Raw genomic sequence first — 40,648 nt, forward strand, 5'->3', positions numbered from 1 at the left:
TCCGCCTGCTGCAGGGTGTGGATCAGGTTGCTGCTGCCCTGGGTGATGATCTCGCCGTCGGTGCGCTTCTTGAGCTCGGCGACCGTGTCGGCGGCCTCGCCGACCAGCACCTCGGTGTTGCGCCAGGTGGCCGTCATGGGCGTGCGGGTGGCCACGTACTTGGGCATGTTGTTGATCCAGGCGCCCTCCTCGTCCGGCACGTGGGGCCAGTGCGAGGACAGGATGTCGTAGGACCGGTGGCCCAGCAGCATGCCGGTCGTCTCGGCGAACACGCCGCCCATGATCTCGCCGAAGCCCTCGTCCACGTGCGGGGCCAGCCAGCCGCTGTAGGGGAAGTTGTGGTCGTCGTCCTCGCCCGGCCCGCCGGGGGCCTGCATGATGCCGTCCAGGGACAGGAACGCCGCGACCACGAGCTTGCTCGCCATGATGTACTCCTCCGCATATTTGCTGGGGCTTTGGTGTGCCCCTTGACCTGTGCCCACAGCTTCGCGGGGCCGGTTTACGGATCGCTTAAGGCTTTCCTACGACCGGCCCCTGCGCACCGGGCCGGCACGCGGTCCATCCGTCGTCAGCGGGTGACCGCTGCCGGGAAAGGCGACTCGTGCCGGCGTCCGGACCAGGGCACGAGGGAGTCGTGGAGCCGGTGCTGGTACGGCCGGCGCGAGCCGTACCCGAGGGAGGCCGCGACGTTGCCGCCCGCCAGCCTGCCCTGGCGCAGGGCGTGCTGCGCGCTCATCGGGATGATCCCGCCCGGCCTGGTGAGGTCGGGGACGGCGGCCACGTCGCCGCAGGCGTGGATCTCGGGGTGGCCCGGCACGGCGAGGTGCTCGTCCACCCTGATCCTGCCCTGCTCGGCCGCCAGCCCGAGGTTCGCCACGAGCGGATCGGGGCGGACCCCGAAGCTCCACACGATCGTACGGGTGGCGATGAACGCGCCGTCGGTGAGCCGCAGCCCCCGGGAGGTGACCTGGCCGAGCGAGGTCCGCGTCCGGACCTCCACGCCCCGCGACCGCAGCATCCGCGCCGCGGCCCTGGACAGGCGGTGCGGCATGTCAGGCAGCAGCCACTCCGCGGGATCGGCCAGGATCCAGCGGATCGGCTGCTCGCGCAACCGCGGGTCGCGGCAGGCGATCGCCCGGGACAGCGCCTGCCCGGCCGCGACCGCCGCGGTGCCGGCGTATCCCGCGCCGAGCACGACGAACGTGCAGTGCGCCGCGCGTTCGGCTGGATCGCTTGTCGCGGCGGCCTGGAACAGCTGCCGGTGGATGTGATCACGCAGCCGGAGGGCCTGGCCGGCGTCGTGGAAGCCGACGCTGTGCGCCGAGATCGCGGAGACCCGGGCGACCTCGCTCACGCCTCCCGCCGCGACGATCAGCCGGTCGTAGTCCAGCACGCCGCCGTCGTAGAGGACGCGCCGGGCGTGGGTGTCGATGTGGGCGACCGTGCCGAGCACCACCCGCACACCCGGCAGCGTCCCGGCCAGCGGCACGCCGACCCGGTCGGGGCTGAGGACGCCCGTCATCACCTGCGGGAGCAGCTCCGGGCGCAGCGCGACGCCGGTCGGGTTGACCAGTACGATCTCCGCGCCGTCCCCCACCCTGCGCGAGAGGGCACGAGCTGCCTGGTATCCGGCGATCCCGGCTCCGACGATCACCACCTGGGGCCTGTTCACGGTCATCTCCCGGAGGTGATCGCGGGCTCCCGGCGGTCCTCCCGGGCCGGCGCGAGCCGTTCGTGGAATCCGCCGTCCGGGGAGCGCGTGATGATCCCGGTCTCCACCCCGTGCTCGGCCACGTGGTGCTCCGCCTGCTGGAGGGCGAGGCAGATCCACCGGGTGACGGCGAACGCGATGACGGGGCCGATGACCACGGCGAACCTGAAGAAGACCGTCACGCTCTCGACGGTCAGGTGGAACTGGTGGGCGAGGTGGTCGTTGGCCGCGGCCGCCCACAGCAGGCCGTAGAACGTGACCCCGGCGACCGCGATGCCCGTCTTCACCGGTGTCTCGCGGGGCCGGTCGAGCACGTCGTGCGCGTGCCTCTCGCGGGCCAGGCGGCTCGTGGTCTTGGGCCGGCCCTGGGCGTCGCGACGGCCGCGCCGCGAGCGGAGGAATCGCTCGGCCGTCGGGTAGGCGGCCAGGGCGGTGAAGAACACCCCCGGGATCACCAGCGTGGGAACGAGCACCGCGAGGCTGAGCGTGTAGTCCCCGAGGGTGAGCTCCCACCCGGGCATGATCCGCAGGGCGCCGTCCAGGAACCCCATGTACCAGTCGGGCACCGAGCCCGCCGAGCTCAGCGTCGGCTTGGCCGGCCCGTACAGCCAGATGGGAGCGATCTGGAAGCCGAACCCGAGGATGATCAGCATGCCGACCGTCGCGGACGCCATCAGCGTGCGTGCGCTCCGCCGCGCCGGCAGCGAGGCGACGAACCGGGAGTGACCATGCCGCCGCACCAGCAGCTCACGGGCGATCAGCAGCCCGGCCATGACGACCGCGATCAGCAGGTGCCCCCCGTAGAACACCGGAATGATCCTGTCACCGGGGAAGTCCGGGCCGAACAGCAGCGACAGCGCCCACGTTCCGACCAGGGGGATGGACTGCACGACCGACGAGATCAACCACAGGCTCCCGCCCGACAGCATGTCGTCCGGCAGCGCGTTGCCGGTCTCGCCCGCGGCCATGCCCAGGGCCAGCAGCGTCACCCAGATCAGCCACTGCCGGGTGCGCGGGCGGCGGAACGCGCCGGTGAGGAACATGCGCAGCAGCTGCAGGACGACGGCCGCCACGAAGACGAGCGCCGCCCAGTGGTGGACCTGGCGGATCAGCAGCCCGCCGCGCACCTCCAGGCTCAGATGCATGGTCGAGTCGAAGGCCCTGCTGACGAGGAGTCCGCGCAGCGGGCCGTACGAGCCGTCGTAGGCCACCTGGGACATGCCGGGGTCGTAGAACACCATGAGCACCGCCCCGGTCACCGCCAGAACGACGAACGACCAGACGGCGATCTCGGCGAACATGAACGACCAGTGGGAAAGCTGAAATGAGCGGCGTCTGACCGGCAATGAATGCATGTTGAGCCCCCTAACCTAGCCTCACTTACATGACTGGACAGGGCCCGGAAATGTGATGGCGATGAGGGCTTGACGACGGTGATTCGCGTCACTTCGGTGGGGGTCTTCCGCCGGGCGCGTTCACCCGGCCCCGTCACGGGTTACGTTCTGCGGGCGAGGACGAGCCGGCACCGGGGACTGCCGTCCTCGCGGCGGCCCAGCGCCGTCAGGGGGACCGTCGTCACGGAGAATCCGGTCGCCACCAGGTCCGTACGGACCGCGTGCAGCGGGCAGGTGCCGTAGTACATGACGAAGGGCGGACGCCACACGGCGTTGCGCACCTGCATGGCCAGGTCGAATCCGAGCAGCGTCCAGTACTGCGCCGACGTGACCGGGGGCGGCCCGCCGATCGGGAAGGCGAAGAGCCCGCCGGGCCGTAACGCCCGGTACACGCCGGCGAAGAGCGCGGGCCGTTCCGCGGGCAGGAAGTGCCCGAGCGCGCCGAAGCTGACCGCGAGGTCGAAGCCCTCGGTGAAGGGCAGGACCCGGACGTCGGCCCGTACCCACTCGGCGTCCGGGTGCGTCCGGCGCGCCTGCGCGAGCATGCCGGTGCTGAAGTCGACACCCGTGATCCGTCCCTGGCACAGGGGCCGGAGGATCCGCATGCCCGCGCCGGTGCCGCAGCACACGTCCAGCCCCCGCCCGAACGGCCCGAGCGGGCGCAGCGCGTCGGCGGTCGCGTCGAGCACCCTGTCGGGGGTGCGGAACGGCGTGTGCTCGAACTTCGGGGCGAGCAGGTCGTAGCCGCGCTCGACCGAGGAGAGCGCCTGGACGACCAGTTCGCGTAGCGTCGGGCCTTGAGGCGAGAACATCAGTAAAGGGTACTTTCCCGGACCTGCTGCTCTCAGGTGATCGCCTTGAGGTTGAGCACCTGTATGACGTCGTCGCCCGCGCTGCTCACCAGGAGTGTGCGCCCGCCGTCGCCGTAGCTCTGGGCCGGGATGTCCCGCGGGAGGGTGAGGCTCACTCCGGTGGCGAGGTCGAACAGGCACCGCCCGTCGTCCAGGACGGCGAACCGGTTCAACGCCGGCGGCTCCGCGCCCTCCGCCGGCAGTGGCAACGTCTGTGAGCCGTTCGTACGCATGGCGGCCGGATTCCCCCTCGCGTCGCTCCCGAGACACCAGTCGGCGGAACAATGCCGCAACGGGGAGAGCAGGCAACGCCCTGACGCGCACAAGCTCGCGGCCAGCTGACGCTTCTCGCCGGTCTCGACGTTGAGCGCCTCGACCGGTTCCCCTCCGGTGAGTGCGCGCTCGGTCGCGAGGATCGCCCACGGCCAGTCCAGCGCCACCGCGTTCTTCCCGCCGGCGACGGCTCGCGGTGGGCCGCCGGTGAGGGGGACCCGGCTCACGTCACCGGACCCGTCGACCAGCACCATGTCGTCACCGGCGACCTCGAAGGCGAGGCCCGGCGACGTCGGGGGAAGCCTGGTCGGCGCGCCGCCGGACAGCGGTACCGTCCAGTACTCGTAGGTGTGCAGCAGCTCGGGCGGCACATCGGGGATCATCTCGTGGCCGGGAGTCCTCAGCTCGGCGGGTGACGGCTCTACGGCGGTCAGCCACACGACATGCCGGTTGTCGGCCCGGACCTGCCTCACCTCGCCCCGGCCGCCCAGTTCCGCCACGGGCGTGATCTCGCGGGTGACCGCGTCGAACATGTCGAAACCACGTCGGGTGAGCAGCAGCAGCCGGCGTGCGTCGATGGCCGCGACCGGCTGGTACTCCAGGCCGTCCGGGGAGCGGGCCGGGAGCCGTACGGTCGCCGAGGTCACCATGCCCGCCAGATCCGTGGACGTGGGAGTGGGGGTCGTGGCGGGCATCGGGGCCGAGGTGACGGGCCGTACCAGCACGGTGACGACCGCCACGACGACGGCGACGGCCGCGGCGGCGAGCACCGCCCCCGTACGGCGGCGCCTGCGGCGGCGCAACCTGGCCACCCCTGTGAGCAGGTCGCTGGGCTGGGCCGTTCGGGCGACCGCCTTGAGCGTCCTGGACAGGTCATCGTCGAACATCACTGTCTCCCACGTGGTCGTCGTGGTTCCATGCGGTTTGGAGCTTGTCGAGCGCGCGTGCCGCCTGGCTGCGCACCGTGCCCTTGGACACGCCCAGGGCCTGCGCGATCTCCTCGTCCGACAGGTCGCAGTAGTAGCGCAGGACGATGACGGCGCGCTGGCGCGGCGGTAACCCGGTGACCAGGTGCCACAACCCCGGCTCGCCGTCGAAGCGGGCGATGTCGGCGTCGGCGACCCCCTTGTCCGGCGCCTGGGCGACCAGGTGCTCCCGACGGCGCCGGCGCCAGACGCTGATGTGCAGCCGCGCCATGGTGATGCGGACGAACCCCTCCGGGTCATGCTTCTTACGCACCCGCGACCAGGAGTTACTGAGCCTGAGCAGCGCCTCCTGGGCGAGATCCGCGGCATCGTAGGGGTTGCCGGTCAGCACCAGCCCGTAGCGCAGCAACGCGGGTCCGCGGATCTGTACGAACTCGGTGAAACTCGTGGACTGCTCCAACTCCGCCGCCTTCCCCTCTTGTTTCCCCCAGGACGCACAGCGGGACCCGGCTGTTGCATGCCTACCGGACATATCGTGATTCAGAGATAAGAAGGCGGAGATTGATATAACGAGCGTATGAATCTCCAGCAGCTTCGCTATGCCGTGGCGCTCGCCGAGGAGCTGAACTTCGGCCGGGCCGCCCTGCGGGAAGGGGTGCGGCAGCCGCCGTTCAGCCAGCAGATCGGCAAGCTGGAGGAAGAGCTGGGCGTGCGGTTGTTCGAGCGCACGACCAGGCACGTACGACTCACCCCGGCGGGCCAGGCGTTCGTCGCCGAGGCCCGTACGAGTCTCGCCCACGCCGAGCGCGCCGCGGAGGCGGCCAGGCGGGCGGGCAGGGGGGAGGCCGGACGGCTGGTGATCGGGTTCGTGGGGTCGGCGACCAACGTCACGCTGCCCAGGGTGCTGCGCCGTTTCCGCGCCCGCTACCCCGGGGTGCAGGTCGAGCTGCGCGAGTCGCCCACCGCGCAGCAGGCCGAGGACCTGCGGCAGGGGCTGCTCGACGTCGGCCTGCTGCACGCGCCGCTGGCCGGGCTCGCCGCCGAGGTGCTCAGCACGCAGACCGTGGCACGCGAGTTGCTGCTCGCCGCCCTGCCCGCCGACCATCCCCTCGCGGCCCGTACGTCGCTGCCGCCCGCGGCGCTCGCCGGCGAGCCGTTCGTGATGTTCCCGCGACGTTACGGGCCCGCGCTGCACGACCAGATCACCGCCGTGGCCAGGGCGGCCGGGTACGAACCCAGGGTCGTCCAGGAGGCCGTGCAGATGCAGACCATCGTGGGTCTGGTGGCCGCGGGGATCGGCGTGTCGATCGTGCCCGAGTCGGTGGCCCGGCTGCGGCGGGGCGACGTGGCCTTCCGCCCGCTGTCCCCGCCGACCAGGATCGTCACGCTCGACCTGACCTGGCGCACCGGCGACCAGAACCCGGCGGTGCACAACTTCCGCTCCCTGTTCCCCACGGCTCCTTCCGCCTCGGCGGGTCAGCCTCAACGTGCTCCAAGAATGTCCTGAAAACGCCGTCCCTGGGTGGTCAAAAGGGGGCAGAAAGCTGGAAAGTCGCAATTTGCCCGGCCGTTATTGATGCTTGACGACTATTACCTCAGGTCGGATTCTGATTACCGATGGTCAGTTATCCGGCCATCCAGCGGAGGGGGCATCATGGCGATCACTATCACATTAACCGGCAAAACGCCGATCCCCGGTGGGGACCCTGGGTATCGGATCTGGTCCTACAAGATCGACGCCTCTCCGCCCGGGGAGATCCCGTCGAACCAGCGGATCGCCCTCGGCCTGCCGCGCGATATGGACATCAAAAACCCCGACGCCTTCCCCAACATTCCGGCGCTCGCCAACATGTTCCTGCTCCGCGAGGATAACGCCTCCCGCCAGTACGTTGGCCGGGTCACCAGCCAGGCCGGCTCGCTGACCATCTCGTTCGTCGCTCCGGCCGCCGAGTCCACCGCCGAGACGCTCCTTGTCAGGCTGGTGAGCGGTCAGTCTCCCGTCTCGCTGCCGTTCGCGGCCGTCCCGGGCGGACCGCAGGCCCCGGTACAGATGGTGAAGGCGCCGGTGCACGGGCCGCGGGTGTTCCAGGGGCGTCCACCGGCGGAGTTCGCCGGCATGTTGCCGTACGCGAGCGAGCTGTTCGGCATCTACCAGCCGCTCGCCGGATGGTACGGCTTGCAGACCTCGATGCGTGCCGCCCGGGCCGCCGGCGACGGGGCCCTGGCGGACCTGGCCCGTGACTCGTTCTCCGGCGCCGCCGCGCGCACGCTGGACGACGCGGCCCTGGCCGCGCTGGCCGCGCGATTCGAGGCGGTGACCTCGGGGATTCTGTCGCCGGTCGGGCTGGTGCATCTCTTCCGCCAGTACTTCTTCGAGTTCGACACCTTCCTCGGGTCCCCGGCCGGGCATCTGTGGCTGAGCCCCGGCGGGACGGTCGAACTGGTGGAGACGACTACGCGGCGGACGCTGGTCGAGAAGACGGTCGAGCAGTTCGAGGAGACCTCGCGCAAGGTCGAGGAGTCCCTGACGGAGCAGGACGATCTCGCCAACGCGGTCAAGGAGGAGAACGCCAACGACACCAAGCTCGGCGTGAGCGCGTCGGGGGGCGCCAATGTCGGGATCTATCACGCGGAGGCGAGCGCGAGTTTCGGCCTGCAATCCACGGTCAAGCAGTCGTCGGAGGAGACGCACAAGCACTCGCGTACGCAGAGTGCGAAAGTGGCCAGTGAGATCAAGCGCAACTTCAAGACCACGTTCAAGACGGTGACGGAGACCACCGACCTGTCGAGCCGCCGTTATGTCGTGCAGAACACCACCGACAAGCTGGTCAATTACGAGCTGCGGCGCAAGATGCGCAAGGTCGGTGTGCAATTGCAGAACATCGGCGCGCGGTTGTGCTGGCAGGTCTACATTCCCGTGCCGGGCCGGACACTGGGTCTGGGAGACCTGGTGCACATCGTCCAGGCGCCGGATCTGTCATCGCTGCGCAAGCCGGAGGCGCCACCGCCGCTCGAAGCGAAGACGACGGAGTTCACCGGCGGGTTCCCGGTCCGGAAGAAGCCGGACACGGAGAATCCGCCGGAGGTGAACATGGAGTTCGTGCACCATTTCCCCGCGGATGCCGAGGGGATCACCAACCACGACAATGGCATTCACGCGGTGGCGCGGATGGATTTCACTCCACCGCCGCCCGAGCAGGGATACAAGCTGAAGGGCGCGCGGTTGGTCGCGGTGGCGCCGGGGCGGTCGTTCGTCGCGGATCTGATCCGGCCGGCCGCGGACGGGGCGAGTTTCGCGGTGTTCGCCAAGTTCTTCAATTCGGGGGATCTCAGCCCGATCGGCCTGACGTTCGAGGTGCAGTGGGAGCCACCACAGACGAACGACGCCCACGAGCGTTACAAGGCGGAGCTGCGAGTCTACCAGGACGAGGTGGCCGAGTTGCAGCGCACCGCCTACGCCGCGGCCTTCCGTGATCGGCTCGCCCTGGTCGCGTCGATGCGGCCGCGGCCGTCGCAGGATCTGCGTGACGAGGAACGTCAGACGATCTACGGGAGCCTGATCCAGAAACTCAAGCCGTTCGAGCTTTTCACGGACCCGTACCTGGGGTCGGAGCTGCTGCGGCAGATCTTCGACGTGGACGAGATGCTGTATTTCGTCGCGCCGGACTATTGGCGGCCCCGGAATGTGACGCCGCCCCCGCCGGGTTCTCCGCCGCCCGTTCCGCTGCCCACGAAGGACAGCCTCGGCAAGTTCCCGGCGCCGGACCCGGGGATTCTGAAAGACCGGACGGTGGTCAGCTGGTATTCGCATACCGACAAGACCAACGCGATCGATCCGCAAGGTCAGGCCAGTGACGAGTGGCGGGTGGACTACCTCATCACGGAGGAGACGCAGCCCGCCCCCCTCGGCAGTTCGCTGGGCTGGCTGATCCAGATCGACGGCGACGTACGCCGTAACGAGTTCCTGAACGCCGCCTGGGCCAAGGCGGTGCTGCCGGTGCGGCCCGGCCGGGAGACCGCCGCGCTCGAATGGCTCAGGAACGCGGATGTCGAAGGGGAGGCGGCGCTCGGCCTTGACTACCAGTTCCACGAGGGCGATCCGGAGGAATACCGGGGCAAGAAGGTCGGGGAGGTGCTGGATCTCCTGGCCGCGCAGTTGCAGCGGTCGAACACGCTGATCGCCAACACCCTCTCCACGGAGGAGGTCTTCGAGAACGGGTTCGACCCGCTGGACGGTGGTTTCCGCCCGGCGGACCCGTACGCGGTCTTCGACCAGTGGATCGAGGTGCTGCCGACCGACCAGGTCGTGGCGGTCGAGGTTCAGTACGACCCGAAGACGGGGCAGCAGCTGTGACGGCCCCGGTCCCCATGGCGTCGCGAGTCGCCGCGGCGGGCGGGGACGGTACGGCGGCCGGGCGGCTGTACTGATCCCATGGCGACCACCCGGTATGTGCACGCCACGAGGGGCGTCAGGAGCGGGCAGTTCGACACGCCGGCCAAGGCCGCCCGCTCCGTGGGCGCCGCCCTGAGGGCCGCGTCCGACGGGGACACGATCGTGATCCTGGACGCGGCCACCTATGCCGAGGGTGAGCTGGTCATCGATCGGCCGCTGACCCTCACCAGCGCGTACCTCCAGGGTCATCCGAACGCCGACCCTAGCGACCCTCGGTTCGACCCCCGGTTGCTGCCCGCCCTCGCCCCCGCGCCGCGGGCCCGGCAGCGGGTCTTACGGGTGTCCGGGAAGCCTGATCACAAGCTCGGCCCGGTCGTGATCAGCGGCCTGCGGGTCGTGCAAGGACACGCGGTGCACCGGCCGGGTGGCCCGGACCCGGCGTTGGGGGCCGGTGGCGGGATCGCGGTGGTCGACGCCGATGACGTGCGGATCGAGCGTTGTGTGGTCACCGGCTGCCAGACCGAGTGCGCGCCCTTCCGCGCGTGGCCGGAGCCTGACCGGCGGGCACTGCGGCAGGATCTGGTGGATCTGGTGGACGTGCTCGTCCCGGCCTCCGCCGAGGCGGCGCTGAACAATCTGATCAAGCTCGCGAACATACTGATCGCGAACCTGCCGGGGCGGGTTCCGGCGATCCCGCTGTTCGACCGGGCGGCGCTCAAGACGATGATCAGTGCGGAGTTCGACGGGTTGATCCCGCCAGGGCATCCGATCATGTGGCTGGCCGGCCAGGCGTTCGGCGGCGGGGTCGCGGCCGTCTGGTCCAGCCTCACTCTGCGCAACTGCCGTATCCAGGGCAACCGTGCCGAGGGGCGGGGATCGGGGGTGGCCGTCGTCGGCTATGGCTGGCCGACGGTGGACAACTGCTGGATCGACGGCAATCGCAGCGGGGCGCGCGGGCGGTTGGACGGCGGCGGGATCGGCGCCGAGATCTGCCTGCCGGGCAAGCTGACCCGCGACCTGAGCGAGCTGGAACTGATCATGTTCCTGCGCGGGAAGGCGGCCGAGGTGCGGGCGCGGCTGGCTTCGGCCGGGCTGCCCGGCCCGATCGACCTGATGCGGTTCGCCGTCTGGCTCGCCGATCCCACCCAGCCGCCCGTCATCACCGACAACGTACGGCGGCTGGCCCTGTTCCTCATCAACGGCTACCGGGACCCGGAACAACTGGTCAAGCAGCTCTTCTACGTATTCTCCACGACCGCGCTCGCCCTGGCGCGGTGGGACGCCTGGAACGAGCCGGAGATCAAGGCCGCGCGGACCCGGTCGATCACCGTCAAGGGCGGCCGCATCACCGGTAACGAGTGCGGGGACGACGGCGGCGGCCTCTACTGCTCGGTGATGTCACGCATCTCGGTCAGCGGGTGCCGGTTCGAGCGCAACAGCGCGCCGGGTGCGGGCGGAGGGGCCCGGCTGACGATGGGCTCGGCCGGGACCATCACCGACTGCGTCGTGGACCGCAATGTGTGTGGCACGCGTCCGGGGGTGGCCATGTCGAAGGGCAGGCCCGCCTCCAGCATCGTCGTCGGCGGTGTCACCATCACCAGACCCGCCAAGCCGCCCGAGCCGATCTCGACCCCTGGCGGCGGTGGCATCTCCGTCCGCAACGGCGATCTCACCCTGACCGGCACCACGGTGGGGTCGCGCCCGCTGGGCAATCTCACCAGTGATCACCCGGGTGGGGGCGTGCTGGTGTACGCCGACACCGAGGGCGACATGGGCGGGGTGCCGGACATGTGGACCGCGATCCTGCGGGAGGTCTTCGAGGTGCGGGCGATCCGGGTCTCGATCGGCCCGGCATCGCGGATCACCGGTAACGGGGCGGGGTTCCTGCGGGGCGGCGCGCCGGTCGGCCGGCCGATGTTCGCCAAGGGCGGCGGGGTCTTCATCCTGCGAGGCACCTTTCCGGACGCGCCGGACATCGAGGTGTCGATCACGGACGTGCGCTCGACCGTCCGGAGCAACACGGCCCGGGTCTCCTCGTACGTGTCACGGGTGGCGCCCCGGGTGCTGATCAAGGCGGCGAACGAGATCTGCATCCAGGATCTGAAGGACCACAAGGAGTGGACCGAGACCAACAACGCACCGCTGATCAAGGGAGGCACCCTGCGGTGGCCCTAGGCGGGCCCCGCCTGCGTGAACAGCCCGTGACAAGGCTTGATTTGTTACCTTTCGCCCCAATACTGGGTCCGCGCACGAGGCGCGGAGACCAGGGAGGAACCGGGTGGAGGCCAGGGGCCAGACGGCTGAGATCATGATCGCTGAGGCTCGCAAGGCGTTCTGGGTGATGGTGGGCTTCCTGGCCGTCATCTGGGTCCTGCAGATCCCCAACTGGGCGTCGGGCTACTCGCTGAGCTACGAGTACGGCCTGCGTTCCTGGGATCTCGCCAGCCTGCCCGACATCGTGTCGGCACCCTTCCTGCACTGGAGCTGGGAGCACATCGAGGGCAACTCCGGGCCGCTGTTCATCTTCGGATTCCTGTCCGCCTATCGGGGCGTCGCGAAGTTCTTCAGCGTGACGGCACTGATCGTCGTGGTCAGCGGGCTCGGCGCGTGGTTCACCGCCGGCGCGGGGAGCGTGGGCGCGGGCGCCAGCGGGGTCGTCTTCGGCTACTTCGGCTACGTACTGGTGCGCGGCGCGTTCGACCGGCACCTGATCGACATCGTGGTCGGCGTCGTGATGGCCCTGTGCTTCGCCTACCAGTTCACCGGGCTGTTGCCGCAGGAGGGCATCGGCTGGCAGGCGCATTTGTTCGGGTTTCTCGCCGGCGTGCTGGGTGGCTGGGTGTTCCGCGACCGCCGCCGCCGTCGGCCGGCTCCCGCCTCGCCGCAGGACGGCTCCAGGTCCGCGCTGCTGAAGGAACTGGACGACCTCGGGCTCTGACGGCTCCGACGGCTCCTGGGCGATCAACGGCGGGCGTGACGCGGCATGATCACCCGCGTAACCGCCGACGCCGGCGGCGGCGGTGACGCTCGCCGCCGGCGACAACGTCTCAGCGGCGTGGGACGTGGCTCGGGTGACCGTTACCAGGGCACCGGGCCGCCCTCGCCGAAGAACCCGCCGGTCGGCCCGTCCGCGCCGAGGGTCGCCAGGCGCACCACGATCGCGGCGCCCTGCGCGGTGGTGAGGTAGCCGGTGTGGTGGTTGATGTCGGTGTCCACGAAGCCGGGGTCGGCGGCGTTGACCAGGATGCCGTCCTTGCGCAGCTCGTTGGCGTACTGCACGGTCAGCGCGTTGAGCGCGCTCTTGGAGGGTGAGTACGCGGCCGACGCCGGCAGCGACGCCAGCGGGCCGTCCGGGATGCTGTTGACGGTGAGTGACCCGGCGGCGCTGCTGAGATTGACGATGCGCGGTGCCGGCGACCGCCGCAGCAGCGGGAGCATGGCGTTGGTCACCGCGATCACCCCGAAGACGTTGGTCTCGAACACCGCCCGGACCATGTCCAGGTCGACGGAGCTCGGGATCTGGTCGCGGGCGTCCTGGGGCCTGACCTGGCCGGAGCCGCTGATGCCGGCATTGTTGACCAGCACGTCAAGGTGGCCGAAGCGCTCCTCGGCCCACCCTGCGGCCCGCTGGACGGTGGCCGGGTCGGTGACGTCCAGGGTGACCGCGTACGCGTCGCCGCCCGCCGCCCGCACCGCCGCGGCGGCCTCCTCGCCGCGCCCGGGGTTCCTGGCGCCCATCAACACCGTCATGCCCAGCGCGGCGAGCTGCTCGGCGGTCGCGCGGCCGATGCCCTTGTTCGCCCCGGTGATCAAGGCCACCTTCTGGTGGGTGGTGTGCTCGTTCATGACCAAGCTCCTGTCAGAAGTGAGTCTGTCTCCCCCGGGACGAGACGGCCCCGCCGTTCTGTGACATGGGCCCGCATGTCACAGGCGGCCCCGCTGTCTCGTCTCGGGTAGTGGAGGCGGACACTGAGGTCGGAGGGATGTTGATGGTCATGCGCATGTCCGTAGCCCGCGGGGCCGGGGTGGCGGGGTGAGCCGGGCCGCGGAGTTCGAAGAGCTGCGGCCGCTGCTGTTCTCGATCGCCTACCGGATTCTCGGCAGCGTGAGCGAGGCCGAGGACGCGGTCCAGGAGACCTGGCTGCGTTACGAGGCTTCCCCGACCCGGCCGGAGTCGGTCAAGGCGTTCCTGTCGGCCACGGTGTCCCGGATCGCGATCGACGTGCTGCGCTCGGCCCGCGTCCGGCGCGAGGAGTACGCCGGGCAGTGGTTCCCCGAGCCGCTGCTGGCCGACCCGTACGAGGACCCGGAGCGGTCGGCGGAGCTGGCCGACTCGGTGTCGATGGCGGCCCTGCTGCTGCTGGAGCGGCTCAGCCCGCTGGAGCGGGCGGTGTTCGTGCTGCGGGAGGTGTTCGGGTTCGGCTTCGGCGAGGTCGCCTCGGCGGTGGGCAGGTCGGAGGCCGCCTGCCGCCAGCTCGCGGTGCGGGCCCGCCGCCACATGGACGCGGGGAGCGCTCGGTTCGAGGCGGATCGCCGGGAGCGGGAGGAGCTCGCCGGGCGATTCTTCGGCGCCTTCCGGGACGGGGACGTGGACGGGCTGCGGGACCTGCTCGCCGCCGATGTGCGGATGGTCGGCGACAGCGGCGGCAAGGCTCCGCTGTGGGGCAAGGGCGTCTTCGGGGCCGAGAAGGTGGCCCGGACCCTGGCCACGTTCGTCGCGCCGTTCGTCCGGATCGGCGGCGTGGTGGAGCCCCACCAGGTGAACGGCCAGCCGGGCGCGATCTTCCGCGACCGGGACGGCAAGGTCGTCAACACCTTGACGCTCGACATCCTCGACGGGCAGATCCAGACGATCCGCGCGGTGATCAACCCCGACAAGCTCCGGCACCTGGGCCCGGTCGCGGACGCCTGGGCGGTCGTCCGCGAGACGAACCAGGCCCGCCGGAAGTGACGCGGGCGCGGCCAGGTGGAGACCCCGGACGCGGCCTGTCGGCGGTGAAGCGGGCGCGGCCCGGTGGGAGACCCCCGGACGCGGCCTGTCGGAGGTGACGTGGGCGCGGCCCGGTGGAGGCGCAGGACGCGGCCTGTCGGCGGTGACGTGGGCACGGCCGCTGGAGGTCCGGGCGCGGGCAGCGGGGGCGGGGCCTGTGCCCGGTGGTCGCGTGGTCGAAAGGTGATGGTGGTGACGGTGCTGCCCTCGTCGCGTGGGAAGGCGGTGTCCTCGGCACGCTGCTGTGGAAGATGTCCTCGGAAGCATGAAATGTGATGTGAAAACCGCTAAATGCGGGGCAGTGCACGATCGCCCGATTCGGCTCCTCTTTGCGTGATCGTGAAAGGACCCCCACGTGACCGTCGCCACCGAGTGCACCTGCGAAGTTCGCGGAGATCTGCGGCTCGACCCGTGCCCTAGGCACGAGGAACTCACGTACCGGACCTGGCTCGCCGAACGCGCCCCCCGGCTCGCCGCAGCGGAGGAGGCCGGGGACCCCTATGTGGAGCGGCTCCGCGACGACTGTCCCGCCGCCGAAGACATCCCCGAGTTCGCGCCCTTCCGCGAGGAGCTGTCGCCGCGCGCCCGGCAGCTGTTCGACAACGCCTGGCAGCTCGGCCTCTTCGAACCGGGGCCGGGCCAGTGGGAGCTCGCGCTCATGGTCCGCGACGACTGGAAGCCACTGGTCCAGGCCTACGAACGGCAGGTTCTCCGCATGGAGCTGGCCGATGCCTTCGGCGCCGAGGTGTACCCGTTCTCCTACGACGAGCGCCGTCCCTACGACCGCAGGGTGGAGGACGCCCGCACGCCGCAGCAGCTGCTCGCGGAGGCGGACCGGCTCGGCGAGTTCATCAGGCAGGCCCGGCAGCTCGAAGGAATGCTGCGCGACCACGCCACCGGCGGTTCGATCAAGGCCGACGAGATCTGACCGTGACGGTTACGGTCGCGCGCCAGGGGCGTTAACGTCATGACCATGGATCACGATGTGAAGCCCCCCAGTGGTGTCGACCCGAACGTTCCGAGCATCGCTCGCGTCTATGACTACTGGTTGGGCGGAAAGGACAACTTCGCGGCCGATCGGGAGATGGGTGACCGGGTCAAGGCCGTCGTGCCCGAGATGCCGTTGATGGCCTATCACAACCGGTTGTTCCTGGGCCGCGTGGTGCGGTTCCTGGCCGGTGAAGCCGGCATCGGGCGCTTCCTGGACCTGGGAGCGGGTCTGCCGACGATGGAGAACGTCCACGAGGTGGCCCAGAAGGCGCGTCCGGAGGCCGAGGTCGTCTATGTCGACAATGACCCGGTGGCACTCGCGCACGCGCGGGCGCTGCTGGCCACGACCGGCAACACGCACGTGGTGGGAGGCGACCTCTACCATCCGGAGCCGATTCTGGCGGAGGTGGACGCGCTGGTGGGCCTCGATCGGCCCGTCGCGGTGATGATGCTGGCGATGCTGCACTTCATGCCGGACGAGGACGCCCATCGCACCGTCCGTACGGTGATGGACGCGATGCCGTCGGGGTCGTACCTGGTTATCAGCCACATCGGCGACACCCCGCAGCTCCGGGAGGCGGCGCGCTTCTACAGCGCCTCGGGGACCGGCGCGGTGCTGCGCTCGCCGGAGCGGATCGCCGAGTTCCTGGACGGGCTCGAACTCGTGCCTCCCGGCGTGGTGCCGCTGACGGACTGGCGTCCGGACGAGTCGGTTCCGGCGCTGGATCGCATGGCGGGGCTGGCGGCGATCTGCGGGGTGGGGCGAAAGCTCTGACGCGCCGGAGCCCTGGCCCCCGCCGACGTCCTGCCCCGCCCGACCGGCCGACCGACCGCCCGACCGCCCGACCGCCCGACCGCCCGACCGACCGCCCGACCGCCCGACCTCCGGCCCGCCTCTGCCGTCGGGCCGCCTCCGACGGGCGGGCCGAGGCGGTGGCAGCGGGATGGCCGCCTCAAAGGGAGTCAGGGCCTGACAGCCGCGACTTGCGATGGGAAACAGCGGCAGTTGGTCACGAATCGACATAGATCACCGCTTGTCGCTACCCTGCCGAGGCAGGGCACGTCGCTCGTATCCGGTTCGTCCGCGCCTACGGCCGTACGGGGAGGACGCCGCCCCAACGGCTGCCGCGCCATGACGGCCGGCGGGACAGACGACGGACGAAGGACGGCGGGCACGAGGTGAGTCGTGGCTGAGGCATCGCAGCGGGAGTTCAAACCCGACGTCGCGCACAACGCGCGCGTGTGGAACTACTGGCTGGGCGGAAAGGACAACTTCCCGGCCGACCGCGAGGTGGGTGATCAGGTCCGCGACATGTTCCCCTCCATCGTGGACGTGGCCCGGGCCGACCGGGAGTTCCTGGGACGTGCCGTGCACCATCTGGCCGGCGAGGCCGGCATGTGGCAGTTCCTCGACATCGGGACCGGCCTGCCCACCGCGGAGAACACCCACCAGGTCGCCCAGCGGGTCAATCCCCGGGCGCGGATCGTCTACGTGGACAACGACCCCCTGGTGCTCGTACACGCGCGTGCCCTGCTCACCGGCACCAAGGAAGGCGTGACCGAGTACATCGACGCCGACCTGCACGATCCGGACACCATCCTGCGGGAAGCCGAGCGGACGCTGGACTTCTCCCAGCCGGTGGTGCTCATGCTGCTCGGCGTCGTGAACTTCATCCAGGACACCGGCGAGGCGCGGCGGATCGTGAAACGCCTGCTGGAGGCGCTGCCGTCGGGCAGCCACCTGGCGCTCACCCATCCCACGATGGACATCGGCGGCGGGTCCAACGCCAAGGCGCTGGAGTTCTACAACGCCCACGCCACCCCGCAGATCGTCATGCGCGGCAAGGACGTGCTGATGAGCTTCTTCGACGGGCTGGAGCTGCTCGAACCCGGTCTCACGTCGTGCTCGCTGTGGCGGGCCGAGGAGTCGCCGTTCGGCCCTCCCGAGCCGGTGGCACAGTACGGCGTGGTCGCCCGCAAGCCCTGACCGACCCGTGGCCCCGATACCCCCCTACCTCGACCTATCTTGACAGGCAAGTCGCTGCTTGCGTATCGTTCTCGCTCGTGGGAGATGTCTTCAAGGCCCTGGCCGACCGCACGCGGCGGATCATTCTCGACGAGCTGACCGATCGGAACGGCCAGACGCTCTTCGAGATCTGTGCCCGCCTGACGAGCAAGCACCAGCTCGGTTCGTCGCGGCAGGCGGTCTCTCAGCACCTTGACGTTCTGGAGGCCGCCGGCCTGGTCGAGACCAGGCGCGAAGGCCGGTACAAGTTCCACTACATCAACACCAGCCCGCTCGAACCGATCATCGAGCGGTGGCTCAAGAAGCCCGAGCAGGACGCCGGCCGCCCGGAGAGCGGCGCCGACGCGGACGGAAGGGGACCGATATGAGAATCAACATGACGAGTGTGCTCGTCGACGACCAGGAGAAGGCGCTGCGCTTCTACACAGACGTGCTGGGCTTCGTGAAGAAGCACGACGTCCCGGTGGGCGAGCACCGGTGGCTGACCGTGGTGTCCCCGCAGGACCCGGACGGCACCGAGCTGCTGCTCGAACCCGGCGTCCACCCGGCGGTGCCGCCGTTCAAGGAGGCGCTGGTCGCCGACGGCATCCCGTTCACCTCATTCGCCGTCGACGACATCAAGTCCGAGTACGAGCGGCTGTGCGGCCTCGGCGTGCGCTTCACCCAGGAGCCCGCCGACATGGGTCAGGTGACCACGGCCGTGCTCGACGACACCTGCGGCAACCTCATCCAGATCGCCCAGCACGCCGGCTGACCCGACCGGTCACAGGGCCCGGTAGCTGATGACGAGACCGACGTTGAGCAGGGCGGCGGGGTCGCCGTCGGCCACCAGGGTCAGCGGGCCGGCCCGCAGTCCCGGGGTGCGCAGCGGTCTGCCGTCCTCCAGCGGCAGCTGCTGGTCGCCGTCGAGCAGGAGGCGGACCTCCTCGTCGCCGTCCAGCGCGTACTTCGCGTAAAGGCCGGCGATCTGGCTGCCGGTGATCCTCGGGAGCGTCTCCGACGTGATCGGCAGGACGAGCCCGCCCTCCTCTCCCGCGAGGAACGCCGCCCATTCGCCCGGGAACTCGGCGGCGACGTCGATGAACCGGGACGTCTGGTACGGCACCCGCATCCCCCTGACCGCGTTGGCGAACACCGCGCCGCCCTGCTCGGCGACGTACTTGACGACGATGCTCACGTCGGCCAGGTCGTCGGTGGGCAGGTCGGCGGTCTCCAGCCGCCAGGTGGACACCGCGCCCGTGCCCTCGAACGGAAGATACCTGTCGTCGTCGTAACGCAGCTCGAACAGGCCGTTGTTGTCGCGGCCCTCCTCCAGGCCGGACAGCGCGATCTGCTGGCCGGCGCGCCAGTCGAACCGTACGGACCCGGGCGGCTCGCCCTTGCCGTCCATCAGGTAACGCACGGCCTTGAGGTCGGGGGACAGGACCGTCTTGTGGCCGAGCTGGGTGAGCGTGGCGTTGATCTCCAGCGGCCCGTCCGCGCCCTCGAAGAGCACCGACACGGTCTTGATCCTGCGCCGGTAGTGGCCGGGGAAGTCACGGTCGAACAGCGCCTCGGTGAGGGAGAGCTCGCAGCGTCCCTCGGTCCTGAGCTTGAGCAGCGCCACCGGGTCGAGCTCCAGCAGCGACACCCGCTTGACGATCTCCAGCCCGCGGCCGTCGCCCTCCAGGTACGCCTTCGCGAGCCGGTCCAGGTCGAGGCCCAGGCTCTCGCCCGCCATCAGCCCCGCCCGCCTGCTGTCCCAGTACGCCGGCTGGACGAAGGTGTCGGTGACCCCGCGCTCGTACTGGTAGGCGCGCTCGGCGGCCCGGGCGGTCTCGTGGGCCAGGTTGTAGGTCTGGAAGTACAGTGCGCCGAGCCGCCCGGCCATCCACCGATACAGCTCGGCGTTGGTGAACTTGCCGGTGAGGAAGGTCGTGACGGCCTCGGCGTTGGCGATCTCCCTGTCGGTGATCTCCAGCTCGCGTCGGGCGATCGCGAGCCCCTGCTCGGCCTCGGCCACCTGATGGCCGAGCTGGACGATGTCGGCCTGGGCGAGCACGAGCTGGTGGCGCCAGTCGCCTTCCTGGCGTTGCTGCTCCGCGCGTATGCCGAACAGCTCGCCCATCATGCCGAACCCCTCGCCCATCGACTCGGAGATCTCGGCGCCCTTGTCGAGGCTCTCGCCGACGTTCACGCCGCCGTACTCGGTGCCCATGATGAACGGGCCGATGGACACCTGCGGCAGCGAGAACGCGATCGCCGCGCCGAGCCGGAGCCCGGCGGCGGCGAAGTGCGCGTTCACGGCATCCGTCATCATGCCGATCTGGGCCTGCTGGAACGAGGTGAGCCCGGTGGCGATGAGCTGCTCGTAGTAGGTGGCGCGCTCGTTGGCGCTTTCCAGGGCGGCCCGCGTCTCCTGGAGGCTCTCCGTGGCGGCCGTGACCTGCGCCTCCTTGATCGCGCGGGTCATGAGCTGGATCTCGCTCTCCTGCCGGGCCCGCACCAGCGAGAGCTCCTCGCTGTCGCGCCGCTCCAGCACGCCGGTCAGGTCGTTGCCGAACTGCCGTACCTTGTCGGCCAGCTCCTGCGCCTTGCGGAGGGTGTAGGCGAACCGGTGGTGCGGAACCGCCGCGCCCACGCCGGTGGCGGACGCGCCGGGCGCCAGGCCCGCGGCCGCCCCCGTGACCAGCGCCATCACGTCGGCCGGCGGCTCGAACAATGGCAGCGGCCGGCTGACGCCCATGATGTCGAGCGAGGCCCTGATCTTGCGCAGGCGGTCCTCGACCCGCGTCCAGTAGTCGCCGAGCACGGTGTTGCCCGGGACGAAGAAGTACGGGTGCGCGACGCCGCCGTGCACGGCGCCCATCCCGTCGAGCATGCGGCCGCCCGCGGTGATCCTCGCGACGGCCGGATTCTGCCTGCCGGCGTGGCTCAGCTCGCTGAAGGTGCTGGTGGGCGGCAGCGTACGGGTGCCGATGCCGTCCGGGCGCCGCCCGAGCAGGTCGTAGGCGAGGATGTAGAGCATCCGCGCCGCGTCGACGCTCTCCATCGTGTACTGGCGGAAGAGCAGGTCGCCCCAGTCGAGCAGGTTGTCGACGTAGGCCATCACCACCGCCCGCCGGTAGGCCGTGGGCCGCAGCCCGGCGATCGCGTGCGGGTCGAACGGGTCGTCCCGGTACGCCTTCAGCAGCGCGCCGTGGTCGCCCATCAGGTCGTACTGCCGGCGCAGCCGGGCGAGCATGGCGACCTTCTCGCGCAGCGCGGCGCTTCCCGGCAGGTCCGCCAGGTCGTCGTCGATCGGCTTCAGCAGGCCCGGCGGCACCAGGGGCGTGGCCAGGTTGTCGAGCAGCGTGATCTCGTCCGCTTCTAGGGGACGGGCCTGCTCGAACGCCGGGGCCAGGCCCAACACGTCGTCGAGGACGTCTCTGAGCGCGTCCCCGAGCGCGTCCGGCACGCCCTCGGAGCCGAGCGCGTCGAGGTCGGCCCGGCACCCGGCGACCAGCGCGCGCACGTCGACCGCGAGGAACGGCAGGAACCGCCAGTACCTGTCCTGCTCCGAGGGGTCGAAGACGTACTCGTACCAGCGCCTGGCGTCCTCGAAGCGCTGGGCGTCGTTGAGCGCCTGGGCGATGAGCATGGGCGCGTGGAAGAAGATCTCCCAGTAGTAGCGGCCGTTGGCGCTCTGGAAGTCCAGGTGCGAGCTGGTGGGCACGCCGGCGACCTCGGCCCGCACCTGGATCGTGGTGGGCCCGGTGACGGCCTGGCTGAAGGCGGGCAGCTCGTCGGTCTCCTGCGTCTGCGGGGCGAGCAGCGCGGGCACGCCGCCGACGAGCAGCCGCCGGTTGAGCTCGTACGCGGTGCTCGACGTGAGCCTGATGATCTCGTGGGGGTGCGCCGCGAACTCGTACGGGCGCTCGATGGCCGCGGCCTTGGAGTAGGCGGCGTAGTCGGCGCCGAAGAACAGGAACAGGTGCCCGGCGGTGTCCATCGCGCCGGTGAAGCCCGCGGGGAAGCCCGGCGGCAGCCCGTGCCAGTTGCCCTCGACGGAGCGGAAGGACTCGGGGGTCAGGGCGTCGAGCTCCTGCGTGGCTTCGAGGATGGCGTACTTGCCGTCGCCGAGGACGTAGTGGCGGTCGTCGCGCCGGAAGACGGCCTGGACGGGGTGCTGCAGCGGCTTGGGGTAGTCCTTGTCGATGAAGGGGGGTACGGGGCCGTTCGTGGGGATCGTGTAGCGGACGTACTCCAGGCCGCTGACGAGATAGAGGTGGTCGCCGGATCGGTAGGCCGCGTCGACCACGCCGTTAGTGGTGAGGTTCGTGGGCATTTTGCCGAGGTGGCGGGTCTGCTGGTCGCCCGAGACGCTGCTCTGGCTGTGCTGGACGTAGACGCCGCCCGTGTTGTCGAAGTAGTACTGGGTCTCGCCGTAGGAGAACGCCGCGCCCATCTCCGGCCACCGCGGCAGCCTGTCCTCGTTGGTCGCCAGCGGCTTGGGATAGCCCTTGTCGGGCCGCCGGCCGTCGGAGTAGGACCAGTACTGCGCGCCCGCGAAGGCGAACAGGGTGCCCTGGCGGAGCACGACCGACGTGATTCCGGCGTTCTCCGGCGGCTCCCACCGGTCGACGCCGTCACCTGACGACTTGTTCGAGGACGGGCTCCGGACATGGCGGAGCTTCCCCGAGAAGAAGTACTCGGTGCCGTCGGGCGCGCTGAACGCGGCGTCCAGCCGCTCCCACCGCGGGAAGTCGTCGTCGTTGGTGGCGAGGAGCCGGGGGTAGCCGGGTTCGAGCACGCCGAAGGGCTTGTTGCGGAAGCAGTAGTACTGGGTGCCGGAGAACACGTAGGTGAGCCGGCCTCTGACCAGCACGGCGTTCACCCGGCCGGTCTCGGCCAGCGAGTTGTGGATCCAGCCCCACTGGTTGGCGGTCACGGTGTCGGTGCCGCGCGGCGGGCCCGTGGTCACCTCGCGGAAGCGCTGCGTGCTGTTGTCGAAGTAGTAGGCGGTGCTCTCCGACAGCTCGAAGCCGGCGTTGATCTGCGGCAGGACGGGCAGGTGGTGGGCCTCGTCGGCCAGGTCGAGCAACCGCGGGTCGTCGCCGGAGCCGACCGCGATCGGCCGGCACAGGAAGCTGCCGCCCTTGTGGTCGACGCTGAACCAGGGGCCGTCGGGGGAGGCGGCCGGGCTGTTGAAGCGGACCATGCTCGCCTCGTCCACCGACTCGGCGAAGATCTTCGACAGCTCGATGAGCTTCGCCGGTTCTGCTTCCGCGTCCACGGGCACCGCGTACAGCTCGGGGGTGAGCGCGTACGCCGTGGACACGGTGGCCGTCGTGTTCTCCGGCGCGGGGAGGTCGTACGAGCACGTCACGACGATCGAGTCGTGCCGGCCCTGGACGCCGTCGCCCGGCAGCGTGGCCGACGCCTGGACCGACAGCCGTACGTTGCCGATCGGCCCGTCCTCCAGCGGGCCCGCGGGCAGTTGCTGGGCGGGGACCCACTCGCTGGTGAGGTTCTGGAAGGAGTAGAGGATGCGTACCCGCTGCTTGGCGGACTCGCTCTGGCCGGCGCCGGCCTGGTCGGGGGCGACCTCACCGGCGGTCGTGGTCTTCGGCGGCACGGTCTCCGGCGGCACGGTCTCCACCACGGTCCAGAAGACGAAGACGCGGCCGAAGGCGTGCACCGGGTCGACACGGTCGGCGTCGATCTGGACGTCCACCTTGACCCACGGCTCCCAGGTGGCGGAGAGCTTGTCGCCGTCGCGGAACTCGGCGCCGCGGAGGTAGTGGCGGCGCGGTTCCGTCCTGGTACGGCCGAACAGCACCAGCCGCCGGGTGCCCGGCTCGGCGCCGTCCTCGGTGTAGACGTAGGCGCCGGCGATGGCGAGCCTGGACACCTCGGTGTACTCGTCGAGGTACCTCTTGTAGGCCCGCTGCACGGACTCCTCGGTGATCTCGCCCTGGAGCAGGTCGTTCTCCAGCTCGCGGAAGGCCGGGGTCTTGGTGTCGCGCAGCTCGGGCCTGAGGTAGTTCTCCGGGTAGAGGAAGACCTTCCGGTTGGCCTCCCAGATCCGGTAGTCCTTCAGCCACGACCACCAGGTCTTGATCCGGTCGCGGGTCTCCCGGTCGGCGGTGACCTCCTCCAGGTCGAGCAGGTAGCGGTGGAGGTAGAGCTGCGTGGCGGCGATGGCCTCGCGCACCGGCGAGGTGCTGCCCTCCGCGCCCATCTCCACGTCGATCAGCAGGCGCTCGTACAGCGCGCGCACGTCGGCGAGGTCCGGGTGCAGATGGAGTACGGCCGGTACGAGCGCGTCGCGTTTGAGCACGTTGAGCTCACCCTGGACGATCTTCGAGACGGCCGGCCACGCCTCGGGGCCGTGCTTGCGCTCCAGCATCAGGGCCAGCCCGTCACCCGGGTCCTGCCTGCTCCACGCCTGGGTGTAGATCCGCGAGGGGCCCGCGCCGAACGTGGCGCTCAGCGCGAACAGCCGGACCAGCCTGAGGACGAACTCGATCTCGAACCGTTCCTCCTCGGCCGGGAACTCGGTGATCAGGCCGGCGTTCCGCTTGACCCAGCGCAGCTCCTCCACGTCCCAAGAGAACAGCTCGGCCAGCCGCTCGTACGGCTCCGCGGCACCCTCGCCGAGCAGCTCGACCAGGCCGGGGCGCATGCGGGCCAGCTCGGCGAAGCAGGCGATGGTGTGGACGTCGGTGAGCCGGTAGTCGGCCGCGTCGGACCACCTGTGCCGGAACGTCTGCGGGAAGGTGCGGTCGAGCGCGTCGTAGCGGCCCGAGTAGCGCACGTACAGCTCGCCCTTGGCCAGGTAGGTGCGGCCCCGCAGGACGAACGCGCCGTCGATGCCCAACCCGAAGTCCTCGGGCAGGTCACCCCAGTCGTGCTTGATCGTCCGCGGGTAACCCTCCTCGACCAGGTCGGGCACGCCCGGGCGGTAGCGGACGTACTGGTCGCCGCGGAAGGCGTACAGCTCGCCGCCCGGGGCGACGAACGCCGCGTCGATCGTGTCGCTCCCGGCGAACTCGTTGCGGATTCTGCCCCACAGGTCGGCCAGCGGGCGTACCGTCCCGTCGCTCAGGAAGGTCGTGCCCTTGAACAGGTAGAGGTCGCCGTCGAGGGTGCGGAAGGCCGCGTCCAGCCCGTACGCGAAGTCCGCCGGCAGCGCCGGGACGTCCAGCTCGTCGGGCAGCGACGCGGCGATCGAGCGCGGGTAGCCCTCGTCGACCTGGCCGTAGTCCGCGCCGGAGTAGCGCACGTACTGGTCGCCGGAGAACAGGTAGGTGTGCCCGCCGGCGACGAACGCGGCGTCGACCTTCTCCCTGTCCACGATCGCGTTGCGGACCCGGCCGAGCGAGGCGAGGTCGTACGCGGCCGCCCGCCCGCGCGAGACGACGTGCAGGACACCGCCGACGACCAGGTAGGCGGTGCGGCCGTTGGCCACCGCCGCGTCCACCACCCGGCCGGGCCCGCGGGCGGCCACGGCGTCCTCGAACGCCTCGCCCAGGTGGGCGAAGGCGGGCTCGGTCCGCAGGCCGCCCGCGATCGGCCTGGGATAGCCCGGGTCCACGTAGCGGTAGTCGGCGCCGGTGTACCTGACGTACTGCCCGCCGGAGAACAGGTACGTCGTGTCGTCGCCGAAGACGATCGCGGCGTCGACCGCGGCGGTGTCGTCGTCGGGGACGAACGGGTTGAGCGACCTGCCCCACCGGTCGCGGATCTGTGCGGGCGGCTCGAAGGCGCGGTTGGCGTAGCGGGCGTACTGCTCGGTGAAGAAGAAGTAGGTGGCGCCGTCGGCGGCGGTGAACGCGGCACGCAGCCGCTCACCGGGCTCCAGGCCGCGGCCGAAGCCGCGCCAGATCCGCTCGATCGGCCGCGGGTGGGACCACTGCCCGGTCTCCTCGCTGAACTGCACGCACTGCTCGCCGTTGAGCAGCAGCATCGTGTCGCCCTCGAACAGCACGGCGGACGGAACCGGGAAACCGTCGGGCGCCTTCCAGAAGGTCTCGTCGGTCAGCGCCGGATAGCCGGGGTCGGGCTCCAGGTACGGGCCGTACTCGCCGGTGTAGACGACGTAACGCATGGCGCCCGTGGCGTCGGGGTGCTCGAACAGGTAGGTGACGCCGTTCCTGAAGTAGGCGAGCGTGACGCCGGTCAGGCCGCCCCAGCCGTCGCTGATCGGCCTGGGCTCGCCCTCGATCGTGTCCAGCGCGGCCGAGTAGACGACGAACTGGTCACCGCGGAACAGGTAGGTCCTGCCGTCCCTGCCGACGAAGGCCGCGTCGACGGCGTTGTCCTGATAGATCATGTTGCGCGGCCGGCCCCACTCCTGGGCCACCGGGTAGTCGTGGTTGATCGCGGTGTCGTAGCAGTTCGGGCCCTTGAACAGGTACGTCCTGCCGTCGGCGCCGGTGAGGACGGCGTCCAGGCCCGTGCGGTACTCCTCGGGAACCGTGCGCAGCGTCAGCGGGTGGACGTCCGTCGCGCCCGGCGGGCCCTCCAGCGCCGCCCGCCGCGTCCAGCGGCCGTTCCGCTCGACGAGGACGGCGCCGTTCTCGACGAACGCGCACGACAGCCCCGCCAGATCCAGGTCCGCGTAGGTCCGGTACAGGGTGTCGGAGACGACGTGCCACCGGCCGCCGCGGAACAGGTAGACGTTGCGCCGGTCGGCGAAGGCCGCGTCCACCCCGTCGAGCGGCACGTCGAGCGCCGCCATGCGCGGCTCGGTCCGCAGCGCGCCGAGCGGGCGCGGGTAGCCGTTCTGCACGACCGCGTAGTCGTGGTCGGCGTAGCGGACGTACTGGTCGCCGGAGAACAGGTAGGTGTAGGTGCGCGTCACCTCGGCCCCGTCGACGAGCTCGACGGCGTCCATCACCAGCGTCGCGTCGACCCGGCCGGTCCGCGCGATGGTGTTGGCCACGTTCCCCCAGAAGGCGCTCACGCTCGCCGGGAACCGGTCGTCCACCCGCGTGTAGTCGCCCGTCGAGTAACGGACGTAGAGGTCGCGGCGGAAGACGTACGTCCGGCCGTCCCGGCCGACGAACGCCGCGTCCACCTGGTCGAACGGGATGCTGTCCCACCGCTCGTCCAGCCGGTACGGCTCGGACCACCAGCGGCGCCGCGCGTCGAACACAACAAAGCGGCCACCGGAGAACAGGTACGTCCGGTCGTCCTGGCCGGTGAGGACCGCGTCGATCCGCGCGAAGCCGGGGTCGGTGGCCAGCGTCACCGGCAGGTTCCACCAGTTGTCGGCCAGGGGCTTCGGATATCCGGCGTCGGGGACGGTGTAGTCCCTGGTCGAGTAGCGGACGTAGAAGGAGGTGTCATCGCCGGACACCTTGATCCGGTCGCCCGCCCGGCGGATCGTCAGCACGAGCGAGCGCTCCGCGGTGACCTGCCACGCCGGCGCGGCGCCCGTGACCCGCGCGTCGTCGGGCACGGTGATGCCGTGCTCGCGCAGCCGGCGGCGGAGCGCGGGCGACAGCCGCCCCTCGGACAGCTCGGCCTCGTACCCGGCGGGCAGGTCGAGGATCTGGCCGGCCGGGCCGAACAGGTGGGTGACGCCGTCCATCACGAACGCGGCGTCCACCCGGTCCAGCCCGCCCCAGTCGCCCGCCACGGCCCTCGGGTAGCCGAGGTCGGCGACCGAGTAGTCGGCCGTGGAGTAACGCAGGTAACGGTCGCCGCTGAAGACGTACGTCCTGCCGTCGCGGCCCACGAACGCGGCGTCGACCCCGCCGCCGGGCAGGACGGGCGCGAGCCTGCCCCAGCGTTCCGCGGTCGGCGTGACGGCGCCCGCGCGGGTGGGGCCGAGCGCGACGGTCCTGCCGTCCTTGAACAGGTGCACGACTCCCGAGCCGTCCTCGAAGGCGGCCTCGATCGAGCCGTCGAACCCGGCGGGCACGTCGGGACGCCACGTCCCGATCCTGCGCGGGTGGCCGTCGGCGACGCGGACGCCGTCGTTCTCCGGGCTGTCGGTGTAGCGCACGACCTGGTCGCCGGCGAACAGCAGGAAACCGTCCGCGTCCGCGTACGCGGCGTCGATCCGCTCGGCTCCGGCGAACGCGTTGCGCGGCGTCCCCCAGTGCTCGGCCAGCGGACGCTCGGTCGTGCCGTCGAACCAGCGGGAGCCGCTGAACACGTGGGTACGGCCGTCGCGGCCGTGGAAGGCGGCGTCCACGGCCCTGCCGAAGCCCTCGGGCAACGGCGTGTCACGGCCCTCGCCCTGCCACCATTCGCCGACGGAACGCGGGTAGCCCTCGTCGGCCACGGTGTAGTCGGAGCTCGAATAGCGCACGTACTGATCGCCGCTGAACAGGAACGTCCGGCCGTCGGCGTCCACGAAGGCGGCGCCGATGCGCGCGGCGGGGTCGGCGAAGGCGTTCCTGACCTTGCCCCAGACCTGCGCTTTCGCGCCCCACCTGGTGCCGCCGCGCACCCGGGTGAACGCATGCGACTTCCCGTCCACGCCCCTGCCCACGATCCACTCGGTGCCGTCGGGCTGCACGAACGCCGCGTCGATCGCCTCGATCCCGGTGAGGTTGGGCGACAGCTCCTTCAGCTCCCTGGGCTTGGGATCCTCCAGCGCGTGGGTGGCGGCCGAGTACATCCAGTAGTAGGGGCCGTCGAACAGGTAGATCTTGCCGTCCCAGCCGGTCAGCAGCGCGTCGAACGCGCCGACGCCCGGCGGCAGCGCCAGCGGCTCGGGGAACTTCCCGGCCAGGTCCTGGTCGCGGAAGGCGAGCCGGGTGCCGGTGGCGTCCAGACCGAGCTTCGCGGCCAGCCGCGCGAACCGCTTGACGCGCCGGTACACGCGCCGCACCTGCGGATCGGACAGGGCGGCCACGGGCCCCTCGACCAGCGCGGGCACCAGCAGCAGGTCGAGCGTGTCGGGCGCGACCGCCTGGCAGAGCACCTCGACGACGTCGGCGGGCACGCCGAAGCCGTCCTGGAGCACCCCCATGACCGCGTCGTGCTGGGCCGCGGCCAGCTCGTCCACCCGGCCGGCGATCTCGGCGACGGCGGCGGCGGTCTCCTTGGCCACCTGGTGCAGGACGAAGAAGATGTCCTTGGCGTAGTCCTCCAGCCCGGGCAGCGCGAAGCCGATTGCGTTGGTGACCGTGGCGAAGTAGGCCACCCGGTCCTCCGGGATGCCCAGGGCGTCGTCCAGGTGCCCGTCCGCCACGAGCATCGCCACCAGCTGCTCGCGTTCCTCGTCGGTGAAGCCGAGGTCGGTCAGCGCCGCCGGGTCGATCCGGTACGGGCGCTGGGCCGCGAGGATCCCGGCGATCCGCCGGGCCACCAGGGCGCCGTCGCCCTCGGTGAAGCCGTCGCCGAGGGCGAGCCCGCCGGCGGGGTCGGTGAACAGGTCGCGGGCGTCCTCGCGTATCCGGCCCCGCTCGGTGACGTCGCCTTCGAGCCGGTCGATGACCCGCTGGGCCATCGCCTCGTCCGCGACCGGGACGAAGTCGGCGGGGGTGAAGGTGTACAGCTCCAGCCTGACGGCCGCGATCCGGGCGCGGATCGCGGCGAGGACCGCCCGGCGCATCGGGTAGAGCTCCAGCGGGAGGCCGAGGTCGTCGGCCGTGAACGCGGGGGCATCGGCGCCGTTCTTGCCGAACACGTCGTTGCTGCCGAGGACGCCGTTCCGGTCGATGACGCCGTTGTAACGCAGCCCGTCGATGAGTGCGGCGACCTGCGCCTCCGGCAGCCTGAGGGTGGCGACGACCTCGGGGTCGATGGTGATCTCGGCCGTCCGGAACAGCTCGACGCGCTCGCGCAGGGTGTCCAGCACACCCGCCTCGACCTCCGTCAGATCGGCCGAGGCCGTGAACTGCCCGGCGTTGCCGGGGTCGGCGAAGAAGGCGAGGTCCAGCACCTGGCCTTCCTCGTCGATCCAGCCGTTGTAGAGCAGGTTGTCGTACAGCTCGGTCTGCTCGGCGTCCGTCAGGTCGGGGAACAGCTCGGCCACGTCGGAGAGGTAGTAGGCGTCCCGCGCGGTCGCGATCGCCGCGAACAGCGCGGCGGACAGCTCGTCGTAGTCGCCCGCCAGGGACAGCTCGGCGGGCAGTGTCTCGGTGACGAGCAGGCCGTCGGCGTCGAGCACGCCGGAGAGCACCAGGTTGGTGAAGACCTTCTCGGCCACCGGGCCGTCCAGGCCGAGGCCGAGGAAGTCCTCGCGGCACAGCACGCCGAGTTCGGTGACCGTCCGGTAGGCGGCGGCGAGCACGGTGGCGGGGTCGGGCCGCAGTAACCGGGGGTCGTGCGGCGAGACCACGCCGTTGTCGTAGGCGGCGAGCACGTCGTGCACCACCTGCGCGCCGCGCTCGTCGAACCGGTCGGACCGCAGCGACCCGGGCGACAGGGCGACGCCCTCGAACCTGTCGCGTAGCCCTTCGAGCAGGCCGAGCTGCTCCTCCTCCGGCTCGGACGCCGCCGGGTCGCCCAGGATCCGGGTGAGCTCCCCGATGCCGAAGCCGGACTCGCGCGTCCAGGCGTTGACGGCGACCAGCGTCTGCACCAGCCACAGGCTCGCGAGCGGGTCGTCGCCAGCGAGGATGCGGTGGCAGTCGCCGATGCCGGGCTCCAGCACCGGGAGCACGGGGAAGGTCGTGTAGCGGCGCAGGGCCGGATCCGCCTCCAGCGCCCCCAGCAGGGAGAACAGCTCCTCCACCGAGACGCCCAGGGCCGACAGCAGGCGGCCCGTACGGTGCAGCGCCGACAGCGCCCGCGGGCCGATGCCGCGGTCGAAGGGGCTCTCCTCCAGCGGGCCGTCGTAACGGGCGCGGTAGCGGCTCACGACCTCGACGATGTCGGACTCGGCCAGGTCCAGGGCGAGTGCCAGGTGCAGGCGGTAGTCGCGGTTCTGTGGTGCGAGGAGGTCGCCGGTGGGCGGCGGCACGTCGTCCACGGTCAGAGGGAGCGTCCTGGCGGTCAGCGCCGCGATCGTCTCGACCGGCAGGCCGTACGCCCGGTGCAGGTGGACCGCGGCCGCGAGGGGGCGTAGCGCGCCCCGGTCGAGCTTGCCGCCGCAGCAGGAGGTCAGGAGGAGGTCCAGGTCGGTGAAGGACAGGCCGGTACGCCGCGCCAGCCGGACGAACCGCCCGGCACGGTCGAACCAGGACACGTGAATCGGGCTGGAATCGCCGGTGACCAGCGTCAGATCGTCAGGTGCCACCCGCACGACGGGACCGCCCGCGTGCACGAAGAACGTCGCGGGCGAGCGCTCCGAGAGCGGGTCCTGGTAGAGCAGCTCGCGCAGCTCGGCTCCGGTCATCGAGGTGGCGGCGCGGAACGACTCGACGCTGCCCAGCTTGCCGTGCGGCCTGCCGTACATCTCGGCGACGCCGCCCGCGGTGGCTCGCACGGTGGTGATGGTCTCGACGTCCTTCGGCGACAGCCCGAGGCACTCGTGCGCGATCCTGTCGCCGTCGGTCCGCGCGGCGAACAGCGTGGCGAACGCGACCGGGTCGACACCGAGATGGCGCAGGTAGGTGACCACCCTGGCGTGATCGAGGGAGAAGGGCAGCGCGAACGGGTGGTTGATCTTCTTGAGTCTCTCGTACGGGTCCGCTCCTACCAGCCCCTCCAGCACCCTGATGACGATGTCGAGGTAGGGCGTCTGGGTGAAGGTGTTCTCGGTGTCGAGCGGGATCTGCTCCAGGTCGGGCCGGCGCCCCAGGATCGAGGCGTCGCCGAACGAATCCTGGAGCAGCTTGAGCAGATCGGTCAGGTAGGCGGCCGGCGAATAGACCGTCCTGGCCTCGTCTCCTGCCCGTAGATCGAGCTCTCCGAAGAGCCGTTCGTAATCAGGTGTCCCAGCATCGCCGCCCATGCCGCGCCCGCCCCCTCAACCGTCCCCGGTCCCACCCTGCTTGGAGCCGCCTCATGCTCTCCTATCGCTGAAGGAAGGGCCATTCACCGGAAAGGTGATAAATGCGGACCGTCAGCGGCACATCACCGGCTCATTGACCGGCTTGGTTCGCTCGCATAGCGTCCGCTCACGTGTACCCCAAGGAGGGCGAGCCACATGAGCGATCAACCGCCCGGAGCGCCCGCCTCCGGCAAGGGCACCCTGCAGGGCACGAGCAGCCAGAAGGGGAGCACCAGGACCAACCAGCTCAAGCAGGCCCAGGACAAGGACATGGTGCTGCACTCCACCGAAGACCTTTGGGACATCATCACTCCAGGCTCGAAGCCGCCTGCCAAGCCGGATGCCAAGCCGCCTGCCAAGCAACCGGGCAAGCCAACAGCGGTCCCGCCAGTGGTAGAGCAGGTTGACACCACCCCGCCGAGTAGCTTGAACAAGCGCAAGCGCAACTCGGAGCGCATCGAGAACAACCAGCGCCGCAAAGTCGTGTCCAACGTCGATCGTCAGGTGCTGCCCGGCCAGAAGCCGAGCAGCACGACAAGCGGGCAACCGAAAAGCACTGCGGAGAGCGGCCCCTTGGTGGGCGGGGATGCGCCGATCATCATCACCGGCCCCGACGGCAAGGGCGGCATCGCGCTCCTGACGCACGGCGCTCAGACCCAGGCCGCCCTGGATCGCGACTACCTCTACCAGGTCCTGACGAAGATCCGCAACAACGACATCTTCAGCGACCTGATGGCGCGGGTCGTCCGCGGCAAGACCACGAGCTGGGCGCAGATGGTCGCGGACCATCAGAACCTGCCCCCTGACCAGCAGTTGCCCCGCGAGGTGCTCGAAAGGCTCCTGCTCGTGCCCGAGAACGTCGGCATCGTGGTGATCGACCGTGCCGGGTTCGCAGGCCTCGAAGTCGACCTCGTCCAGAACCCGGAGCTGCCCCAGGCCGGCTACACCCCGTCCCTTCACACGATCGAGATCGACTCGAACGCCGAGGATGACCCGTACATCGCCGGGGTGGACGCGGGCGGCTATTGGCTGTACTTCAAAAGGATGCTTTTCGAGCTCTGCAACGCCGGCCAGCGCGAAACTCTGATCCGCATCGACGACGAGGTCAAGAAAGGCGCCGTGGACTGTGTCGTCTACACCCTCGCCCATGAGGTCGTGGAGTCCATGACCGAGGAGATCCGCGACGACCACTGGGCGCAGGTGTTGAACAGCAAGGACTGCCGCACCATCATTGATGAGAAAACCGGTAGAACGAAGGTGCTGAACCCGAAGCCCACAAAGAGCGATCTGTTCACCACGCCGATCGCCCCCAATCGGGAGAAAAAACTGCAGGACTCGCTTACCACCTCGCATCCGGCCCTCTACATCGACGCATGGCAACGTTTATCGCCGAATCACGATGCCATGATCAAGCCTGACTTCAGTCGCACCAACGGGCGGCTGAGCGCCATCAGAAAGGGCGTCATCCAGCTGACCACGTATCCGGTGGGAACTGGTTTGGTGGAGGACTTCCTGTCCTACGTCAACGAGAAATGGGACGCCGCGCTGAACCGCACCCAGACCCCCAACCTGGTCACTCCGGTCAGCGAAAAAAAGTCGCAACCGACGTCGAATGTAAAGCCGAAGCAGCAGACCAAGAAGTCGACGCAGCAGAAGCCGACCCAGCAGAACAAGGGGTCGGGCACCGGTCGCACAGGCGGCCCCAGGAAGAAGGTGTGAACGGCCCGTCCGCGGGATGGGCCGTTCCTCGATCGGGCCTTACCAGGTGAGGCGGCGGGTGTCGGCGGACAGCAGGAGGGGAGCGGCGAAGCGGCAGATCTCCTCGGCCGCGTCGAACTCCGTGGTGACCGGCTCGCCCTCCTCGGAGGGCATGGGCACGCCCGGCAAGCCGTGGCCGAGGCCGAAAACCGTCCAGGCCGAAACCCGGGTCCCGCCGACGCCGTCGCAGGCCGTCACCCGGCTGGAGAACTCGCTGTCAACGGCCTGTCCAGGGCCGGGTGGGCACCGGTCGATCTCCCGCCAGCGCTCCGCGCTCTCCTGGAGCGACAGCGTACGGCCGCGGAGTTCGCCGTTCGGGCCCCGCCGGCGGGAGTAGCCGCCCTCGATGGGCGCGAGCCGGTCGGCCGTGCCGTGGATCAGCAACGCCGAGACGGCATACGCCGGGCGCAGGTCGCGCAGCGCGGCGGGCATCGTGCCCGCGACCGCCGCCAGCACGGCCACCCGGTCGCCGGCGGCCAGGGCCAGCCGTTGGGCCATGAAGGCGCCGTTGGAGATGCCCGCCACCACGGTCCGGTCCGGCGTGGTGCCGTACCGGGCGGCCGCGTGGTCGATCAGCGCCCGCAGGAAAGCGACGTCGTCCACGCCCGCCTCGTCCGCGCTGGTGACGCCCCGGCCGTCGGCCCAGCTGCCGCCGTGGCCGTCGGGGTAGGCGATCACCCACCCGCGGGCGTCCGCCTGCGCGTCGAACGTGGTCCACTCGCGCATCATCCGGCTGCCGGCCCCCTCCTCGGGATGATTGCCATGCAGCACCACCACCAGCGGCCGCGGCTCACCTCCCGCGACCGGCGGCCGGGACTCACCCTCCACGGCCGCACGCGGCACCCGGAACGTGCAACCACGCACCCGCCCGCCCACCATCAGCTCACCGGTCACCACCGCACCATCGCTCAACATCCGCCCAGTCTCCCCCACATCGGGGTGACCGGCGTGGGGGACCGCCGCCCCGGCACCGCCGCCAGCGCTCAGCGGCCGGCACCCCTGCCAGGCCGGAAGCCGGTCCAGGGGGAGACCGGCCGGGACGCGGTCTCGTCGGAGGACAGGCGGGACGGGCCGCTCGACCGCGGGTCGGGCTCGCCCGGCCACTTAACGGCCACCGAAACGGCCACCGAAACGGCCACTGAAGCGGCCACTGAAGCGGCCACTGAAGCGGCCACCGATTCGGCCACCGAAACGGCCACTAAACGGCCATCAAACGCGGGCTCAGTCCGCCACCGTCTTGGGGACCGCGGCGTCGAGGAGGGGGCCGAGTTCGCCGGACACGGTCCTCAGGGCGCGGACGTCCCGCTCGGCCCGGGCGATGACGATCGCCCCCTCCAAAGAGCTGATCATGAGCGTGGCGAGCGCCGCGGCCCGTTCCTCCGCCACCCCCATGCCGGTCAGGGCCTCGGCCACCGAGCCGGTCCACGTGGAGAAGGCGGCGGAGGCGGCCTCCCGCGTGGACGCGGTGGACTCCGCGCAGTCCACCGTGGCGGCGGCGACCGGGCAGCCGCCCGCGAAGCCGGACGTCTCGTACTCGTCGGTCCACTGGCGCACCATCTCGGCGAACAGCCCGCTGGGCGTCGGCTCGGGCAGCGCGGCCAGGAATCGGGCGATCCGGTTGCCCGCGTACCGGCCCGCCCAGGCCACGGCCTCGTTGACGAGCTGCTCCTTGCCGCCGGGGAAGTAGTGCTGGAGCGAACCGCGCGGCGCCTGCGCGTGGGCGGCGACGTCACGCATCCCCGTGGGGCCGACCCCGTCGCGCCGGATGAGCTGGGCCGCGCTGAAGACCATCCGCTCGCGTGGCCCTCGTTCGGACACCGCCATCCTCGACCTCCATCACCGTTCCCCTGACCCTGCCACTCTATGACGGCCGTCATAACGTGGGCTACTATGACCGTTGTCATAGACGGGACGGTCCTCGGGCGTCCCCTCGGAAACGGCGGTGCATCGTGGCGTACGTGGGTTTCGTCGGTCTCGGGGTCATGGGGCAGCCCATGGCGCTCAACCTCGCCCGCGCGGGGACGCCGCTCGTGGTCTGGAACCGCACTCCGGCCAGGTCCGAGCCCCTGTACGCCGCCGGGGCCGAGGTCGCGGCGAGCCCCGCCGAGGTGTTCGACCGGGCCGGCGTGGTGATCCTCATGCTGGCCGACGAGACCGCCGTCGACGCGGTCCTGGGGCGCGGCACCCCGGACTTCGCCGCGCGCGTCGCCGGTCACACCGTCGTTCACATGGGCACGACCTCGCCGGAATACTCGGGCGGCCTCCAGGACGACATCCGGGCCGCGGGCGGCAGATACGTGGAGGCTCCGGTGTCCGGTTCCCGCGTCCCGGCGGAGCAGGGGCGGTTGGTGGCGATGCTGGCGGGCGACGACGACGCCGTGGAGGCCGTACGTCCGCTGCTCGCCCCTCTGTGCCGCGACGCGTTCGGCTGCGGCCCCGTTCCGGCCGCCCTGCTGATGAAGCTCTCGGTGAACCTGTTCCTGATCACGCTGGTCACCGGGCTGACCGAGGCCTTCCACTTCGCCGACCGGCACGGGCTCGACCAGCGCCTGCTCAGCGACGTCCTGGACGCGGGACCGATGGCCAGCGCCGTCTCCCGGATGAAGGCGCCGAAACTGCTCGCCCGCGACTTCGCCGTTCAGGCGGGGGCGGCCGACGTGCTGAAGAACAACCGGCTGATCGCGGAGGCCGCCAGGAAAGCGGGCCTGGCCTCTCCCCTCCTGGACGTCTGCCACACCCTCTTCGAGGAGACCGTGGCACGGGGGCATGGCGGCGAGGACATGGTGGCCGTACTGCGTGCGATCGAGGCCAGGACCGACGACACGGATCGCCGCACGCTGACGACGTCGCGGTGACGGTCAGGTCCGGGCGGTCAGCACGTCGGGGGCGGGCAGGCCGAGGTGGGCGAGCAGCGCGGCGAGCCGGCGGTCGAGCTCGACGCCTCCCCGGGCGATGCCAGGATCGCCGAAGCTGCCGAACCGGGTGCGCGGCTGGTCGATGGCGAACCACGTCTCGCCGCCGGCGTCCTCGTAGATGACCGTACGCAGCGGGGCGTACAGCATGATGGCCGGGTCGTGGCGGTACATGGTCTCGGCGACGGCGTGGTTGCCCATGAGGTATTCGATGCCGCGCAACCGGTGGCCGGCCAGCCGCATCAAGGGGGAGAAGTCGTGGCTCCAGTAGATGATGAACCCGTGCGGCGCGTTCTCCCTCGTCGCCTCCAGGAGGGTGTCCCAGGTGGCGCCCGCCGCGACGAGCCCGGCGAAGCGCTCGGCGTCGTACACCGGGACGGCCCGCTCGTACCGGGCGCGGAAGGCGTCCAGCGGCTCGCCGACGGCGATGGCCAGGCGGTTCACCTCGTGCGGGACGCTCTGGATGCGATCGCGTAGTGATCGCGTCATGGTTCCTCCCGATCGCCGCGACCTGAGGCGGCCGTGGATCCGGCCGTGGCCGCACTCCTGGTATCCCTTGCCGTCTCACCGGCGAGAACACCTGCTTGAATGAGCCGTTTCGGAGGTTTTCCCTATGGTTGCACCGGGGAGCCCGCCGGGCGCTTCCTACAATGGGCGTCGTGCGCATTGATCGACTCGACCATCTGGTGCTGACCGTCGCGGACCTCGACGCCACCGTGGACTTCTACACGAAGGTCCTCCACGAAGCCGGTCACGAGTTCGAGCCGAAGGCCCACCGGCCGACGCCGGGCAGCGCCGACCTGTGCCTGATCACCACCGGCCCGCTGCAACAGGTGATCGAGGAACTGGGCGGGCACGGCATCCCCGTCGAGGAGGGACCGGTCGAACGCACCGGCGCCACCGGCCCCATGCTCAGCGTCTACTTCCGCGACCCCGACCGGAACCTGATCGAGGTCAGCACCTACCTGTGAACCCCCGCGGCGAGGCTGTCGCCGAACCAGGTCCGCAGCGCGTCGTCCAGGGTCTCGTCGGGAGCGCCCGCCCAGGCCACGTAGCCGTCGGGCCGCACGAGCACCGCCTCCGTCGCCTCCACCGGCACCACCTCGACGTGCGAGTGCCGGACGCGGAGGCCGCCGGTGGGGTCGAGCAGCAGCGGGCGGGCCCGCGAGGCGGGTTCGTGGAGCTCGGCGGGCAGGTCGGCGAGGAAGCGGCCGACGAGCGGGTGCGGCGGCGCGGTCGCCGGGTAGGGCAGGTCGACGCCGGCCAGGAGGGCGGCGATGCGGCGGCGGTTGACCTCCTCGGTCAGCAGGTCGCCGAACAGCTCGCGCAGCGCGGTGATCTCCGGCCCGGGGGCGGTCAGGGCAAGCTGGGCCTGGGAGTGCATCGCGACCCGCAGGGCGGCGGGGCGGCGTTCGGCCTCGTAGGTGTCGAGCAGGCCGGGCGGGGCCCAGCCGCGTACCGCCGCGGCCAGTTTCCAGGCGAGGTTCGCGGCGTCCTGGAGGCCCAGGTTGAGCCCGGGGGCGCCCATGGCGGAGTGGACGTGGGCGGCGTCCCCGGCCAGGAACACCCGGCCCCGGCGGTAGTGCCCGGCCACCCGGGTGTTGCGGGCGTTCAGGCGGCGCAGCAGGTAGGGGCCGTCGCCGTCGGGGGCGGCCAGGGGCAGGTCGGCGCCGGTCACGCGGGCCAGGCTGGCGCGCAGCTCGGCGATGGTCATGGGCACCTCGTCGCCGGGCGCCGTGCCGCCCCACTCCATCGAGCTCACGGTCAGCACGCCGGGCCGGGTGGGCAGCATCGCGTACGCGCCACGCTCGGTCCGGTGCCAGGCGTACAGCCCGTACGTGCCGATTCCCGGCACCTCCAGCTCGGCGCGTTCCGGCCGTAAGGCCGCACCGGTCACGACGACCTCGGCGGCGCGGCTAATGACCTCGTCCTGGCGCACGCCCGGGAAATCGATGCCCGCGAGCTTCCTGACGGCGCTGTGCCCGCCGTCGCAGCCGACCAGATAGCGGGTGCGCAGCCGATACGGGCCATCGGGGCCGGTCAGGCTCAGCGTGACGCCCTCGGTGTCCGGCGTGAGGCCGGTCAGCTCGTGTCCGCGCTGGATTCGGGCGCCCACCTCGATCGCCCGGCGCTCCAGCTGCTCCTCCAGCTCCGCCTGCTTGATCCGCATGGCGCTCAGGGGATTGTCCGGGAGCCCGGCCAGGTCCAGCGGCAGCGCGCCGAACATGAAGGCGGGCGCCGGGCCGGGCCGGCCGGTGCCCAGGCCGCGGCGGTGCAGCAGGTGGACGACCTCGCCGACGACCCCGTTGGCCTTGGGCTGGTCGCTGCGGCGCGGCAGGCGATCGATGACGAGCGGCCGCAGGCCGGCCAGGCCGAGCTCGCAGGCCAACATCAGCCCGTTGGGGCCGGCGCCGACGATGACGATGTCCGCGCTCACGTGTCTCCTCGCGTCGAAGGGTCAGGCAGTCCCGCCGCCACCTGGCGCAGCGCCTCGCGCAGCAGCGGTATGAACGGGACGGGCGGGTCGGCGTACAGCCAGCGCCCCACGGTCGTCTGCACGGCGGCGGTCACGGTGCCGGCGACCAGGTGGGGATAGAGGTCGCGGCCGGGATCGGTGCCGGTGCGCTCGGCCACCGCGGCCACCAGCTCCTGCTGGGAGGCCAGGGCCAGCTTCATCGCCTCGGCCTGCAGGCTGGGCTCGTCGACCAGCAGCCGGGTGGCGGCCAGCCGTTCCGGATCGGGGGCGGTGGCCTCGGGGCCGGTGTGCGACTCCCACGCCTGCGCCGTCGCCTCCGTCAGCGCCTGCCACAACGGCTCACCGGGGGGCCGTGCGCGCAACACCGCCACCTGAAGCGCGGCGCGGTCGGTGTGGCGCGCGGCGAGCGCCTCGTACTTGCTGGAGAAGTAGTTGCCGAACGTACGCGGTGACACCCCGGCCTCGGCGGCGATGTCCTCGTTGCGTACGTTGTCCAGCCCGCGCTCCAACGCCAGCCGCAACGCGGCGCTCATCAGCGCCTCGCGGGTGGCCTGCTTCTTGCGTTCCCTCAGCCCGCTCACGCCGCAACCATATACGCGAACTTGCCTAGTCGGCAAATTTGCCTAATGGGCAATATATCGATCGTTCAGCGGGACCGGGGCGTCCGGCGCGATCAGGTGCTCCCGGGTCAGGGCCGTCCAGAACTCCGCCGGGATGCGCTCGCTGAGCGCGGCGACGTCATCGGCGACGTGGGCGGGCTGCGTGGAGCCGGGAACGGCCGCGCGCACGGCGGGGTGAGCCAGGCAGAACTGCAGCGCGGCCGCCTTGACGCTGATGCCGTACCGCGAGCACAGCGCCGTGATGCGATCCACCTTGGCGACGATCCTGCCCGACGCCTGCCGGTACTCGAAGTGGTCGCCACCGGCGGTGACGCCCGAGCTGTAGGGGCCGCCGATGACGAGGTCGACGTGCCGCTCGGCGGCTTCGGGCAGTAGCCGCTGCAGGGCCCGCCGGTGGTCGAGCAGGGTGTAACGGCCGGCCAGCAGGAACGCGTCCGGCCGTGGCTCCTCCAGCCCCAGCGTGAGCTCCAGCGGCTCCACCCGGTTGACGCCCAGGCCCCAGCCCCTGATGACCCCTTCGTCCCGCAACCGCTGGAGGGCGCGGAAGGCGCCGGTGCGGGCCTGGTCGAACACGGACAACCACTGGTCGCCGTGGAAGTCCTGGGACACGTCGTGCACCCATACGAGGTCGAGGCGATCGGTGCCCAGGCGTTCGAGGCTGTCGCCGATCGAGCGCAGGGCGCCGTCCGCGCTGTAGTCGTAGACGATCCTGTTCGGGCGGCCGTGCTCGAACAAGCCGCCCTTCTCGCGGGTCGTGGGGTCCTCGATCTCGTCCAGGACGATCCGCCCGACCTTGGTGCTCAGGACGAACTCGTCGCGCGGATGCTCAGGCAGGACGTGCCCCAGCCGCAGCTCGGCCAGCCCCGCCCCGTAGAAGGGGGCGGTGTCGAAGTAGCGGATGCCGTGCTCCCACGCGGCCCGTACGGTGGCGCCGGCCTCCTGCTCGGGGACGGCCCGGTACATGTTGCCCAGCGGCGCGCTGCCGAAGCCCAGCCGGCCCGGCAGGAACTCGATGCCCATGACGTGGCCTCCCTCCGGAACCACCGGTGCGCCCCATCCGAGCTGGCCCTATCCGGCGGGGGATGCGCCATGCGGGCTTTGCGACATCTTGCGACACCTTTGAACGCCCCCCGCGCCCGAGAGCCGGGTCAGACATCCCTGGAGCTTGGATGTCAAGCCGCGACGTCGTGGGATCGGTGAGACCAAGCGGTTGCCTGGTCGTAGTGGGTTCCGGTTTTGAGGCATCCATGCAAGATGCCGACGAGGCGGTTGCCGACCTGGCGGAGGGCGGCGTTGTGTTCGACGTCGCGGGCGCGTAGCTGGTCGTAGTAGGCGCGGACCTCTGGGTCGTGCAGGATCGCGCAACTGGCTTGCAGATGCAGGGCGTCGACGAGGCGGTCGTTGTGGACGAACCGGGCGTGCACGGTCCGCATCTTGCCGGACTGACGGGTGATCGGGCTGGTCCCG

At 70.8% G+C, this 40,648-nt stretch carries 27 protein-coding genes and 1 pseudogene; 13 read left to right on the plus strand and 15 right to left on the minus strand.

What is annotated here, in order from left to right:
- The 6 genes from BLS95_RS53105 to BLS95_RS53130 form a co-directional block, all read right to left on the minus strand.
- Nucleotides 1-425 (minus strand): dihydrofolate reductase family protein (locus BLS95_RS53105; RefSeq protein WP_090947252.1); only part of this gene is annotated, 425 nt, incomplete at its 3' end.
- A gap of 143 nt (nt 426-568) precedes the next feature.
- Complete coding sequence (locus BLS95_RS53110; protein ID WP_176993921.1) at nt 569-1,672, minus strand: NAD(P)/FAD-dependent oxidoreductase; 1,104 nt, start codon at nt 1,670-1,672, stop codon at nt 569-571.
- 2 nt (nt 1,673-1,674) lie between these two features.
- The gene (locus tag BLS95_RS53115; protein WP_176993922.1) at nt 1,675-3,012 is read right to left on the minus strand and encodes a cytochrome b; all 1,338 of its coding nucleotides are present in this window, start codon (nt 3,010-3,012) and stop codon (nt 1,675-1,677) included.
- 194 nt (nt 3,013-3,206) lie between these two features.
- Nucleotides 3,207-3,917: a class I SAM-dependent DNA methyltransferase gene (locus BLS95_RS53120; protein ID WP_090947255.1), complete on the minus strand. Its 711-nt coding sequence runs from the start codon at nt 3,915-3,917 to the stop codon at nt 3,207-3,209.
- A 32-nt stretch (nt 3,918-3,949) separates the two neighbouring features.
- Nucleotides 3,950-5,116 (minus strand): hypothetical protein, encoded by a 1,167-nt coding sequence (locus tag BLS95_RS53125; protein ID WP_090947256.1) that lies wholly within the window; start codon nt 5,114-5,116, stop codon nt 3,950-3,952.
- Nucleotides 5,103-5,615 carry a SigE family RNA polymerase sigma factor gene (locus BLS95_RS53130; RefSeq protein WP_245765830.1) on the minus strand — a complete coding sequence of 171 codons (513 nt, stop codon included), beginning with the start codon at nt 5,613-5,615 and terminating at the stop codon, nt 5,103-5,105. The genes BLS95_RS53125 and BLS95_RS53130 overlap by 14 nt, the downstream gene beginning before the upstream one ends.
- 117 nt (nt 5,616-5,732) lie before the next feature.
- Here BLS95_RS53130 and BLS95_RS53135 point away from each other — a divergent pair, with 117 nt between their 5' ends.
- The 4 genes from BLS95_RS53135 (at nt 5,733) to BLS95_RS53150 (ending at nt 12,486) form a co-directional block, all read left to right on the plus strand.
- Nucleotides 5,733-6,662: a LysR family transcriptional regulator gene (locus BLS95_RS53135; RefSeq protein ID WP_090947258.1), complete on the plus strand. Its 930-nt coding sequence runs from the start codon at nt 5,733-5,735 to the stop codon at nt 6,660-6,662.
- A gap of 147 nt (nt 6,663-6,809) precedes the next feature.
- On the plus strand, nt 6,810-9,509 hold the full coding sequence (locus tag BLS95_RS53140) for a hypothetical protein (RefSeq protein ID WP_143044317.1): 2,700 nt from the start codon (nt 6,810-6,812) through the stop codon (nt 9,507-9,509).
- Nucleotides 9,510-9,587: 78 nt separating this feature from the next.
- A complete protein-coding gene (locus BLS95_RS53145) occupies nt 9,588-11,723 on the plus strand; it encodes a right-handed parallel beta-helix repeat-containing protein (protein ID WP_090947260.1) in 2,136 nt (711 codons plus the stop codon).
- A gap of 133 nt (nt 11,724-11,856) precedes the next feature.
- Nucleotides 11,857-12,486 carry a rhomboid family intramembrane serine protease gene (locus tag BLS95_RS53150; protein ID WP_090947275.1) on the plus strand — a complete coding sequence of 210 codons (630 nt, stop codon included), beginning with the start codon at nt 11,857-11,859 and terminating at the stop codon, nt 12,484-12,486.
- Nucleotides 12,487-12,626: 140 nt separating this feature from the next.
- Here the strand turns inward: BLS95_RS53150 and BLS95_RS53155 are convergent, their stop codons facing one another.
- Nucleotides 12,627-13,394: an SDR family oxidoreductase gene (locus tag BLS95_RS53155; RefSeq protein ID WP_090947261.1), complete on the minus strand. Its 768-nt coding sequence runs from the start codon at nt 13,392-13,394 to the stop codon at nt 12,627-12,629.
- Nucleotides 13,395-13,581: 187 nt separating this feature from the next.
- On the opposite strand from BLS95_RS53155, the gene BLS95_RS53160 reads away from it, so the two are divergent.
- From BLS95_RS53160 to BLS95_RS53185, 6 genes are all read left to right on the plus strand, one after another.
- Entirely contained in the window at nt 13,582-14,499 is a 918-nt protein-coding gene (locus tag BLS95_RS53160) for an RNA polymerase sigma-70 factor (protein WP_090947262.1), read from the plus strand.
- Between the two features lie 394 nt (nt 14,500-14,893).
- Complete coding sequence (locus BLS95_RS53165) at nt 14,894-15,466, plus strand: hypothetical protein (RefSeq protein WP_090947263.1); 573 nt, start codon at nt 14,894-14,896, stop codon at nt 15,464-15,466.
- Nucleotides 15,467-15,511: 45 nt separating this feature from the next.
- A complete protein-coding gene (locus BLS95_RS53170) occupies nt 15,512-16,303 on the plus strand; it encodes an SAM-dependent methyltransferase (RefSeq protein WP_090947276.1) in 792 nt (263 codons plus the stop codon).
- A 411-nt stretch (nt 16,304-16,714) separates the two neighbouring features.
- Complete coding sequence (locus tag BLS95_RS53175) at nt 16,715-17,515, plus strand: SAM-dependent methyltransferase (protein WP_090947264.1); 801 nt, start codon at nt 16,715-16,717, stop codon at nt 17,513-17,515.
- A gap of 77 nt (nt 17,516-17,592) precedes the next feature.
- Nucleotides 17,593-17,922 (plus strand): ArsR/SmtB family transcription factor, encoded by a 330-nt coding sequence (locus BLS95_RS53180; RefSeq protein ID WP_090947265.1) that lies wholly within the window; start codon nt 17,593-17,595, stop codon nt 17,920-17,922.
- On the plus strand, nt 17,919-18,308 hold the full coding sequence (locus BLS95_RS53185; RefSeq protein WP_090947266.1) for a VOC family protein: 390 nt from the start codon (nt 17,919-17,921) through the stop codon (nt 18,306-18,308). The genes BLS95_RS53180 and BLS95_RS53185 overlap by 4 nt, the downstream gene beginning before the upstream one ends.
- 9 nt (nt 18,309-18,317) lie before the next feature.
- On the opposite strand, the gene BLS95_RS53190 is transcribed toward BLS95_RS53185, so the two are convergent.
- Nucleotides 18,318-31,376: a hemopexin repeat-containing protein gene (locus tag BLS95_RS53190; RefSeq protein ID WP_090947267.1), complete on the minus strand. Its 13,059-nt coding sequence runs from the start codon at nt 31,374-31,376 to the stop codon at nt 18,318-18,320.
- Nucleotides 31,377-31,571: 195 nt separating this feature from the next.
- Here BLS95_RS53190 and BLS95_RS53200 point away from each other — a divergent pair, with 195 nt between their 5' ends.
- A complete protein-coding gene (locus BLS95_RS53200; protein WP_143044318.1) occupies nt 31,572-33,134 on the plus strand; it encodes a hypothetical protein in 1,563 nt (520 codons plus the stop codon).
- A 39-nt stretch (nt 33,135-33,173) separates the two neighbouring features.
- On the opposite strand, the gene BLS95_RS53205 is transcribed toward BLS95_RS53200, so the two are convergent.
- Nucleotides 33,174-34,088, minus strand: a complete 915-nt coding sequence (locus tag BLS95_RS53205) for a CE1 family esterase (protein ID WP_090947270.1) — start codon at nt 34,086-34,088, stop codon at nt 33,174-33,176.
- Between the two features lie 306 nt (nt 34,089-34,394).
- Nucleotides 34,395-34,991, minus strand: a complete 597-nt coding sequence (locus BLS95_RS53210) for a TetR/AcrR family transcriptional regulator (protein WP_218136460.1) — start codon at nt 34,989-34,991, stop codon at nt 34,395-34,397.
- 140 nt (nt 34,992-35,131) lie between these two features.
- On the opposite strand from BLS95_RS53210, the gene BLS95_RS53215 reads away from it, so the two are divergent.
- Complete coding sequence (locus tag BLS95_RS53215) at nt 35,132-36,028, plus strand: NAD(P)-dependent oxidoreductase (protein ID WP_245765831.1); 897 nt, start codon at nt 35,132-35,134, stop codon at nt 36,026-36,028.
- A 3-nt stretch (nt 36,029-36,031) separates the two neighbouring features.
- Here BLS95_RS53215 and BLS95_RS53220 read toward each other — a convergent pair whose 3' ends face one another.
- Nucleotides 36,032-36,574 carry a DUF302 domain-containing protein gene (locus tag BLS95_RS53220; RefSeq protein ID WP_090947273.1) on the minus strand — a complete coding sequence of 181 codons (543 nt, stop codon included), beginning with the start codon at nt 36,572-36,574 and terminating at the stop codon, nt 36,032-36,034.
- Nucleotides 36,575-36,744: 170 nt separating this feature from the next.
- Between BLS95_RS53220 and BLS95_RS53225 the strand changes: the two genes are divergently transcribed.
- A complete protein-coding gene (locus BLS95_RS53225) occupies nt 36,745-37,056 on the plus strand; it encodes a VOC family protein (protein ID WP_090947277.1) in 312 nt (103 codons plus the stop codon).
- Here BLS95_RS53225 and BLS95_RS53230 read toward each other — a convergent pair.
- The 4 genes and pseudogenes from BLS95_RS53230 to BLS95_RS53245 all read right to left on the minus strand — a co-directional run.
- On the minus strand, nt 37,047-38,522 hold the full coding sequence (locus BLS95_RS53230) for an FAD-dependent monooxygenase (protein WP_218136461.1): 1,476 nt from the start codon (nt 38,520-38,522) through the stop codon (nt 37,047-37,049). The two genes, BLS95_RS53225 and BLS95_RS53230, sit on opposite strands and share 10 nt — an antisense overlap.
- The gene (locus BLS95_RS53235; protein ID WP_245765832.1) at nt 38,519-39,142 is read right to left on the minus strand and encodes an acyl-CoA-like ligand-binding transcription factor; all 624 of its coding nucleotides are present in this window, start codon (nt 39,140-39,142) and stop codon (nt 38,519-38,521) included. Before BLS95_RS53235 ends, BLS95_RS53230 begins: the two co-directional genes overlap by 4 nt.
- 42 nt (nt 39,143-39,184) lie before the next feature.
- Nucleotides 39,185-40,201 (minus strand): aldo/keto reductase, encoded by a 1,017-nt coding sequence (locus BLS95_RS53240; protein ID WP_090947274.1) that lies wholly within the window; start codon nt 40,199-40,201, stop codon nt 39,185-39,187.
- A 152-nt stretch (nt 40,202-40,353) separates the two neighbouring features.
- Nucleotides 40,354-40,648, minus strand: a pseudogene (locus tag BLS95_RS53245) (IS110 family transposase); the annotation flags it as partial.

Origin of the sequence: Nonomuraea jiangxiensis (assembly GCF_900099965.1) — a bacterium.
Lineage (GTDB): Bacteria > Actinomycetota > Actinomycetes > Streptosporangiales > Streptosporangiaceae > Nonomuraea > Nonomuraea jiangxiensis.

Bases quoted from the DNA above. Each gene is read 5' to 3' on its own strand.
- BLS95_RS53120 (WP_090947255.1), bottom strand. From the start codon at position 3,917: ATGTTCTCGCCTCAAGGCCCGACGCTACGCGAACTGGTCGTCCAGGCG.
- BLS95_RS53220 (WP_090947273.1), bottom strand. From the start codon at position 36,574: ATGACGCGATCACTACGCGATCGCATCCAGAGCGTCCCGCACGAGGTG.
- BLS95_RS53135 (WP_090947258.1), top strand. From the start codon at position 5,733: ATGAATCTCCAGCAGCTTCGCTATGCCGTGGCGCTCGCCGAGGAGCTG.
- BLS95_RS53185 (WP_090947266.1), top strand. From the start codon at position 17,919: ATGAGAATCAACATGACGAGTGTGCTCGTCGACGACCAGGAGAAGGCG.
- BLS95_RS53140 (WP_143044317.1), top strand. From the start codon at position 6,810: ATGGCGATCACTATCACATTAACCGGCAAAACGCCGATCCCCGGTGGG.
- BLS95_RS53155 (WP_090947261.1), bottom strand. From the start codon at position 13,394: ATGAACGAGCACACCACCCACCAGAAGGTGGCCTTGATCACCGGGGCG.
- BLS95_RS53115 (WP_176993922.1), bottom strand. From the start codon at position 3,012: ATGTTCGCCGAGATCGCCGTCTGGTCGTTCGTCGTTCTGGCGGTGACC.
- BLS95_RS53200 (WP_143044318.1), top strand. From the start codon at position 31,572: ATGAGCGATCAACCGCCCGGAGCGCCCGCCTCCGGCAAGGGCACCCTG.
- BLS95_RS53190 (WP_090947267.1), bottom strand. From the start codon at position 31,376: ATGGGCGGCGATGCTGGGACACCTGATTACGAACGGCTCTTCGGAGAG.
- BLS95_RS53145 (WP_090947260.1), top strand. From the start codon at position 9,588: ATGGCGACCACCCGGTATGTGCACGCCACGAGGGGCGTCAGGAGCGGG.
- BLS95_RS53125 (WP_090947256.1), bottom strand. From the start codon at position 5,116: ATGTTCGACGATGACCTGTCCAGGACGCTCAAGGCGGTCGCCCGAACG.
- BLS95_RS53170 (WP_090947276.1), top strand. From the start codon at position 15,512: ATGGATCACGATGTGAAGCCCCCCAGTGGTGTCGACCCGAACGTTCCG.
- BLS95_RS53240 (WP_090947274.1), bottom strand. From the start codon at position 40,201: ATGGGCATCGAGTTCCTGCCGGGCCGGCTGGGCTTCGGCAGCGCGCCG.
- BLS95_RS53205 (WP_090947270.1), bottom strand. From the start codon at position 34,088: ATGTTGAGCGATGGTGCGGTGGTGACCGGTGAGCTGATGGTGGGCGGG.
- BLS95_RS53150 (WP_090947275.1), top strand. From the start codon at position 11,857: ATGATCGCTGAGGCTCGCAAGGCGTTCTGGGTGATGGTGGGCTTCCTG.